The 57,671-nt window shown below is 31.3% G+C and carries 46 protein-coding genes and 1 other RNA gene; 27 read left to right on the top strand and 20 right to left on the bottom strand.

Annotated elements, in window-relative coordinates; genetic code table 11:
• Positions 1–425: 425 nt before the first annotated feature.
• The 5 genes from OIU80_RS13185 to OIU80_RS13165 all read left to right on the top strand — a co-directional run bounded on the left by OIU80_RS13185 (position 426) and on the right by OIU80_RS13165 (position 6,339).
• Entirely contained in the window at positions 426–1,454 is a 1,029-nt protein-coding gene (locus OIU80_RS13185; protein ID WP_264287473.1) for an META domain-containing protein, read from the top strand.
• A gap of 338 nt (positions 1,455–1,792) precedes the next feature.
• Positions 1,793–3,031, top strand: a complete 1,239-nt coding sequence (locus tag OIU80_RS13180; RefSeq protein WP_264287472.1) for a hypothetical protein — start codon at positions 1,793–1,795, stop codon at positions 3,029–3,031.
• 14 nt (positions 3,032–3,045) lie between these two features.
• Positions 3,046–4,053: an NHL repeat-containing protein gene (locus OIU80_RS13175; RefSeq protein WP_264287471.1), complete on the top strand. Its 1,008-nt coding sequence runs from the start codon at positions 3,046–3,048 to the stop codon at positions 4,051–4,053.
• A 190-nt stretch (positions 4,054–4,243) separates the two neighbouring features.
• Positions 4,244–5,767 carry an MFS transporter gene (locus OIU80_RS13170; protein WP_264287470.1) on the top strand — a complete coding sequence of 508 codons (1,524 nt, stop codon included), beginning with the start codon at positions 4,244–4,246 and terminating at the stop codon, positions 5,765–5,767.
• A gap of 110 nt (positions 5,768–5,877) precedes the next feature.
• On the top strand, positions 5,878–6,339 hold the full coding sequence (locus tag OIU80_RS13165) for an SRPBCC family protein (RefSeq protein ID WP_264287469.1): 462 nt from the start codon (positions 5,878–5,880) through the stop codon (positions 6,337–6,339).
• A gap of 119 nt (positions 6,340–6,458) precedes the next feature.
• Here the strand turns inward: OIU80_RS13165 and OIU80_RS13160 are convergent, their stop codons facing one another.
• A complete protein-coding gene (locus tag OIU80_RS13160; protein WP_264287468.1) occupies positions 6,459–7,040 on the bottom strand; it encodes a hypothetical protein in 582 nt (193 codons plus the stop codon).
• A 149-nt stretch (positions 7,041–7,189) separates the two neighbouring features.
• On the opposite strand from OIU80_RS13160, the gene OIU80_RS13155 reads away from it, so the two are divergent.
• Positions 7,190–7,843, top strand: coding sequence for a M15 family metallopeptidase (locus tag OIU80_RS13155; protein WP_264287467.1), 654 nt, complete (start codon positions 7,190–7,192; stop codon positions 7,841–7,843).
• Between the two features lie 2 nt (positions 7,844–7,845).
• Here OIU80_RS13155 and OIU80_RS13150 read toward each other — a convergent pair whose 3' ends face one another.
• From OIU80_RS13150 to tsaD, 8 genes are all read right to left on the bottom strand, one after another.
• On the bottom strand, positions 7,846–8,412 hold the full coding sequence (locus OIU80_RS13150; protein WP_264287466.1) for a hypothetical protein: 567 nt from the start codon (positions 8,410–8,412) through the stop codon (positions 7,846–7,848).
• Positions 8,413–8,416: 4 nt separating this feature from the next.
• A complete protein-coding gene (locus OIU80_RS13145) occupies positions 8,417–9,595 on the bottom strand; it encodes a class I SAM-dependent methyltransferase (RefSeq protein WP_264287465.1) in 1,179 nt (392 codons plus the stop codon).
• Between the two features lie 2 nt (positions 9,596–9,597).
• Entirely contained in the window at positions 9,598–10,689 is a 1,092-nt protein-coding gene (locus OIU80_RS13140; protein WP_264287464.1) for an AI-2E family transporter, read from the bottom strand.
• A 130-nt stretch (positions 10,690–10,819) separates the two neighbouring features.
• Positions 10,820–11,773, bottom strand: a complete 954-nt coding sequence (locus OIU80_RS13135) for a zinc metalloprotease (protein ID WP_264287463.1) — start codon at positions 11,771–11,773, stop codon at positions 10,820–10,822.
• Positions 11,774–12,389: 616 nt separating this feature from the next.
• Positions 12,390–12,932 carry a TrmH family RNA methyltransferase gene (locus OIU80_RS13130; protein ID WP_264287462.1) on the bottom strand — a complete coding sequence of 181 codons (543 nt, stop codon included), beginning with the start codon at positions 12,930–12,932 and terminating at the stop codon, positions 12,390–12,392.
• Positions 12,898–13,536 (bottom strand): DUF4159 domain-containing protein, encoded by a 639-nt coding sequence (locus OIU80_RS13125; RefSeq protein WP_264287461.1) that lies wholly within the window; start codon positions 13,534–13,536, stop codon positions 12,898–12,900. The genes OIU80_RS13130 and OIU80_RS13125 overlap by 35 nt, the downstream gene beginning before the upstream one ends.
• Positions 13,537–13,569: 33 nt before the next feature.
• The gene (locus OIU80_RS13120) at positions 13,570–14,280 is read right to left on the bottom strand and encodes a 16S rRNA (uracil(1498)-N(3))-methyltransferase (protein WP_264287460.1); all 711 of its coding nucleotides are present in this window, start codon (positions 14,278–14,280) and stop codon (positions 13,570–13,572) included.
• A gap of 3 nt (positions 14,281–14,283) precedes the next feature.
• Positions 14,284–15,306, bottom strand: a complete 1,023-nt coding sequence (gene tsaD / locus OIU80_RS13115) for a tRNA (adenosine(37)-N6)-threonylcarbamoyltransferase complex transferase subunit TsaD (RefSeq protein WP_264287459.1) — start codon at positions 15,304–15,306, stop codon at positions 14,284–14,286.
• Positions 15,307–15,511: 205 nt separating this feature from the next.
• Here tsaD and OIU80_RS13110 point away from each other — a divergent pair, with 205 nt between their 5' ends.
• The 5 genes from OIU80_RS13110 (at position 15,512) to OIU80_RS13090 (ending at position 23,730) form a co-directional block, all read left to right on the top strand.
• Positions 15,512–19,972, top strand: coding sequence for a translocation/assembly module TamB domain-containing protein (locus OIU80_RS13110; protein ID WP_264287458.1), 4,461 nt, complete (start codon positions 15,512–15,514; stop codon positions 19,970–19,972).
• Between the two features lie 291 nt (positions 19,973–20,263).
• Positions 20,264–21,250: a 6-phosphofructokinase gene (gene pfkA / locus OIU80_RS13105; protein WP_264287457.1), complete on the top strand. Its 987-nt coding sequence runs from the start codon at positions 20,264–20,266 to the stop codon at positions 21,248–21,250.
• Positions 21,251–21,347: 97 nt separating this feature from the next.
• Positions 21,348–22,352, top strand: a complete 1,005-nt coding sequence (gap, locus tag OIU80_RS13100; RefSeq protein ID WP_195737250.1) for a type I glyceraldehyde-3-phosphate dehydrogenase — start codon at positions 21,348–21,350, stop codon at positions 22,350–22,352.
• A gap of 136 nt (positions 22,353–22,488) precedes the next feature.
• On the top strand, positions 22,489–23,340 hold the full coding sequence (locus OIU80_RS13095) for an N-acetylglucosamine kinase (protein ID WP_264287456.1): 852 nt from the start codon (positions 22,489–22,491) through the stop codon (positions 23,338–23,340).
• A 15-nt stretch (positions 23,341–23,355) separates the two neighbouring features.
• Complete coding sequence (locus OIU80_RS13090) at positions 23,356–23,730, top strand: methylglyoxal synthase (RefSeq protein WP_230727829.1); 375 nt, start codon at positions 23,356–23,358, stop codon at positions 23,728–23,730.
• Between the two features lie 318 nt (positions 23,731–24,048).
• On the opposite strand, the gene OIU80_RS13085 is transcribed toward OIU80_RS13090, so the two are convergent.
• On the bottom strand, positions 24,049–24,429 hold the full coding sequence (locus OIU80_RS13085; RefSeq protein WP_264287455.1) for a RidA family protein: 381 nt from the start codon (positions 24,427–24,429) through the stop codon (positions 24,049–24,051).
• A 48-nt stretch (positions 24,430–24,477) separates the two neighbouring features.
• The gene (locus tag OIU80_RS13080) at positions 24,478–27,180 is read right to left on the bottom strand and encodes a putative LPS assembly protein LptD (RefSeq protein WP_264287454.1); all 2,703 of its coding nucleotides are present in this window, start codon (positions 27,178–27,180) and stop codon (positions 24,478–24,480) included.
• Positions 27,181–27,263: 83 nt separating this feature from the next.
• On the opposite strand from OIU80_RS13080, the gene OIU80_RS13075 reads away from it, so the two are divergent.
• From OIU80_RS13075 to OIU80_RS13045, 7 genes are all read left to right on the top strand, one after another.
• The gene (locus tag OIU80_RS13075) at positions 27,264–28,418 is read left to right on the top strand and encodes an N-acetylmuramoyl-L-alanine amidase family protein (protein WP_264287453.1); all 1,155 of its coding nucleotides are present in this window, start codon (positions 27,264–27,266) and stop codon (positions 28,416–28,418) included.
• A gap of 50 nt (positions 28,419–28,468) precedes the next feature.
• Complete coding sequence (locus OIU80_RS13070; RefSeq protein WP_264287452.1) at positions 28,469–29,428, top strand: MlaD family protein; 960 nt, start codon at positions 28,469–28,471, stop codon at positions 29,426–29,428.
• Between the two features lie 9 nt (positions 29,429–29,437).
• On the top strand, positions 29,438–30,775 hold the full coding sequence (locus tag OIU80_RS13065; RefSeq protein ID WP_264287451.1) for a (Fe-S)-binding protein: 1,338 nt from the start codon (positions 29,438–29,440) through the stop codon (positions 30,773–30,775).
• 93 nt (positions 30,776–30,868) lie between these two features.
• Complete coding sequence (locus OIU80_RS13060; RefSeq protein ID WP_129539111.1) at positions 30,869–31,660, top strand: (Fe-S)-binding protein; 792 nt, start codon at positions 30,869–30,871, stop codon at positions 31,658–31,660.
• 160 nt (positions 31,661–31,820) lie between these two features.
• Positions 31,821–32,303, top strand: coding sequence for an ABC transporter ATPase (locus OIU80_RS13055; RefSeq protein ID WP_264287450.1), 483 nt, complete (start codon positions 31,821–31,823; stop codon positions 32,301–32,303).
• A gap of 386 nt (positions 32,304–32,689) precedes the next feature.
• The gene (gene bshA, locus OIU80_RS13050) at positions 32,690–33,832 is read left to right on the top strand and encodes an N-acetyl-alpha-D-glucosaminyl L-malate synthase BshA (RefSeq protein ID WP_264287449.1); all 1,143 of its coding nucleotides are present in this window, start codon (positions 32,690–32,692) and stop codon (positions 33,830–33,832) included.
• A gap of 22 nt (positions 33,833–33,854) precedes the next feature.
• Positions 33,855–34,280 (top strand): protease complex subunit PrcB family protein, encoded by a 426-nt coding sequence (locus OIU80_RS13045; protein ID WP_264287448.1) that lies wholly within the window; start codon positions 33,855–33,857, stop codon positions 34,278–34,280.
• Between the two features lie 49 nt (positions 34,281–34,329).
• Here OIU80_RS13045 and OIU80_RS13040 read toward each other — a convergent pair whose 3' ends face one another.
• Positions 34,330–34,815: a hypothetical protein gene (locus OIU80_RS13040; RefSeq protein WP_264287447.1), complete on the bottom strand. Its 486-nt coding sequence runs from the start codon at positions 34,813–34,815 to the stop codon at positions 34,330–34,332.
• 128 nt (positions 34,816–34,943) lie between these two features.
• Complete coding sequence (locus OIU80_RS13035) at positions 34,944–35,768, bottom strand: UDP-2,3-diacylglucosamine diphosphatase (protein ID WP_264287446.1); 825 nt, start codon at positions 35,766–35,768, stop codon at positions 34,944–34,946.
• Between the two features lie 189 nt (positions 35,769–35,957).
• Between OIU80_RS13035 and aroC the strand changes: the two genes are divergently transcribed.
• From aroC to OIU80_RS13020, 3 genes are all read left to right on the top strand, one after another.
• A complete protein-coding gene (gene aroC, locus OIU80_RS13030) occupies positions 35,958–37,016 on the top strand; it encodes a chorismate synthase (RefSeq protein ID WP_264287445.1) in 1,059 nt (352 codons plus the stop codon).
• A gap of 58 nt (positions 37,017–37,074) precedes the next feature.
• Positions 37,075–38,370 carry a dicarboxylate/amino acid:cation symporter gene (locus tag OIU80_RS13025; protein ID WP_264287444.1) on the top strand — a complete coding sequence of 432 codons (1,296 nt, stop codon included), beginning with the start codon at positions 37,075–37,077 and terminating at the stop codon, positions 38,368–38,370.
• A 163-nt stretch (positions 38,371–38,533) separates the two neighbouring features.
• Positions 38,534–40,753, top strand: a complete 2,220-nt coding sequence (locus OIU80_RS13020; protein ID WP_264287443.1) for a response regulator — start codon at positions 38,534–38,536, stop codon at positions 40,751–40,753.
• A gap of 91 nt (positions 40,754–40,844) precedes the next feature.
• Here OIU80_RS13020 and OIU80_RS13015 read toward each other — a convergent pair whose 3' ends face one another.
• Positions 40,845–42,098, bottom strand: a complete 1,254-nt coding sequence (locus tag OIU80_RS13015) for a DEAD/DEAH box helicase (RefSeq protein WP_264287442.1) — start codon at positions 42,096–42,098, stop codon at positions 40,845–40,847.
• 111 nt (positions 42,099–42,209) lie between these two features.
• Positions 42,210–43,247 (bottom strand): formimidoylglutamase, encoded by a 1,038-nt coding sequence (locus OIU80_RS13010; protein ID WP_264287441.1) that lies wholly within the window; start codon positions 43,245–43,247, stop codon positions 42,210–42,212.
• 95 nt (positions 43,248–43,342) lie between these two features.
• On the opposite strand from OIU80_RS13010, the gene OIU80_RS13005 reads away from it, so the two are divergent.
• A complete protein-coding gene (locus tag OIU80_RS13005) occupies positions 43,343–44,221 on the top strand; it encodes a hypothetical protein (protein ID WP_264287440.1) in 879 nt (292 codons plus the stop codon).
• A gap of 616 nt (positions 44,222–44,837) precedes the next feature.
• On the opposite strand, the gene hutI is transcribed toward OIU80_RS13005, so the two are convergent.
• Together hutI and OIU80_RS12995 are read right to left on the bottom strand one after the other, a co-directional pair.
• Complete coding sequence (gene hutI / locus OIU80_RS13000) at positions 44,838–46,076, bottom strand: imidazolonepropionase (RefSeq protein WP_264287439.1); 1,239 nt, start codon at positions 46,074–46,076, stop codon at positions 44,838–44,840.
• Between the two features lie 13 nt (positions 46,077–46,089).
• Entirely contained in the window at positions 46,090–47,145 is a 1,056-nt protein-coding gene (locus tag OIU80_RS12995; RefSeq protein WP_264287438.1) for a glutaminyl-peptide cyclotransferase, read from the bottom strand.
• 88 nt (positions 47,146–47,233) lie between these two features.
• Between OIU80_RS12995 and ffs the strand changes: the two genes are divergently transcribed.
• The 3 genes from ffs (at position 47,234) to fsa (ending at position 49,104) form a co-directional block, all read left to right on the top strand.
• An RNA gene (gene ffs, locus OIU80_RS12990) (signal recognition particle sRNA small type) lies at positions 47,234–47,331 on the top strand.
• A gap of 169 nt (positions 47,332–47,500) precedes the next feature.
• A complete protein-coding gene (locus tag OIU80_RS12985) occupies positions 47,501–48,304 on the top strand; it encodes an SDR family oxidoreductase (protein ID WP_264287437.1) in 804 nt (267 codons plus the stop codon).
• Between the two features lie 143 nt (positions 48,305–48,447).
• A complete protein-coding gene (gene fsa, locus OIU80_RS12980; protein WP_264287436.1) occupies positions 48,448–49,104 on the top strand; it encodes a fructose-6-phosphate aldolase in 657 nt (218 codons plus the stop codon).
• Between the two features lie 193 nt (positions 49,105–49,297).
• Here the strand turns inward: fsa and OIU80_RS12975 are convergent, their stop codons facing one another.
• The 3 genes from OIU80_RS12975 to OIU80_RS12965 all read right to left on the bottom strand — a co-directional run bounded on the left by OIU80_RS12975 (position 49,298) and on the right by OIU80_RS12965 (position 52,641).
• Positions 49,298–50,737, bottom strand: a complete 1,440-nt coding sequence (locus OIU80_RS12975; RefSeq protein ID WP_264287435.1) for an MFS transporter — start codon at positions 50,735–50,737, stop codon at positions 49,298–49,300.
• Positions 50,738–50,915: 178 nt separating this feature from the next.
• A complete protein-coding gene (locus tag OIU80_RS12970) occupies positions 50,916–51,617 on the bottom strand; it encodes a LytR/AlgR family response regulator transcription factor (RefSeq protein ID WP_264287434.1) in 702 nt (233 codons plus the stop codon).
• The gene (locus OIU80_RS12965; protein WP_404827373.1) at positions 51,607–52,641 is read right to left on the bottom strand and encodes a sensor histidine kinase; all 1,035 of its coding nucleotides are present in this window, start codon (positions 52,639–52,641) and stop codon (positions 51,607–51,609) included. Before OIU80_RS12965 ends, OIU80_RS12970 begins: the two co-directional genes overlap by 11 nt.
• 275 nt (positions 52,642–52,916) lie before the next feature.
• Between OIU80_RS12965 and OIU80_RS12960 the strand changes: the two genes are divergently transcribed.
• Positions 52,917–55,949 (top strand): SusC/RagA family TonB-linked outer membrane protein, encoded by a 3,033-nt coding sequence (locus OIU80_RS12960; RefSeq protein ID WP_264287432.1) that lies wholly within the window; start codon positions 52,917–52,919, stop codon positions 55,947–55,949.
• A gap of 11 nt (positions 55,950–55,960) precedes the next feature.
• Positions 55,961–57,541, top strand: coding sequence for a RagB/SusD family nutrient uptake outer membrane protein (locus OIU80_RS12955; RefSeq protein ID WP_264287431.1), 1,581 nt, complete (start codon positions 55,961–55,963; stop codon positions 57,539–57,541).
• The last annotated feature ends 130 nt before the right edge of the window (positions 57,542–57,671 follow it).

Below are 57,671 nucleotides of genomic sequence, written 5' to 3'. Positions count from 1 at the left end.
TTCTAAATTAGAGTATTGTTGGCTATATCAGTTTTTTTATTTCTTTGTGACTAATGATTTTTAGTTTTTTAATAAATATTTCATTACATTTATTTAAAAATTACACTTGTATGATTTTGCAATTCAGTATTATAGTGTGAATTTAAAAGTCTTTTTGTTCACGCGAGTGCAAAAAAATAGGTAGATTTAATATGATTTTTATAATTACATATCTAGGAAAGTTTATGCGTAGAAACTATTAATACGATGTTTTAAAGTACAACAGATAATTTTAGATTTAGATATGTTTTTTATTAGTATAGACTTTTTTCTAAAGCATAAAATTATTTAAAAAAAATAAAAAAAAATTAGAATGGCACAATTAATGCAAACGAAAGAAAAAGAATAATCAAATACTTCATGGAGTATTACAAAATTTAAAAAGAATGAAAAATTTAAAATGCATGTTTGTTTTTATGATGATGACTGTAGTTTCATCATTAACTTATGGACAAGAAACCTTAAAAATGTTTGTGAAAGAAAATAAAGTGCCTTGCCAAGGTGTTGCTCCTATGGAATGCTTGCAGGTAAAGTACGATAATAAGAATGACTGGCAGTTTTTTTACGATCATATCGAAGGTTTTAATTTTGAAAAGGGAAATCGATACGAGATTATGGTGATAAGAACAAAAAGGCAAGGTACTATTCCTGCTGATGCATCTTCATACGAGTATAAATTAAAAAGTATTATTTCAAAAACGCCTGTAAATCAGGTAAAAGGGATTTATGATACAAAAATGATATTAACCCGTTTAAATGGTAAAGTTATAAGTACAGGAAATGTGTATTTGACAATCAACGAGGATACTGGAACTATTAATGGAAAAAGCGGATGCAATAATTTTGGAGCAAAGTTTACAAAACTATCTTCAAAAAATCAGATTAAAATAGGTTCTTCTTACGGTACTTTAATGGCTTGTAATGAAGAGAGTATGAAATTAGAACAAGAATTTACTAATGCGATAAAAGATAAGACGTTTAAAATTGTAAAGAAAAATAATAAGATACAGTTTAAAAACTTAAAAAATAAAGTCATTATGGAATTTAGCATACCGACTCAAAATGACGTGTGGAGTTTTATTGCTAAAAACAATTGGAAACTAATTATGTTAGAAAATGTAGGACAGGATTACGGACGAGCTTCTATTAAATTTGATCCAGCTGAAAAAAGAGTGAGTGGAAACTCGGGATGTAATAATTTTTTTGGAACATATACCCTTAGTGGCAATGATCATATTTTGTTTAATGGCTTAGGATCTACAAGAATGGCATGTCTGGATAAAGAAGTTGCTAAAACAGAACAAAAAATGCTATCATTCTTAAGTGATAAAGACCTACGTTTTGATGTAGCAGAACAGACTCTGAATTTTTATCTTGGTGATAAGTTAGTAATGATGTTCGGAACAGTAAAGTAAATCTGTAGTTTATATAATAACAAAGCCTGACAATGTTCAGGCTTTGTTGTTTCTAGTGGTAAAGGAAATCTGGTAAAAAGATGCAGGTTTTTAAAGAATATAGTTGAATAGTTGCTTTGTTAGTTTTTTAATTGAAGAATACTTACGATATCGTAGAATTTATATTTTTATGGAATTTCATGAGTAAACTAGTTTTTATTGATGGAAATAGGCTAATTATCGTTTTTTATAAATAAGAAAAACAAATTTTTATTTAAAAAAAAATGAAAGACATTTGTCTGCTTTAGATTCAAAATCTAATACCCCCAGAACAAAAAATAAATTTAAATTAACCTGCAATGATTACAAATGTTAAAAGGTGGCTTTTTGCCAGCTTACTAATTTTTGGTTTTCTCATTTTTACAAGTTGTGATGATGAAGACCAATCTACTGCTTACGATCCCAGTTATTTACCAAGTATTGATGCTACTAATTTACCGATAGGAAATCACGCGATGACTATGTTTGAGGATGACGAAAGTCCTTCGAAAATGTATGATAAACAAGATCGTTGGTTTCGGGTAAATCAACCATTACAAGTAATCCAAAAAGGAAAAGATTCAGTACAAATTTCTCTTTATTCTCCTGTTGGACTTACTGATGTAAGAATCTACGCTAAATTGGCTAATTATAATAAACGATTTTTAATTTACAATTTTACTAAAGTCCCGGCCTTTCATCGCTCGTTTCACCAAATTCCTATGGTAGTTGGAAAACAAGATTATTTATTAGAAACAGGTAATGCGGTAACAATTGATAAAATAGACGGTTTCTCTTCTGGTGCAATCGAATTTTCTGTAGAATCTAGTGATCCATTATTTGCAAAATTCAAAAAAATAAAGTCTTCCCATTTGGTTCAATTTAACGATTGGTATCATCTTAGCGGTGATGCATCTTATGTGTATTTGCCTATGAATCCTGTTTTGGCCAAAGAAGCAATAGCAATGATTATTAATTATTCGTATGCCTTAAGTCATCCAATATACTATGATACTTTTATCAATTTTGATAGATATAAGAAGGAGCAAGCTGCTCAGGCAGGTACTGCTGTAAATGGCGCAACCTATTGGCATGGAAATGAGGAGGATGTTGATGGAAAATACGATTATCTTACTAAAGCCGCTATTGAGAAAATATATTTGGATTATCTTGATAAAAGAACAGTTGATATGGCAATGGTAGGTGGAGGATCTGCTTGGGGCGGTGGAGCTTTGGCTTCTCAATGGGAATCTGGTTATGTAACTGGTCATTGGTTAGGCGAAATGTCGGTTTGGTCGCACGAATATTCACATCACATTGGCTTTAATCATAGTAGTAATTTAGCTAATAGTGGTGAAGGTGGAGGACAGCAAGAGATGTTAACTCATTTTTATAAATATTTAATTTATTTAAAAGACCTTCCTTTTACTGATCCAGAAGTGTTAAAAGGCTGGACTAAGACAAAATACCTCACAGGTACTTATAAAAAACCTGTTTTTACGATTAATCCAAAAAATCCATTCTTAATAAAATATAAAGGAGAAGGAAAATGGAATTAATAAATAAAATTAAAATGAATAAAATAGCTTTTTTTATACTGTTACTTTGTGTTTTTACAAATTGCAGCAAAGATTCTTTCGATGGAACTTCTCCAAATCATAATTATTATTTTCCTACTGATGAAGGAACAATTACTTCAAGTCAGATTGGAGATGGAAAAGGAACATTGAACCCTAAAGGTATAGCTGTAGCAAATGATAAATTATATGTTTGTAATGGAGATGTACTTGAGGTTTTTAATACTCAAACATTGACTCATATAAAAACAATTTCAAATTATACTAAAGGAAGTACCACTATTCCGCTAACGCAACTTTCTTCTGTATGTGTAGATAATGGCAGAATTTATATTGGTAGTGTCGAGTCTAGACTTTTTGTTATTGATGAAGTTACTAATGCAGGAATTAGTACAGTAGGAAATGGTCAATGGTGGAATACTTTTGTTCACGTTTTTGGAGTTGTAGTAAAAGACGGATTAGTATTCGTTAAAGAAAAAGAAACTAGTATTAAAGTTTTTTTAGTATCTCAAATTACAGATAAAAGTGAATGGAATTTAGCTCCTATTGCCAAATTAAATACTTTAAAAGGATTTGATGAAGTTTATTCAATGGATGTTGCTGATGGAAATTTAGTTGTAGCAGGAAGAAACGCAAAGGGGTATTTGTATTACAATATTGCAGGTATTCGTGCTAATGCTGCATCTTCGCTTAAAGCTCCTATAGCGCCGAGCGTAATTCCTTTTGAAGAAGCTAAACCTTTAGCATTAGCTATTAGCGCTGATTGGGCTATTACTTCAGAAAATGTTAAAGATTTAAATTATTTGCGTATTTATCCTAGAAGAGAATTTATGGATAAAATTTACAATCCAAGAGTAAATGCTTCAGATATTATGGGACAAAATAACTTCGGAAATATTGTAAGTGTAGCACAGCTTAACGATCGTCTTTTTTTATCGGACAATACAAACAAAAAAATAAGAGTTATTAAACTTAATAAATCTGCGATAACAGAACAAAGATAGAACTGTTGCCTTATTAGAAAAATTTACGTTTAAGCCCACTCAATTGAGTGGGTTTTTCTTTATAACGAGTGATTTATGATTGACTAACCTATTTATAGTGTAATTTTATTATAGAAATAATATCGTTTACTTTTTAGTGTAGTAGATTTTAGGGTTACTTTGTAGAGTAATGATATAATTAATTAGAGAGATGAAGTTAGAAAAAACATCAGAAGAAAGTATAAATGTGAAAAATGAATGGCTCATACTAGCTATAATTATCGTTGCACTTATTCCTGTAACGATTGATGCTACTATATTACATGTTGCTATTCCTACGCTTACATTATCATTAGGAGCATCGGGAAATGAAGTATTGTGGATTATAGATATTTACCCGCTTATTATGGCAGGTTTATTATTGCCTATGGGAATTCTAGGAGACAAAATAGGACATAAAAAAGTACTGCTATTTGGTTTAACTATATTTGGGATAGCTTCATTTTTGGCCGGATTTTCTTCAGCACCGATTTATTTAATACTGTCCCGAGCGCTTTTGGCTTTAGGAGGTTCGATGATTATGCCAGTAACTCTTGCTATAATAAGTCAAACTTTTGCAAACGAAGCAAAACGAGGTACTGCATTAGGAATTTGGGCAGCAGTAGGAACAGCAGGTGCTGCAGTAGGACCTGTTCTTGGTGGAATTATTGTAGAACATTATTGGTGGGGAGCTGTGTTTTTAATAAATCTTCCACTAATTTTAATCGTTATTCCCTTGATATGGATTGGTGTACCCAAAGGGATTTCGAGCCCAGATAAACCATGGGTATTAATAGATGCAGCTTTAGTGTTAGTTGGCGTGATTCTATTTGTTTATGGTGTTAAAACTATTTTTAAAGAAGATCATCCTTTATGGATCAGTATTGTTATTGGAATAGTTGGATTTATCTTTTTGAGATTGTTTTTTAAAAAGCAGAAGATTTCATCTTCCCCAATGATAGATATGGAATTGTTGCAAGACAGAAGAATCTTGTTAGGTATGTTACTTTGTTTTGTACCGATGGCAGTTATTGTAGGTTTTGAGTTTTTATTAGCACAAGAACTTCAATTTGTACATAAGAGGAGCCCGATAGATGCGGGACTGTTCATGTTGCCATTTGTAGCTTCTTCTGCAGTAGCGGGGCCGTTAACAGGTTCAATATTGAGTAAAATTGGTTTTAAGAATCTTATAATTACAGTATTGTCTTTATCGTCGTTATCATTCTTTATGTTAAGCCAATTAGACTTTAGTTCATTTACAGCTAGTTTGTTGTTCTGGTCGATAGTTTTAGGATTTAGTCTAGGAGTAGTATTAATAGCGGGAACAACTGCTATAATGTCTGCTGCACCACTTGATAAAGCGGGAATGGCTGGTTCAATGGAATCTATTTCTTATGAATTAGGTACTGGATTAGGAATTACTTTTTTTGGAATTATACTCTCTCAGATTTTTATTAAAAAGTTTGTTGTTAGTGATGAATTGTTAAAAGAACTTCCAAAGCAGGTAAATAATTCAATTGGCGATGCAATGATTGTTGCTAATGAGTTGGGAGGAGAAAAAGGCGAGATAATTAAGAAAGCGGCAATGACAGCTTTTAAAGATGCACATGATGTCGTTTTAGTTCTGGCAGGAACTGTTTTAGCAATTTTAGCCATTATTTTGGTATTCATTTTACCAAAAGAAAAGAATAATTAAAATGTCCTAATTAGCCCTGTAAAAGTCTGTTTTACTCCCTCTTTATTGTAAGTGAGATTGTTAACTTTGTTTTGTTTAAATAAGGTTTTAATTTTTTAATAATCAAAATTATGGATAATCAAGATTTTACCACAAGTATTTTGGTAGACCAAAGCCCTAAAGAAGCATTTGATGCTATAACTAATGTTCGCGGATGGTGGTCGGAAGAAATAGAAGGAGGAACAGCAAAACAGGGTGATGTATTTAAGTATCATTATAAAGATGTTCATATCTGTAAAATGAAATTAGTAGAAGTTATTCCCAATAAAAAAGTAGTTTGGCATGTTTTAGAAAATGATTTTAATTTTACTACAGATAAAAGGGAATGGATAGATACAAAAGTTATTTTTGAAATTAATGAAAAAGGAAATAAAACAGAAGTTCGTTTAACACATCAGGGATTAGTTCCTGATTATGAATGTTACGATATATGCTTTAATGCATGGACAAATTACATACAAAATAGCTTATACAATTTAATTACGACAGGTAAAGGACAGCCAAACCCGAAAGAGGAAGTAGATAGTAAATAATTTAAAAGAATTATTTTGAGCATATAAATGATGTAAGAAAACAGAAGTGTGATTAATCAATGTAAAACTTAAATGAGTTTACATCATTTATATGGTTAATTTTTTAATTGAATAATAAATTAGTTTAGAGTTTTCATCTGCATGTATTTAAGTGTCTTTAAAATGCTTGGAATGTCTTTTGTACGTGACTCTGTCCAAAAGTACTTATCTTTATAATTTGTGTTTTTTACTGTAATAGTAAAAGTTTGAGTCGTATTATAAACATCAAACTTAAATTGGATTTCTTTAGTGTTAAAGATATATTTTACTGTCTTTTTCGTCCCAGTAGGATTAGATAAATTTGGAATTATATAACTTTCAAACCAGTTGATTAATCCTGGAATTTCATCAATACCTATCCATGCGGTTTCTTTGGTAAATTGGTCTTGTTTATTTTGATATTGTTTTGTGATAAAAGTACTTTCAACCTCTATTCCGCTTATTTTTTTTTGATTTTGATTTTGATTCAAATCAATAATCTCCGCCGGATAAAATGATACAGTTTCTCCAAGTCCAGATTTAAAAATAGTCTTTTCGCTTTCGACCAAATTAATTTGAACAGAACCAGCTTTCTCGATAAATTGTGAAGGTTCAGAATGGCTTATTTCTTGAGCGATTCCTAAAAATGGGAGGATAAATAATAACAAAGTAAATCTTTTCATAATGAACTGTTTTTTGATTTATACGATAGTTTTAAAAGCTGTTTTAAGAATAAATTTAATCGAATGAAGTGAGCTTCAATTTTAGTTTCGATTTATTTATTGTCTATATTTACTTTTGAGAAAAATGTACAATCTAAAATGCCAATTTCATGCCAAAATTCAACAGAACTTTATTACTTCTATTCTTTATTCAGGGAATAACTTCTATAAATGCCCAAAATGAGATAAATGCAAGTAATATTGATCAGGTAATTGCAGATACAACCTTTGTTAATTTAAAAGATTATAGCAATGATTTTGTGTATGATATGAAATATGCCACAGAAGATAATTTTCTTAAAGCAAAAGTATATGATTGTGCTGAATGTTTTTTGAGGTTAAAAACAGTTAAAGCATTAGTAGAGGCTAATAAAAGTTTTATGAAGAAAGGATATAAAATAAAGTTGTTTGATTGTTACAGGCCTTTATTTATCCAAAAAAGGATGTGGGAAATAGTTTCTAATCCTAAATATGTTGCAGATCCAAAAAAAGGCTCCATCCATAATAGAGGAGGAGCCGTTGATATTACGCTTGTTGATCGTAATGGTAAGGAATTGGATATGGGAACTTCTTTTGATTTTTTTGGAAAAGAAGCCAGTCACAACTATATGAATTTGTCAGATACCATTAAGGCTAACCGACAATTATTGAAAAAAATAATGATAAAAAATAATTTTAATTCTTTTGATTCGGAGTGGTGGCATTATAATTTAAAAGCAGGTTTAAACGATAAAGTCTCAAATACCAAATGGAATTGTGATTAAGTTTACTCTACACATTTTATGTTCTCAATAAAATAATTATCAGGACGATATACTTTGTTGTCTAGTTCCGATGTGAATTCTCTTTTTAGAACGTAGTCTTCGGTATCAGTTAAGTATTTAATACGAATCATCGAGATAGGAGATTTCTTTAAATCCTCAAAATTATCTTTCATAAACATAAAAATACCTGTGTTTACACGATTATCAAATCCTTTGTCATCACGAATTAATGTTCCGCAACTTTCCTGATCAATATGAATTAAAGTAACTATTTTTCCGTTGCTTAGTTGTATATATAGTTTTGAATTTTTATCAAAGCAATTTGCTTTTGTAAAATCTTTGCTTTTTTTAATCATTTGAACATTCAGAGTTGGTAAACCATCAGTTTGTGCCAAAGAAAAAAAGATATAACTCGCCGTTCCCGCAAAGTTTTTTTCAGAAATCATTATTTCTTTTGTGGATTTGTAAGTTCCTAAAGAATCGGTAACGTTTACACTGTATTCACAATCTTTTTGTGCAAATAAATTAAATGTTAATAAGAAAAAAGTTAAAGTAATTAGTTGTTTCATTTTATTATATTTTTTTACAAATTAAAACTATTTTATTGTCATTTCTATCAGTTGTAAAAAAACAATACAAATTTCCTCCATCTTTTATTTTCCATTTTTTTCGGATGGTTTCTACGTTATCAGGGAAATTTCGAGTAGTGATATTAGCTTGTTGATTGAAAAGGTGGAGTTTCATTTCATTTTTGGTGTACGAAATGGCTTCTTGAATCTCAAATGTTCTTCCAGGAAATGTAATTAAATCGTCAGAAGTATATAAATGAGAATGTTTGTGTAGCTTATCTATTTTATAAAAAGAACTTACTTCATCAAACCCTCCCGATTTCATAATTGCGCTGTTAGGCTCGTATAAGTATTTATGGGGAAAATTGTAGCTTACAAATTCAGGTTCTTCATTTAGTACAAATTCAAAAGTTTCAGTTCTATCCTTTAAAATATTAGCTGTTTTGAGTGTTGTTTTTCCAGAGTAGTCTTTATGAATTTCCCACAGCAATTCCTTAACCTCGTTTTCGAGAGCAATTATATGAATATTTTTTACATTTTTTAATTCCGAAAGTCCAGCAGAAATATCTAATAAAGGAGCTGTTTTTATTAAAATAGAATTAGAGTTTTTAAAATAAAAATCTAATAAATCAGGAACATTTGGCAAACAATCCTTTAGCATGAATACTTTGCCTTTGGCATCGTTTCGTCTGGAAGGATCAATATAAATCCAGTCCCATTTTTTATTTAGATTTTTTAAAACCTCAAAACTATCTTCAGGATAACAGATACAATTATTGATACTTAACTGTTTGAAATTATGTTGTACAATTGCTGATAGATCTGGGTTTATCTCACAATGTACTACACTTTTTATTTTTTTGGAGAAATAATAATCATCAACACCAAAACCACCAGTTAAGTCGATTAAACTATCTCCCGATACTAAATTGGCTTTATATTGTGCTGTTTTCTCAGAAGAGGTTTGTTCTACCGAAATTTTACTTGGATAAAGTATATTTTCGGTAGCAAACCAAGTTGGTAATTTATCTTTTGCTTTTGTTTTAGCCTCAATCTGATTTAAAATAGCAATCCACTCAATCTCTGGGAAAGGATTTTTCTGAAGTGCTAATTTTGAAATAGATTCATTTACTTTTTTATTTATAAAATCCTGAACAGAATGATGTAAAAGGGCTATATTCAAGGTTATATTTTTTCAGTTAGTACAATAACAACTTTATTGTTAGGGAAAAATTCTTTGGCGATTACTTTTAGGCAAGTATAAAATGGAATAGCAATAATCATTCCTACGATTCCAAAAGTTATTCCGCTAATTAAAGTAATCAGAAATATTTCTAACGGGTGCGAATTTACACTTTTTGATGAAATAATTGGTTGGCTAATGTTATTGTCAATTGCCTGAACCAATAAAAATCCAATTACAATATATATAGTTTTAGGTAAAATTTCTGTTTGAAAATCGCCACCAATTAAACTCAACATTGTTAATATTGCTGCAAGGATTGTTCCTATTATCGGTCCTACATACGGAATGATATTTAGTACTGCACATAAAAAAGCAATCACAAATGCATTTTGGCTTCCAAAGATTACAAGTACAATATAATATAGAATAAATACAACTGTTAATTGTAGCAACAAGCCTATAAAATAGCGTGTTAATAAATGGTTTATTTTAGTGATTGAGTTAATGATTTTATCTTCATTATTATCAGGAAGTATTCTTTTTGCGTTTTCTTTAAATATGTTTTGATCTTTAATAAAGAAGAATGTAATGAAAAATACAGATACTAATCCCATACCAAAACCTGCTAATGTATTTAGAACAGAGTTAATAAAGGATGTGAAATAGCTAAAGTCTAGTTTAGAAGTTATTTCTGAGTTTTTTAATAGCGATTGAAAATCTAAGTGTTGTAAGTTGAAATAATTTTCAAAATCACGTTCGATTAATATAAATTGTTTTTGAAGACTGTCAGTATCTAGAAGAGATAAATTATTTGCCTGTGATATTATCAATGGAACAAATAATAGAATAAAACCAATCATTAATAAGATAAAGAACACAATAGTCGTTATAGCAGCAAATGAGCTGCTAAATTTTAATTTTTCTTTTAAGAATTTTACAAAAGGGCTTGCTATTAAACATAATATTAGAGAAACGCATAAATAAACTATTACGGTTTGTATTTGATATAAAAAATACAAAATTAGTGATACTCCCAAAATAGTTGCGATAGCTCTTAAAATCCCGTTTGAAATTACTTTAGATGTAATCATAGTTTATCTTTCTTTAGAGCATAAATATAGAAAAAATGGGGGAAAGATTACATTTATAAACCAAAAAAAGCGAGATATTTAAATCTCGCTTTTAATAATTATTAACATGTTAATTTATAGGGTTTTAGTTTTAGATGCCAAAAGAAGCTCTAGGTCCACCAGTTAAGAATATGGTAGCCATTTTGTTTTTTTGATCTACTGTAAACATATACATTCCAGCATCGTCAGTATAATCCATGTAGTTCATAGTCATTTCTACAGGAGCTCCTGTACAAGTGCTATAATGAGGATATGCTGGTACACCGTAATTAGCGGTATTATGTACAGGAGTGTCATTTATAAAATCGGTTCCACAATTAGAATCTCCCCAAATGTGACGTAAGCTCATCCAGTGACCCACTTCGTGAGTTCCAGTTCTTCCTAAATTATAAGGAGCTGAAGCAGATCCAGATAGTCCGAAATATTGAGAATCGATTACAACTCCATCTGTAGCATTAGATCCACCAGGAAATTGAGCATAACCTAATATTCCTCCACCAATTTTACAAGCCCATAAGTTAAGCTTTGTAGTTGGAGATGTTGGGTTAAGACCACCGGAAGCAGATTTTTTCATGGCATCATTAGTTCCCCATGAGGTTTTTGTTGTTGATTTTCTGATGATTTGATCTAAAACAAAACTAATTCCAACATTAGCTTTCACAGTAGCAAATAATGCAGGAACGTTTCCGTAATCAGAGTTAGTAGCATTGAAATCTTTATTTAAGACATCAATTTGTGTTTGGATTTGTGCATCAGAAATATTTTCTGCAGCAGTTCTGTATAATACATTAACTACAACAGGAATTTGAATTTTTCCATTTACCAATTTACCACTTAGTATTTTGTTTTGTGTAAATGCTTCAATTTCATTCATTCTAATAGCCAAAGTAGGATCAGCTTTTAATTGAGCTTCAAGAACATCTTGAGATGCACAAGTACGGTGAGTAATTGCTGAAGCTTCTGGAGTTGTAGATTCTGCTTGGTCATTGTTTTGACACGAGAATAGCAGCAGCGCTGCAAATGCGGATAAAGCAATCTTTTTCATAATAGTTTGGGGTTTTGTTATAAAAATTTAGTTTGGTTAATAATTAACGCAATTTTATAACAAATATTTTAACACGCAAAATTTTATTATTATTTTGTTTGTCAGAATTTTAGAATCCCTTGTATGGCGTAGTTCTTACAAAAAAAGATTATTAAAAATTATGAAGAAAAATCTTTCTTTGTTGTTTTTAATGAGATTTATAACATAAATTTTGATATTGTTTGTGAAAGTTTTTTAGAAAATTCATAAAGTATATTTAATATCTAGTAGCAAGGAAGTTTTTTAGGTGAAAGTAGCCATGAAATCTCATCATCTTCTTCTTCTTTTATTGAATATGCCATTAATATACTTTTAATTATAAATAACCTGTTGGGTGCAATTACTTCGTCTACTCGCTTAGCTCGGGTCGCAAAATTTCATTTGTAAAAAACAAAACAAAAAGAAATAGATTTCTTTCACAAAGCTAGCTATGTGCATTTAAAACAAGTGTAACGCCTTTTTTGAGCCTGTAAAACCTATGTTTCTATGTGTTAAAAAATAATTGCACCCAACCGGTTATAAATATCAAATTTACAACAACATGATATTTATAGTTACTATTTAAATACTAAACGTTCTATGAGGAAGTTAATTCATATAAAGCTATACTGGCAGCTTGAACAACATTCATGCTACTGTTTTTTCCGAACATATTAATATGAACAATTTGGTTAGAAATTTTTAAAAGCTCAGTTGAAATTCCATCAATTTCACTTCCAATTAAAAGAGCAATTTTTTGATTTTGAGGAATTTTTACTTCTTTTAAGGGTTTGCTGTTGCTTGCAATTTCCAAAGCAATAATTTCGAAATTATTTTGATGTAAATGATTGATAAGATCATTAGTATCTTCGATTACAATATGAGGTACATGAAGATGGGTACTTCTTGAGGTTTTATTAATTTTTCTAGGATTTAGAGGGATATCTTTTCCTAAAAAAATAATATTTTCAACCCCAAAAGCTTCACTTATTCTAAAAATAGAGCCAATATTTTGTTGAAAATAAATATGATCACAAACAAGAGTTATTGGAAACGTTTTTCTTTCGAATTGTATTTCTTCGTGTGTTAATTGCACTTGACTTAGATTAATTGGTAAAGATATAATTGATAATGTTTGCACCCATTTTTAATGCTTTTTGGCGTATTTCAAGAGGGTCGTTATGTACTTCGGCATCTTCCCAGCCATCACCAAGGTCACATTGGAAGGTATAAAGTAATACTAGTTTATTTTCGATGAAAATTCCAAATGCCTGAGGTCTTTTTCCATCATGTTCATGAATTTTAGGTAAACCACCAGAAAAAAGAAAAGGTTTTTGGAAAATAGCATGATTCGCAGGAAGTTCAATCAATTCATTATTTGGGAATATTTTTTTAATTTCTTTTCGAATGTATTGATCCATTCCGTAATTATCATCAATATGAAGAAATCCTCCACCATATAAATAATTACGAAGGTTAGTCACATCTGCATCGCTAAAAACAACGTTTCCGTGACCAGTCATGTGCACAAAAGGGTAGGATAGTAGATCTGGATTGCTAGGTTCTACTGTTCCTGGTTTAGCTTTAATTCGGGTATTTATATTTGCATTACAAAACTTTATCAAATTAGGTAATGAAGTAGGATTTGCATACCAATCACCTCCACCACTATATTTTAGTAACGCAATTTCTTGTGAAAAAGAAGGGATGGAGATAAATAAAAAAAGCAAAAAAAGTTTCTTCATAATGACAAAGTCAAAAATTAGTATTTTTTATATTTAAATTGTTTCGTTAAAAAAAGCAACACTATGACAAGCAACCATTGCAGCAGTTTCTGTACGTAATCTTGTATTACCTAATGAAACAGGCTGAAAGTTGTTTTCGATGGCTAAAGCAATTTCTTTTTCTGAAAAATCTCCTTCAGGACCAATAAGCAATGTAATATCCTCATTTGGTTTTAAAATTGATTTTAATGATTTTTTATCAGTCTCTTCGCAATGTGCAATTAACTGCAGTCCTTCATTTTTACGTTTTATAAATTCTTTAAACGAAATAGCTTCATTAAGTTTAGGAAGATACAATTCGTTTGATTGTTTCATTGCTGATAAAATAATTTTTTCGAAACGCTCTATATTAATTACTTTACGTTCAGATCTGTCGCAAATAATTGGAGTAATCTCATGAATACCAATTTCAGTAGCTTTTTCCAGAAACCATTCGTAACGGTCATTCATTTTGGTAGGAGCGACTGCAAGATGCAAACGGTATTTTGGCTCTTGAGCTTTCTCAAACGAAATTATTTTTACAGTACATTTATTATCAGAAGCCAATGTAATTTCGGTTTCAAATAAATAACCCAATCCATTTGTTACATGTAATATATCAGAATCTTTTTTTCGTAATACTTTTATAATGTGTTTACTTTCTTCTTTGTCAAAAGAAAATTCCTGAGTCGTTTCGTCAATATTTGGGTTGTAAAATAATTGCATAGTTTAAAATTGTATTCGTGCTTTAGAAACAACTGCTGCTGTTTCAAATTGTTTTGATAAATATTTTTGATAACCCACAATTCCAATCATTGCAGCATTATCGGTAGTGTATTCAAATTTAGGAATATAAGTTTTCCAACCGTATTTCTTTTCGCTTTCTTTCAGTCTGTTTCTTATGCCTGAATTAGCCGAAACTCCACCGCCAATGGCTATCTGAGAAATTCCAGTTTCTTTTACCGCCAATTTTAATTTATCCATTAAAATTTCGATAATTGTATATTGAATAGAAGCACAAATGTCATTTAGGTTTTCCTCTATGAAATTTGGGTTTTCTAATTTTTTCTTTTGGATAAAATATAAAATTGCTGTTTTTAAACCAGAGAAGCTAAAGTCAAGTCCAGGAACTTTTGGTTTTGTAAAAGCAAATGCTTTTGGGTTGCCTAATTGTGCGTATTTGTCAATAAGCGGACCTCCAGGGTAGGGAAGTCCTAAAATCTTGGCACTTTTATCGAATGCTTCGCCAACGGCATCATCTGTTGTTTCTCCAATAATTTGCATGTCAAAAAAACCATTTACTTTAATAACTTGAGTATGGCCGCCGCTGATTGTTAATGCTAAGAATGGAAAAGTTGGTTTATCATAACCTTCTTCATCGATAAAATGAGCCAAAATATGGGCATGCATATGATTAACAGCAACTAACGGAATTTTTAAAGCCAGAGCTAATGATTTACTGAATGAGCTTCCGACTAACAACGAACCCATAAGTCCAGGACCTTGTGTAAAAGCTATTGCCGATAATTGTTCTTTTTTTATATTTGCTTTACGAAGTGCTGCTTCAATTACAGGGACAATGTTTTGTTGGTGAGCTCTGGACGCAAGTTCAGGTACAACACCACCATATTGTGTATGAATCAGCTGGTTGGCAACAACATTTGATAGTACTTTGTCGTTAAGTAAAACAGCTGCCGCGGTATCATCGCAAGAACTTTCGATAGCAAGAATAAAAACCTCAGGATTTTGCATGTAAAGGCACGAATTTTGAATTATATTTGACGAATCAAATTTTAAATTTTTTTATTTAAAAGCAGAAGCCAAAATTAAAGAATTTTTATCAAAGGAACCTTCCTTTGTTTGCTCTAAATTAAATTTAAAGAAAAACTAAAAAACAATCGGTATCAGAAAAATAAAAAAAATAGTATCTCGTTCCTTAATCGGACTAATTCTACTTTTGTTAGTACTGGCTATCGCATTGTCTTTACCAGTGGTTCAAACCAAAATTGCAAATTATATTACCGATTCTTTAAACTCAGATTTTGGTACACATATATCAGTCGATAAAGTTTCTGTAAGTGTTTTTGGTGGAGTAAAACTCAGGAAAGTTTTAATAAAGGACCACCATAAAGATACTTTAATCTATTCTGATTTAATTAAAACGAATATTTTAGGCATCAAGAGAGTTCTTGATGGAGATTTAATTTTTGGTGAAATTCGTTTAACAGGATTACTATTTAACTTAAAGACCTATAAAAATGAAAAGAAAACCAATCTCGATGTGTTTATTCATTCATTTGAAACAGGAAAACCCACAGTACCTTCAACAAAACATTTCTTGCTTACTGCAAAAGATGCCTATATTGCCAACGGACATTTTATTTTAACAGATGAGAATCGAGTAGTTCCAAAAGATGTCGATTTTACAAAGTTAAATGCGCATATAAGTGATTTTAAGCTTTATGGACCAGATGTAAGCACGAGGATTCATAAATTGTCATTTATGGATCACAGAGGTTTGTATGTAGCTAATTTAACATCAAGATTTAGCTATACAAAAAAGCAAATGAAACTTGAGAAATTATCTATTTTAACAAAATACTCAAAAATATATGGTGCGGCTACACTGAATTACCATATAGAGGATTTTGCTAAATTTACAGACAAGGTTCAGTTTGATGTTGCTTTGGATTCTGCTAATATAGGTTCGAATGATATTCGTTATTTTTATAAAGAGTTAGGGAAAGATCAATATTTTCGTGTCAAATCAAAAATTGAAGGGACTTTAAATGATCTTAATCTTAAGCGACTAACATTATCTGATTTGCATAAATCCAATATAATTGGAAACATTAATTTTAAAAATCTTTTTGGGAAAAATGGACAAGAGTTTTTAATGAATGGAAAATTCGATAAACTTTCTTCTAGCTATGATAATTTGGTTGTTTTATTGCCAAATGTTTTAGGGAAAAAATTACCTAAAGAATTACAACGAATAGGGAAATTCTCGATTGAAGGTAAGGCAAAAGTATCTAAAACTGCATTAGATACTGATTTTTATATGACAACCGATTTAGGAAATGGTCTTATCGATTTGAATATGAATAATATCGATTTTATTGATAAAGCTTCTTATTCTGGGAATGTTGTTTTAGAAAATTTTGATGTAGGTGCTTTATTAGGCCGAAAAGACATTGGAAAGACAACGCTTAATCTTGATGTCGATGGAAAAGGATTTACAGAAAAATATTTAAATACAGTTATTAAAGGAGACGTTCAGAAGTTTAATTACAATAATTATACTTATAGTAACATAGTACTAAACGGTAATTTTAAATTACCACATTATAAAGGGAAGCTTTCTGTGAATGATCCTAACTTAAATATGACCTTTGATGGTTTGGTAGATTTAAGTAGAAGGGATAGTAAGTATGATTTTCATATTAATGTTGAAAATGCAGATTTACATAAGCTTAAGTTTATGAAAGATTCTGTATCTGTTTTTAAAGGAGATGTTGTGGTTCAGGTTTCTGGAAATACAATTGAAAACCTTCAGGGTAATATTAATATTAATGATGCTGTTTATCAAAATCCGAAATCGACTTATGTTTTTGATAACGTTAGTGTTAGTTCAAATTTTGACGCTGATAAAATACGTACCATAACAATAAATTCTACCGATGTAGTTAATGGAGTAATCGTAGGAAAATTCAAATTTAACCAGTTAGAAAATTTAGTTACAAATTCTGTAGGTAGCTTATATGCCAATTATAAGCCATTGAAAGTAAGTAAGGGGCAATTTTTGCGTTTTGATTTTACCATTTACAATAAAATAATTGAAATATTTTATCCAGATATTGAACTTGCGACTAATACCGTTGTAAGAGGTAAAATCGATGCTGATAAGCAAGAGTTTAAGCTTAAATTTAATTCACCTCAAATTAAAGCCGCACAAAATATATTTGATAATATAAGAGTTGCTGTAGATAATAAAAACCCGTTGTATAATACCTATATAGAACTAGATAGTATTAAAACGAAGTACTATAAAGTACGAGATTTTAGTTTGATAAACGTAACCATGAAGGATACTTTATTTGTAAGATCAGAGTTTAAAGGAGGTTCAAAAGGGGAGGATTATTTTAACTTCAATTTATATCATACTATTGATAAAAATAAAAATAATATTGTCGGAATTAATAAATCGGAGTTGAAATTCAAAGATTATATGTGGTATCTGAATGAAAAGGATGAGCCAGATAATCAGATCATTTTTGATAAGAAATTTAAAAATTTTGACATCGATAATATTATTTTATCTCACGAGAATCAACAAATCGAATTGGTGGGGCAAATAAAAGAAGGTGATTATAAAGACTTGAAATTAAGTTTTAAAGATGTTGATCTTAATAAAATTACACCAACAAATGATAAGCTTGTTTTAAATGGTGATATTAATGGAGAGATTAATTTTAAACAAAAAAAGAATGCTTTCCAGCCAACGGCTTCTATTCAAATAAATAAATTGAATGTAAATAAGACCGATTTAGGTGTTTTAAATTTTAATATTGCTGGAGATGAAAGTCTTAGGAAATTTACGATAAATTCATCTGTAGAAAATGATAAATCGGAGTTGTTTAAGCTATTTGGAAGTTTTGAAGTTATAAATAAAGAAACTATACTCGACTTGCAATTGAAATTTGACACATTCAACTTAGCTTCGCTTAGTACTTTAGGAGGAGATGTGTTGTCGAATATTAGAGGATATGTTTCTGGAAATGCTGCTATAATCGGAAATTTAAAAAGACCGGATGTAAACGGACGTTTGTATTTAGACAAAGCAGGAATGACAATTCCTTATTTAAACATAGATTATCAATTAAGTGATAAAACAATTGTTGATGTAACCGATGAAAAGTTTTTACTAAGAAATAATACAATCACTGATACTAAATATGGTACCAAAGGGATTTTAAATGGAACGATAGAACACAATAATTTTACCGATTGGAAACTAGATCTGGATATTAGTTCGAAAAGATTATTAGCATTAGATACTAAGGATAGCGAGGATGCAGCTTATTTTGGTACAGCATTCATTAATGGTAGAGCAACGATTAAAGGGCCAACTTCATCTTTGTTTATTAAAGTAGATGCAAAATCAGAGAAAGGAACATCAGTAAAAATTCCAATCAATGATGCGCAAACGATGAGTGATAATAATTTTATCCACTTTGTTACTGCGAAAGAGAAATATAATCTTGCAAATGGGATTGTTGAAACAACGAGAAATTATAACGGACTTGAATTAGAGTTTGATTTTGATATTACGCCAGATGCCGAAGTTGAAGTAATCTTAGATAGGAATTCTGGACACGGAATGAAAGGAAAGGGATATGGATCGCTGCTATTTAAAATAAATACTTTGGGTAAGTTTAATATGTGGGGGGATTTCCAGGCATATGAGGGAACATATAACTTTAAATATGGAGGATTAATTGATAAGAAGTTTGTTGTAAAAAAAGGAGGTTCTATTTCATGGGAAGGAAATCCAATGAAAGCGCAGTTAAATCTTGAAGCAGTTTATAAAACATCGGCAAACCCTGCAGTATTATTAGAGAATTCTTCTTTTAGTAAAAAGGTTCCTGTGGAAGTAGTTATTGGTATTCGTGGAGATTTAACAAGTCCTGAACCTGATTTTAATATCGATTTCCCAACGGTTAGTAATGTGTTAAAGTCAGAAATTCAATATAAATTAGTCGATAAAGATGTTCGACAAACACAAGCACTTTATCTATTGTCTTCAGGAGGATTCTTGAGCCCAGAGGGTGTTAGTCAATCTGATTTCTCTAGTAGTTTGTTTGAAACAGCTAGTAATTTATTAGGAGGGATAATTCATTCAGATAGCGATAAAATTGATATTGGTTTTACATATACTTCAGCAGATAGAAGATTAGGTCAGGAAGCAGATGGTCAATTTGCAGCAACCATTTCATCTCAAATTAATGAAAGAATTACTATAAACGGAAAAGTAGGAGTGCCAGTAGGAGGAATTAACGAATCGGCTATTGTAGGTGATGTCGAAGTGCAATACAGGGTTAATGAAGATGGAACTATGAACCTGCGTTTGTTTAACAGAGAAAACGATATTAATTATATAGGACAAGGAATTGGTTATACCCAAGGTATGGGGATTTCTTACGAAGTCGATTTTGATACATTTAAAGAGCTAGTAAACAAAATCTTTAAGAACCATAAATTAGAGCGTGCAATAAAAGGTTCTAACTCCAATAATGATTTTCAGGATTCATCTATAAATCCTGATTATCTTGATTTTTCGAAGTCAAAAAAAACTAATAAAAAAGAAAAAGAAAAGGTAAAACCAAATAATCAAGGATTAATTCCTGAGGAAGATTAATACACTTAGATGTGTTAATGTGTTTTAGTTTTGTTAATCTTTTCTCTAAGCCTCTTAATTTTCTTATCTTTAAATTTGATTGTATTCAAATTTTGTAACACTTCAATCGAGTATTGTTATTTTTAAATTATCAATTAAAATAAATGTCTTTTTTTATTTTATTGATTTTTTTTTAGTATCCGAAAACTTATTAACGAAAACGTTTGAATTTAACATATTTTATTAACTTATTATAAATATAGCCCGAATAGTGGTGAATGTTTGCTAATTTTACACTTTAATACTTAAATAATGCCAAAAACAATAAAAAAAGTTGGTGTTCTTACATCAGGAGGAGACTCGCCAGGAATGAATGCAGCTATTCGATCAGTAGTTCGAACTTGTGCTTATCATAACATCGAATGTATCGGAATTTATAGAGGCTATCAAGGAATGATTGAAGGAGACTTCAAAGAGATGGGACCTCGAAGTGTAAATAATATTGTAAATAAAGGAGGGACGATTCTAAAATCGGCTCGCTCATTGGAATTTAAAACTCCCGAAGGTAGAAAAAAAGCACATGAGAATCTTGTAAAAGCAGGGATTGATGCTTTTGTTGTAATAGGAGGTGATGGAAGTTTTACCGGAGGTTTACTATTCAATTCAGAATATAATTTCCCAATAATGGGGATCCCAGGAACTATAGATAATGATATTTTTGGTACGAGTCACACTTTAGGGTATGATACGGCTTTAAATACAGTTGTAGATTGTATTGATAAAATACGTGATACAGCAAGTTCACATAATCGTCTGTTTTTTGTAGAGGTAATGGGAAGAGATGCTGGTCATATAGCTCTTAACGCAGGAATCGGTGCAGGAGCAGAAGAGATTCTTATTCCTGAAGAAGATTTAGGATTAGATAGATTATTAGAATCACTCCAAAAAAGTAAAGCTTCAGGAAAATCATCAAGTATTGTTGTTATTGCTGAAGGAGATAAAATTGGTAAAAATGTATTCGAATTAAAAGATTATGTTGAAGCTAATTTACCAGAATATGATGTTCGAGTTTCTGTTTTAGGACATATGCAACGAGGAGGCTCACCTTCTTGTTTTGATCGTGTACTGGCAAGTAGATTAGGGGTAAGAGCTGTAGAATCTTTACTTGAAGGGAAATCAAATTATATGGTTGGTTTGCAAAATGATAAAGTAACATTAACACCTTTAGAGCAAGCTATTAAAGGTAAATCTGAAATAGATAGAGAATTGCTACGCGTTTCTGAGATAATGTCAACATAAAATATTATAGAATAAAAATAAAATTGAAGTTTATTGTGAGGAAATTAGACTTTGAAAATAAGTAGAATAAACAAAAAATAAATAAAAATTTAGAAAAATGTCAAAAGTAAAATTAGGAATAAACGGATTTGGAAGAATTGGAAGAATTGTTTTTAGAGAGTCTTTCAATAGAGATAATGTAGAGGTAGTAGCAATCAATGATTTGCTTGATGTAGATCATTTAGCCTATTTATTAAAATATGATTCAGTTCACGGTCGTTTTAACGGAACTGTAGAGGTAAAAGAAGGAAAACTTTTTGTAAACGGAAATCATATTCGTGTAACTGCAGAAAGAGAACCAGCTAACCTTAAATGGAATGAAGTAAATGTAGATGTTGTTGCTGAATGTACTGGTTTTTTTACAACTATCGAAACTGCAAATGCTCACATTACAGGTGGTGCTAAAAAAGTAATTATTTCTGCTCCATCAGCAGATGCTCCAATGTTTGTAATGGGAGTAAACCATGAAACAGCAAAAGCTTCAGATACTGTAGTTTCTAATGCATCATGTACTACAAACTGCTTAGCTCCTTTAGCTAAAGTTATTCACGATAACTTTGAAATCGTAGAAGCTTTAATGACAACTGTTCACGCTACAACTTCAACTCAAATGACAACTGACGGTCCTTCTAGAAAAGACTGGAGAGGTGGACGTGCAGCAAACTTAAATATTATTCCTTCGTCAACTGGTGCAGCAAAAGCTGTTGGAAAAGTTATCCCATCATTGAACGGAAAATTAACAGGTATGTCTATGCGTGTTCCTACTGCTGACGTTTCTGTTGTAGATTTAACTGTAAAAGTTGCTAAAGAAACTTCATATGAAGAAATTATGGCAGTTTTGAAAAAAGCTTCAGAAACTACAATGAAAGGTATCTTAGGATATACTGAAGACTTAGTTGTGTCACAAGATTTTATTTCTGATCCTAGAACTTCTATTGTAGATGCTCATGCTGGAATTGGATTAAACTCTACTTTCTTTAAATTAGTATCTTGGTATGATAATGAGTACGGGTACTCTAGTAAACTAATAGATTTATCTGTGCATATCGCAGGTCTTAAATAATTTTATATACATTTCAAAATCCCGTTATTGAATAGATAGCGGGATTTTTTATTATTTTGTTTGACTCTCAATAATGTGAATAATTACACTTAATATTGTAAGATGAAAAACTAAACCGAAAACTAAATAAAATAAAATGAAATTAATAGTTGATAGTGGTTCTACTAAAGCAGATTGGATAGCAATTGATGATAATGGCAAGATATTATTCACAACACAAACCTTAGGTTTAAATCCTGAAATTCTTAATGGAGATGAAATCGTAACCCGATTAAATGACCGTTTTGATATATTACAAAATAAAAATACAGCTACTCATTTATTCTTTTACGGAGCAGGATGTGGTACAGATAGAATGAAAATTGCTCTATCACAAATTTTTCAAGAATATTTTGTTAACGCAATTGTTGATGTTCATGAAGATACTTATGCAGCAGTATATGCAACTACTCCAAAAGGAGAAAAAGCAATTGTTAGTATTTTAGGGACAGGGTCTAATTGTAGTTACTTTGATGGTAAGCAATTATTCCAAAAAGTACAATCATTAGGCTATATAGCAATGGACGATTGTAGCGGTAATGTTTTTGGAAAAGAATTAATCAGAAAATATTATTTTAATAAAATGCCTCAGGAATTGGCTGTTGAATTTGCAAAAGAATACAACATGGATCCAGATTTTATTAAAAACAAATTATATAAAGAACCAAATCCAAATGCTTATTTAGCTACTTTTGCTAAGTTCTTAATCAAGCATAAAGATTCTGAGTTTTGCAGAAAAATCATCTTTAAAGGGATGAAATCATTTGTTAAGAATTACATCAGACAATTTGATAATTGTAAAGAAGTTCCAGTTCATTTTGTAGGTTCAATTGCTTACTATTTAAAAGATGAATTACAAGAAACTTTTGATAAATACGAATTGCAATTAGGTAATGTTTTAAGACGTCCAATCGATGGACTTATCGCATATCATATTTCTAATAAATAAAGGTAAATGAAAAGTATGGAGATTGCTATTATAGCCCACGATGGTAAGAAAGCAGACATGGTTCAGTTTTTAAATAAAAATAAAACGCTCCTACTTAAGGAAAATATTAAACTTATCGCAACAGGAACTACAGGAAGCAAAGCTATAAATGCTGGTTTTAAAGTTCGAAAAATGCTTTCAGGTCCTATGGGAGGAGATGCCCAAATAGCTGCAAGAGTAGCAGAAGGAAAAACACATATGGTTTTCTTTTTTAAGGATCCGCTTGCAAGTCATGCTCATGAAGTCGATATTAATATGTTAATCCGTGTTTGTGATGTACATAATGTGCCATTGGCGACTAACGAAGCTTCTGCACAATTATTATTAAATGCTATCGCGTTAGAATTGTAAAAATCTATATTAAATTTTATAACGAACCGTTTCAATTATTTGAGGCGGTTTTTTTATTTCTTTCGATTTCAATTTGTTTTAATTCATAAAAGAAAACCATAAATCTTATTTGTTATTCATGATAAAAACGAATAAGATAGGGATCTGTTTAAGTAAAAATATAATCGATTTTAAAAATAGAATGAATAATGTAGATATTCAGCTTTAGAAAGAACCTAAAAAATGATTGGGAAGAGGTGTGCGTATTAGATTATACGCTTGTGTGATGTAATAATGTGCCGTAGTTAATATTGTAGCTTCGGCACATAATACTAAATGTTATCGTACTGCAATTATAGAGATCTCTACATTTACGTTTTTAGGCAAGCAAGCAACTTGAACTGTTTCGCGTGCAGGAGCTGTTTTTTCGTCAAAATAAGAACCATATATACCATTGATAGCAGCGAAATTATTCATATCCATGATAAAAATAGTTGCTTTTACAATATGCTCAAAAGTCATATCTGCAGCTTCAAGAATAGCAGCTATATTTTGCATTACTTGTTTGGTCTCATCAAGAATGTTATCTGTAATTAATTCTCCTGATTGAGGATTAATAGCAATTTGACCAGAAGCATAAAGTGTATCGTTCTTTAAGACAGCTTGGTTGTATGGACCAATAGGAGCTGGAGCATTTTCGGTAAATATGATTTTTTTCATGATTGTATGAATTTATATTAAAATATATTTGTTTGTGGCAGTATCAACTTATCTGTTTATAGTGCTTCTTTTGTTCCATTTGATATCGCTAAGAACTCCAGATTTTATTCCGATGAAGAAATTCCAGTTTGAATATGGACCAATTGGAGTCCAGTTAAAATCCATTCTCCAGCTTAATAAATCTCTTTCAAAACGAAGCTGGGTAAAAGTAACTCCCTTTTGTACAAAATCATAACCTGTAGATATACCACCTTTCCATTTTGGGGTAATATCCATATTTGCAGAAATCATTATAGAGTTTCCGATGATTTTATTTTCTCTCATAGCATTTCCGTAAGTTAGGGAGTAAGCTAATGTCATGTCCCAAGGAAGTTTTGCGTTGAAAAATTCGGTTATTTCATTGTCGCTTTCTTCAGAGCCGTCAAACTGGCTTTTGCGTTGATCATTTAAGTCGGTATTTGTTCCAAATAAATCATCTTCACGACCACCATTTCTTTCACTTTGGGTGTTTTTACCATCTTTTTTATTTTTTTCCTTGTTCGAAATAGAGTAGTTTAATGTCATATTTGCACTAGTCATTCGAAATAAGCTTCCTCCATTGTCAATGTTGAAAACATTCATCTGTTTTCCTGAATTATCTATTGCATAAGGGTTTAATGTAGCTCCAAAATTGACATTCATTTTATTGTCAAGAAGCTGTGTTCCTCCACTAACTCTTAATGGTTGCCATGCGAATGATGTAATTCCGTCTGCATTAAAATTATAACTTGTAGAAAAGTTTAAATTATTAAGCAGCATTATTTTTTTAGGTTCTGTTTTTGTACTGTCCTTGTCTGTAACTTTAGCTTCAAAAGTATTACTTAAATCAAAACCTACAATATTAGAATTAGAATTACCAGGAGCGCCAAAAATACCTCCTTCAAAACGGCTATATTCTTTAGTTATAGTACCTGTAGCATCAGTTGCGTAAGTGTCGTAATATTTTTCAAAACTTGGTGTGTATCCGTAAGAAACAGATGGGCGCATTACGTGGCGAATAGATTTTATTTTTTTGTCTTCACCAAAATTAAAAGTACCGTATATAGTAGTACCAAGACTTGAGCTAAACGAGTAAGTTCTATAGGCATCAAAACCGTTTACCACTTTGTCAACTACTTTACCTTGTTCAGTATCATATGTTCTATTTATAGTGCTTGTTTGCCATATTTCTTGATAATTTGCAGTTGTACTAGCACTAAAATATTTAAATATTTTAAAGTTGGTGCTAATAGGAATACTGTGTTTGGCTCCAATTTTAGCATCATCAAACATTTGAGGTTTAAAAAATAGAGAATCGGTTGTCACGATACTATTTTTACCACTTAAGTTGTATTGAAAGTTAATGTTTTTAATGAATCCTTTTTTAACCCCATTTTTTCCTACGAATGGATATATTCTATCTACACTTGCTTCCAATGTTGGTAGAGTCATGTTAATGACTTCAGTTTGCGTGTTTTGAGAATGTGTTGCAGTTAACGATGTACGTATTTGTGGTAGCGTATTAAAGGTTTTGCTATATGAAACGGATGAGCTTAATGTGTTATTTAAGCTAGAACCAATATTTGCCTGATTGATGGATTGTTTGAAATATTTGCTACTACCCATATTTACCGAAGCAGAAAAACTTGAATTAGGACTTGCTTTTGTGTCTTTAGAATGTGACCATTGGATGTTATATATGTTTTGTTTAGAATAATCAGGATATCCTCTTTCGCTAGATATTAAATTCTCAAAACGAACATTTATGTTACCTCTATATTTATATCTTTTTGCATAAGATGATTCAAAACGCATAGCATAACTTCCGTTTGTATAATAATCTCCTAAAACAGTTAAGTCATAATTATCACTTAAAGCAAAATAATAACCACCATTTTGTAATGAGAATCCTCTGGTATTAGAGTCATTATAACTTGGTAGAATTAAACCAGAAATGCTTTTTTCTGAAGACATTGGGAAATAAGCAAATGGTAAAGCAATAGGAGTAGGCACGTCGGCAATTACCATATTGGTTAAACCGGTGATTACTTTTTTTCCAGGAATGAACTTTACTTTGTTTGTTTGAAAATAGTATTCAGGGTTATCCACATCCTTTGCAGTAGTAAATCGAGCACCTTTTAAGAAATAAACAGAGTCGTTTTCTTTTTTTGTAATGCTGGCTTTTATTCTAAATTCGCCTTGTTCGGATCTTGAATTCCAAATTAAAGCTTTTTTAGTTTTAAAATTAAATCGGATAGAGTCCGGCTCAACGGCACTAGCGCCTTGTTTAAAATTGGGATATTGAGTATATACACCTGCTGAATCTTTTAGACGACCTGCATAAACTTCATTTTTTTCGTAATCTAAAACAATAATGCCGGATTTTAACTCAACATCTTGGTAATATAGCTCGGCTTCATTATATAAGGTAATAAGCTTGCGCTTTTGATCAATCTTAGCATAATCTTTGGCTTTGTATTTTACTTTGCCATCCAGAAAAGCTTTTTTGGGTTTTATGCTATCTACCTTTATAGAGTCTATAGTTGTTGTTTTTATGCTATCTGGCTGTTTACTAGCACTTGTAGCTTTCTTTTTTTTGTTCGTATCTTGTGAATATACATTACCGCATCCTAGTGTTAGGAAAAATGATAATAAAACGATATTAAATAAGTTTGTATGCAAAGGTTTAAATACTATTTTTGTAAAAATATGGCTTGTTTTTTGACATGTCAAACTTACATATAATTTTTTGTCAAAAATAATCAATTAAAAAAATTATAGTAGTTGTATTTTATTAAAATTAACTTTTAGATTATATGGATATATTTAACAAAAATAGGGTAATATTTAGTTTTTTTCTAACTATAATGTCATTTTGTGCCTATAGTCAATCTAACGTTTTTAAAGTAACTTTAGATGCAGGGCACGGTGATCATGATTTTGGAGCAGTTTATAGCGGACGTATTGAGAAAAATATTGCTTTGGCGATAGTTTTGAAAGTTGGAAAAATATTAGAGTCGTATCCAAACGTTAATGTAATATATACTCGTAAAACAGATGTGTTTGTAGGTTTGATCGAAAGAGCGAATATTGCCAATAGAGCAAATTCTAGTATTTTTGTATCTATACATTGTAATGCAAATAAAAATACGGCAGCATTTGGAACTGAAACCTACGTGATGGGGATGAATAAAGCAGCATCTAATCTTGAGGTTGCCAAAAATGAGAACTCTGTTATTACAATGGAGAAAGATTACAAGCAAAAATACGAAGGATTTGACCCAAATTCACCCGAATCTATGATTGGGATGACTTTGATGCAGGAAGAATATTTAGATTATAGTATTGCCTTGGCAAGTAAAATCGAGGATGCGTTTGGCTTGATGGGGAAAAAATTACGTGGTGGTGGTGTAAAACAAGCACTTTTCATGGTACTTCATAAAGCGTATATGCCGAGAGTTTTGGTAGAAACAGGTTTCATTTCTAATCCAGCTGAGGGAGATATCTTAAATTCAGAAGAAGGGCAGAATGAATATGCAAAAGCTATTGCAGGAGCAATTATTAGTTATAAAAAAGAATATTTCGGTAGTGGTTCTGGTGATCCTGTAGATGAAAAGCCTTCTGTAAAGGTGGTTGAAAAAGCGGTAAAAGATTCTACACCAGTAAAAACAACAACTACAGCACCATCTCAAAAAACTACTGTAAAACCTAACTTAGATGGTTCTATATATAAGGTACAACTTTTGGCTAGTATAAAAAAGACACCATTAGCACCAGCAAATTTTAAGGGCTTAACAGGAGTTTCTGTAGTATATGAGAATAATGTTTATAAATATACGTATCAACAAACAGCGGATTATAATCAAGCAAAAAAATATTTGCAAGAAGCAAAAGAGAAGGGGTATGACTCAGCTTTTTTGATTGCATTTAAAAATGGAGAAAAAATTAGTATCCAAGACTCGCTTAAATAATAATTACAAGTTCAATATTTTATATTAAATTTGTACAAACACTTACAATTTTGAAACTAACAAGAGAAATTAAAACGGCTATTTTAGTCATTGCATCAATTTTATTATTTATTTGGGGGTATAGCTTTTTAAAAGGCAAAGACCTCTTCACAAACTACAAGATATTTTATGTTGAATATGATAATGTAGAAGGATTAGCTACTTCTGCACCAGTTACCTTAAACGGATTAGCGATTGGAAAAATTAATGGTATAAAAATTAATGAATCAACTGGGAAATTGTTGGTTGAATTACAATTAAAAACAGATTTTCCTATTTCTAAATCAAGTACAGCTTCTATATATGAGCCTGGATTAATAGGAGGAAAGCAAATTGCAATTTATCCAAACTTCGAAGATAAAGAACCAGCTGTTGAAGGACAATTATTAAAAGGAACTACTAAACTAGGTTTAACAGCAGGTTTGGCTGATAAACTGGCTCCAGTTCAGGACAAAGTAGAGAAGATGCTAGTTAATATTGATAAACTAGTTTCAGGATTAAATAATGTTCTAGATCAAAAAGGACAGGAAGACTTAAAAAAGAGTTTAGCTGAATTAAGTAAAACAATGGAACAATTTCATAAAGCTTCAGGAAGTATCAATTCTATTTTAGATACTAACAAAGGGCAAATAAATGGAGTTGTTACTAACTTTAATAAAATGTCTGGGAATTTTGCTAAAATGTCTGACTCTTTAAATAAAGCAGATTTAGGTAAAACAGTTAGAAATTTAAACCAAACATTGGCTAAAGTTGATGGTATAATGAATGGATTAAATTCAGGTAAAGGGACAATGGGTAAATTATTAAAAGATGAAGCTCTTTATAATAATTTGCAAGCAACTTCTAAAGAATTAGAATTGCTATTACAAGATGTGCGTTTATCACCAACACGTTATGTAAATGTTTCTCTTTTTGGAAAGAAAAACAAGCCATATGTAGCACCAGTTAACGATTCGATTTCTAAAAAATAAACTTAAAATATGAGTTATTTAGATAATATTTTATTTGCCATTCTTCTTATTATTGGTTTTGGGTTTTTTGCGTCAAGCATAAAAAAAATTATTCGAAACATAAATTTAGGAGTAGATGTAAATCGTAAAGATAATCCCAAAGCACGTTGGAAAAACATGGCTATGATTGCTCTTGGCCAGTCTAAAATGGTAAAAAGACCAATTGCAGGAGTATTGCATATTATTGTTTATGTTGGTTTTATTATTATTAATATCGAATTACTCGAAATTATTATTGATGGTTTATTTGGTACGCATAGAGTTTTTGCACCCTATTTAGGCCCAGTATATGATGTACTTATTGGTTCTTTTGAAATATTAGCTTTATTGGTTTTGATAGCAGTAATAGTCTTTTGGACAAGAAGAAATATTATTCGATTAAAACGTTTTATTAATCCAGATCTAAATGGGTTTCCAAAGAACGATGCAAATTACATTTTGTATTTTGAAGTTGTATTAATGACATTGTTTTTATTAATGAATGCTTCTGATTTGCATTTGCAAAATGTTCCAGGAGGATTTTCACATTTTCATAAAGCAGGAAGTTTTCCAGTAAGTCGGTTTATAGCACCTATTTTTAATGGAATGTCGAACGAGTTAGTAATGCTTTTATGTGAAGCATTCTGGTGGATGCATATTATAGGTATTCTAATTTTCATGAACTACTTATATTTTTCAAAGCACTTACATATTTTATTGGCTTTCCCAAATACATATTTTGCTAATTTGAATCCTGAAGGACAGTTTGATAATTTAGAATCGGTTACAAAAGAAGTTAAATTAATGATGGACCCTAATGCAGATCCATTTGCGGCAGCTCCTGTAGATGAAAATGCGGCACCTAGTAAGTTTGGTGCAAGTGATGTTCAGGATTTGAATTGGGTTCAGTTACTAAATGCTTATACCTGTACAGAATGTGGTCGTTGTACTTCGTCTTGTCCTGCAAATCAAACAGGAAAAAAATTGTCTCCTCGTAAAATTATGATGGACACAAGAGATCGTTTACAAGAAGTGGGTAAAAATATAGATGCCAATAAAGGAGTTTTTGTTCCAGATAATAAGTCATTATTAAATGATTATATTACTCCCGAAGAATTGTGGGCGTGTACATCATGTAATGCCTGTGTTGAAGAATGTCCAGTAAATATTAGCCCATTATCGATTATTATGGATATGCGTCGTTACTTGGTTATGGAGCAAAGTGCTGCGCCAATGCCTTTAAATGCGATGATGACAAATATAGAAAACAATGGAGCACCATGGCAATACAATCAGCAGGATAGATTGAATTGGAAGAATGAGAATTAAAGAAATTACTATTTTAGTATTTCAATAATTAGTATCATAAATAAATTATAGATTTCAGATTAAAACATGAAACTTTAAACAAAATAGAGAGAAATGTCAGAAAGTTTAGTTGTGCCAACAATGGCAGAAATGCTAGCCCAAGGAAAACAACCAGAAGTTTTATTTTGGGTAGGTTGTGCAGGTAGTTTTGATGATAGAGCAAAGAAAATTACAAAAGCATTTGTGCGAATTTTAAATCGCGCAAATGTCTCTTTTGCAGTTCTTGGTACAGAAGAAAGTTGTACTGGTGATCCTGCAAAACGTGCTGGAAATGAATTTTTGTTTCAAATGCAAGCTATGATGAACATTGAGGTTCTAAATGCATATGAAGCAAAAAAAATAGTTACAGCTTGTCCGCATTGTTTTAATACATTAAAAAATGAATATCCTGAATTGGGTGGGCAATATGAAGTAGTACATCATACGGAATTTCTTAAATCGTTACTTGATGACGGTAGGTTAACTATCGAAGGTGGACAGTTTAAAGGAAAGCGTATTACTTTTCATGATCCTTGTTATTTAGGAAGAGCCAATAAAATATATGAAGCGCCGAGAGCATTAATCGAGAAACTTGATATTGAGTTGGTCGAAATGAAACGTTCTAAGGCAAATGGATTATGTTGTGGTGCTGGAGGTGCGCAAATGTTTAAAGATGCTGAACCAGGAACTAAGGAGATTAATGTTGAACGTACAGAAGACGCTCTTGAAACAAAACCAGATATTATTGCAGCGGGCTGTCCATTTTGCAATACAATGTTAACAGATGGTATTAAGCATCAAGAAAAAGAAGATTCTGTTAAAGTATTGGATATTGCAGAGTTAATTGCAAATGCTCAAGATTTGTAGGTTAAGGTTCTAAATGATTAAGTTTAGAGATTCTAAGTGTTTTAAAAATCAAAGCATTAAAGGTTTTTAGATTGAAAGTTAAAAGAAGAACGAAATAACTTAAAAAGTTTTTTCAACCAGAAACCTAAAAAAAACAATAACATAATATAAAATAATTAAAATGTATATCCCTTTTGAAAATTTACCAGGTGAATCCAAAATTTGGATTTATCAATCAAACAGAAAGTTTTCTGAGGAAGAATTTTCTGAAATAGAAACTGCTTTACAATCTTTTATTGAGGGTTGGGCTGCACACGGAACTAGTTTGGAAGCTTCATATCAAATGAAATACAACCGTTTTTTAATACTAGCTGTAAATCAGGATGTGCAAGCGGCTACTGGATGCTCTATCGATAGCTCTGTAGAGTTTATTCAGAGTTTAGAGAAAAAGTACGATGTTGATTTACTTGATAAAATGAATGTTACTTTTAAATTAGGTGAGCATATTGCCCACAAACCTTTAATTGATTTTAAAAAAATGGTTAAAGACAAATCAGTATCAGAGAATACGATTGTTTTTAATAATCTTGTAAATAATATCGAAGAATACAATGAGTCATGGGAAGTTCCTGCGGCGGATAGTTGGCATAGTCGTTTTTTCTAAAAAGACTTTCGAATAGTATTAAAGGCATGAAATTTATATTTTATGCCTTTTTGCGTTTCTGGATCTTTGTCAAAGTTTAAAACTTTGACAAAGATCCTAGAGTAATAATGTCTTATTTAAGGTAAACCTAAAATCTGACCCTATTCAATAGCTATCGGAAAGAGTGATATTCTTTTTAGACTAGAAAAGATATAGTAGAAAGTGGGACAGCTGGTTCTTTTGCAAAAGGGAAAGACGTACTTTTTAAAAATAATTATAAGTTGTTATTTAAGTCACAAAATCTAGAAATATAAAAGCCTAGTAATCCATTAATACAATATTATTAACAACCTAAAGTTTTAATTCAACGCTAATTTTAAGTACTTTCGTAATACTAAAATTAATACATGAAAATAGCAATAGTTTGTTATCCTACTTTTGGTGGGAGTGGAGTCGTAGCAACAGAGCTCGGCCTTGAATTAGCAAGACGTGGTCACGAAATTCATTTTATAACATATAGCCAGCCTGTTAGGCTAGCACTTTTGAATCCTAATGTGCATTATCACGAAGTAAACGTTCCAGAATATCCTTTGTTTCATTATCAGCCCTATGAATTGGCATTATCAAGCAAATTAGTTGATATGGTGAAGTTATATAAGATTGAGCTTCTGCATGTGCATTATGCAATTCCTCACGCATATGCAGGCTATATGGCTAAACAAATGCTTAAAAACGAAGGGATTCATATTCCGATGATAACAACACTTCACGGAACTGATATTACTCTGGTAGGAAATCACCCGTTTTATAAGCCTGCTGTGACTTTTAGTATTAACAAATCAGATTATGTGACTTCTGTTTCACAGAGTTTAAAAGATGATACTTTGAAATTATTCAATATTAAAAATAAAATTAAGGTAATTCCTAATTTTATTGAATTGGATAAGGTTAAGAAAGATCCAGACGCTCCTTGTCATAGATATGTTATGGCTAAGGAGAATGAGCGAATTATTACTCATATTAGTAATTTTAGAAAAGTAAAACGCATTCCGGATATTATCAAGATTTTTTATAATATCCAGAAAGAAATACCTGCTAAATTAATGATGGTCGGTGATGGTCCCGAAAAAGAAAAAGCCGAAATCTTATGCCAGGAGTTAGGGATTTACGATAAAGTAATCTTTTTTGGAAACAGTAATGAAATAGATAAAATTTTGTGCTTTACTGATTTGTTTTTATTGCCATCTGAAACCGAGAGTTTTGGTTTAGCAGCGCTTGAAGCCATGTCTTGTGGGGTTCCTGTAATTTCGAGTAATTCAGGTGGTTTGCCAGAAGTAAATTTTGAAGGGTATTCAGGATATTTAAGTGATGTTGGTAATGTTGAAGAAATGGCTGTGAATGCGTTAAAAATTTTAAAGGATGATGCAACTTTAAATGTGTTTAAAGCGAATGCTCTGGAAGTTGCTAAGAAATTTGATATTAAAAATATATTGCCTAAGTATGAGGCCTTATATCAAAAAGCAATTAACGATTATAAAGAAATAAAGTAATTATTAATTTAAATAATTAAAAATGAAAAAGGTACTTGCATTGTTTATTTCTGTTTTTGCAATTTCTTGTGGAACGACTAAATCTGTAGATAAAAGCACGGTCTTATATGAAGTTTTGACGCAACAAAGTGACGGCGGTGGAAATATTCGTTTTTTCGAAATATTAAGCGAACCTAACGAAATAAAGATGCTATTAAGCGATGAATCGTTAAAAGGTAAAATAGATGGAGATGATATTGATAAAGCAAATTATATCATCTTGAATATGGGAGAGAAAAGCACAGGTGGTTATTCTATAGGAGTAGAAAAAGTGGAAGAAACAGATAAGAACATTATTATTACTGTTAAAGAGACTGCTCCGGCTCCAGATAGTATGGTGATGCAAGTGATTACTTATCCTTATGCGGTTGTGAAGATAAATTCGAAAAAAGAAATTGTTATTAAATAAAAAAAATCCTGTCGTTTTAAACGACAGGATTTTTTATAAATACATTTTGTTAAAATTGAAATTTGATTCCTAACCCGATATCAAATCCAAAATTATCATCGTCATAATATCCAGAACCAATTTCTGGTCTAGCATCTAGAGAAAGTAAGATTGGCACTTCTTTAAATCCGTATTCGATACCTATATTTCCAGCTGCAAATACAAAAGTTCCATCATCTTTATATTGATTGTAATCATGGCTCCAGCTTCCGATACCACCACCGACACCTGCATACCAGTTAAAACCTTGGTCTATGTTCCATACCCATTGATAAAGACCTACTAATTTAAAAGCATCAACGTTTCTACTGTTTCTCCAACCTAAATCCGCTTCAATTCTATTGTTTTTCGATAGTGCTCTCTGGTAAGAAATTTCTCCTCCAAATCCGTGATTATCTCCTAAACGCAAACCAAGTGCATTTTTAGAAATATCTTGTGCCTGTGCAGTAAATGCCAATCCTAGCAGCATAATAGCTGACAAAATTAATTTTTTCATAAGTAAGTATTTATTTTGACAAAGTTATTATATGAATTATAAGTTAAATTTACAGAAAATTTGTTAAAAGTTTCATAATTCACATTTTTGCTTTACGAAATTAATTTTACCGAAGAATAGTAATGAATTTACTTAGGGATAAAGCGTGCTGTAATTAATTGATTGCTTAAGTTGTCTTCCATTTCAAAAAGATTTTCTTCTTCTAAAAAATTCATCTGTGAGTAATGAAATAGTTTCCATCTTTTTTTATGATATTCCAATGCTGTTAAATTCTCAATCCAGTCTCCAGAATTTAGATAAAGTGTTGATCCATTTTTGTTTTCTTTTTTTACAATTTTGGGTTCATGAATATGACCACAAATTACATAGTCGTATTTTTTTTCGATAGCTAAATCTGTTGCAGTTGTTTCAAAATCAGATATATGTTTGACGGCTTTTTTTACACTAGCCTTTATTTTTTTTGAAAAAGAGTAAGGTTCTCTATCTATTTTAGATAAGCACCAATTTATAAAACGATTGGTTAAAATAAGATAATCATAACCTATTCCGCCTAGTTTTGCAATCCATTTTGAGTGTTGTACAGAAGCATCAAATACATCTCCATGAAAAATCCAGGCTTTTTTATCATCTAATTCGAGAATTAATTTATCTACTAGGGCAAAATTCCCCATGGACATTTCGCTAAATTTTCTTAAGATTTCATCGTGGTTTCCAGTTACATAATACACTTTTGTTCCTTTAGATGCGAAGCCAATAATTTTTTGAATTACCTTTAAATGGGACTTTGGGAAGTACGATTTTCTAAATTGCCATGCATCAATTATATCCCCATTTAATACTAGAATTTTTGGTTTAATGCTTGATAAGTAGTTGCTTAGTTCTTTTGCATGGCTTCCGTAGGTTCCTAAATGTACATCTGATATAACGACAACTTCAACATTTCTTTTTTTCAATTGTTTTTGATTTGGTGTTTAACAAATTTAAAGAATCCGTTGTTGATTTGTTTTTAATAAATAGTTATCAATTACTCTTCAATTTTAAGAAATCATGATGATTATGCAAGTTAACCTTTAGATAATAATACCAATTTTAAATTTTTTAATTTAATTCATAAAACTTACATTTGCTCAAAACTAATTACAATGGCGGGAAATAGCTACGGAACACTATTTAAAATTACAACATTTGGAGAATCGCATGGTGAAGCTTTAGGCGGCATTATAGATGGTTGTCCTTCGGGGATAACATTAGATCTTGAGGCAATTCAGTTTGAGATGTCTAGAAGAAAGCCAGGACAATCGGCAATAGTAACCCAACGTAAGGAACCAGATGATGTGCAATTTTTATCTGGAGTTTTTGAAGGAAAAACTACAGGTACTCCAATTGGTTTTATTATTCCGAATACAAATCAGAAGTCAGATGATTATTCGCATATAAAAGATAATTACCGACCTAGTCATGCAGATTATGTTTATGACAAGAAATATGGTTTTCGAGATTACCGTGGTGGAGGTCGTAGCTCTGCCCGTGAAACTGCCAGTAGAGTTGTTGCTGGAGCTATTGCAAAACAGATGTTACCTAACATTAAGATTAATGCTTATGTTTCATCAGTAGGACCAATTCATTTAGATACGCCATATCAAGAATTGGATTTTTCTAAAACCGAAAATAACCCAGTTCGTTGCCCAGATGAAGCTGCTGCAGCAACGATGGAAGAATATATTAGAGATATAAGAAAACAAGGAGACACTGTAGGAGGTGTTGTATCGTGTGTGATTCAAAATGTACCTGTAGGTTTAGGTGAGCCTGTTTTTGATAAGTTACATGCTGAATTAGGAAAAGCAATGCTTTCTATCAATGCTGTGAAAGGTTTTGAATATGGTAGCGGTTTTTCGGGTTCAGAAATGAAAGGAAGTGAGCATAACGATTTATATAATCCAGATGGAACTACCAAGACGAATCTTTCGGGTGGTATTCAGGGAGGAATTAGTAACGGAATGGATATTTATTTTAGAGTTGCTTTTAAACCTGTTGCAACAATTATGCAAACTCAGGATTCATTGGATAACAAAGGAAATATTACACCAATGACAGGTAAAGGACGCCACGATCCATGTGTTGTTCCTCGTGCTGTACCAATTGTAGAAGCTATGGTTGCAATAGTTCTTGCAGATTTTCATTTGATAAACAAAACATATTAGAGAGATACGTAAGACATGCGAGCGTCTTATATTTAATTAATAATACAAATAACACTTGATGAACAATAAAACAGAAATCAAAAAAACATCTTTTTTCAGAGGCCTAACTGGGCAAATTCTTATTGCCATGTTTCTTGGTGCTACACTGGGGATTATATTACATAACACTATTTCGCACGAAGCTGCTGTAGAGTTTAGTGATAAAATAAAGATGCTGGCCACTATTTTTATTCGTTTGGTACAAATGATAATTTCTCCTTTAGTGTTTACCACTTTAGTAGTTGGAATTGCAAAATTAGGAGATATAAAAACTGTAGGTCGAATTGGAGGAAAAGCATTAGCATGGTTTTTTACAGCTTCTTTTGTTTCATTATTAATAGGGTTATTTTATATAAATATTTTACAACCCGGAGTGGGTTTGAAATTAGATCATGTTGATATGGCAGCTGCTAGTGAAGTAACAGCTAAAACACAAACATTATCTTTTGATAATTTTATTACGCATATTGTTCCTAAGAGTATTTTTGAGGCAATGGCTACCAACGAAATTTTGCAAATTGTAGTATTTTCAATCTTTTTTGGATTAGCAGCAGCTTCATTAGGAAGTACTGTGAAACCAGTTATTAATGCGCTGGATAAGATGTCACATATTGTCCTTAAAATGGTAAATTATGTGATGAACTTCGCTCCGATTGGGGTTTTTGGTGCTATTGCAGGAGTATTTGCAGTGAGGGATGCCGAGGAATTGTTGATTACATATTTCAAATTTTTTGGATCTTTTTTAATTGGGATAGGTACTTTGTGGGCTGTTTTGATTTTGGTAGGATATATTTTCCTTAAAGGAAGAATGACAGAGTTATTAAGACGAATTACAGGGCCTGTTGCAATCGCTTTTGGGACAACAAGTAGTGAAGCTGTTTTTCCTAAATTAACAGAAGAGTTAGAAGAATTTGGTGTAAAAGATAAAATTGTTTCGTTTATGTTGCCGCTGGGTTATTCTTTTAACTTGGATGGTAGTATGATGTATATGACTTTTGCAAGTATTTTTATTGCTCAGTTCTATGGTGTACATTTAGACATAGGAACTCAAATGGTAATGCTTTTGGTTTTAATGTTAACAAGTAAAGGAATTGCCGGAGTACCAAGAGCAAGTTTAGTTGTTGTAGCCGCAACTTGTGGTATGTTTGATATTCCTATAGAAGGAATTGCTATAATCTTGCCAATTGATCATTTTTGTGATATGTTTCGTAGTGCCACAAATGTATTAGGTAATGCTCTTGCTACATCAGTAGTAGGGAAGTGGGAAGGTGATAACGAAATTAATTTTGATGTTCCTAGTGATACCAATAGCTAGATTAGAAGATTTAATTAGACAATTTTAAAAAGGACGTTCTTTTTAGCAAGGAAAATAGCATTCTTTTTTTGTTGAAAATATATTTTAAGGAGCTGTATTTTATTTATAAAATACAGCTCCTTTTTTATTTTTAAATGTATATTTGGTAAAACTTCATCTGTTTATGCCTAAAGTTCGTATTGTTTTAATTCTTTTTTGGATGATTTGTTTTGGGGAATCTGCAATTGCTAAGACAGAGTTACCATCAGAGCAAGAAATTTCAAAAACTGCCGATAAGGCGCTTAGGTATTTAAAAGAATCTGATTTCGAAAAATCTCTAATTGTATCACGAGTTGCTTTACAGCAAGCATTAATAGTTAAAAACAACAACTTAATAGCTGTTTCATATAATATTATCGCGGCAAATTATAATGAATTTTCCGAATTTGATAAGGCAATATACTACTATAAAAAAGCCTTGTCCTTTGCCAATAGAACAACTAATAATATTTTAAAAAATAGAATTAATAACAATTTGGGTAATATGTATTGTTTTGAAAAAAAACAATACAAAAAAGGAATTGAGTTTTATAAAAAATCTCTTGAGTACAGTAAAAAAGAGAAAGATAGTGCCCTTGTTTATTTAATTAATATAAATATTACATGGGCTTATTTTGATATTGGAGAATTTAAATTAGCATTGCCTTATTTTAATTATATAAATAAGCATCATAAAGAGCGCTTTAATGAATCTACGATTGTTGTTTTTAATATGCTTAACGGAATGTATTATTCTCATGTTAATGACAAAACTAAAGCGAATGCTTATTTTATTGAAGCAATTAAGCATGGAAAGATTGGAACTGAAAAATCTGATTTGTTGTATTCTTATATCGAGTATTCTAAGTTTTTGAATAAAATAGGTGACTACAAACAGGCTTATGAAAATATCATTAAGCATAATGCAGTAAAAGAAAATATTTATAACGAGGAGAAATTAAAGAAAGCAGAAAGAGCTGGTTTTAATCTCGAATTAGATGAATATAAAAGACAAATCGGAAAGATAGAGATCGAGAAAGGGGTTCAGGATTTGAGTTTAAGGAAGTCTAGAATTATAGTGTTATTATTTATTTTAACTTCGTGTATTTTCTTGATTTTAATAGTTACGTTATATAAAAATGTTGTTTTTAAAAAGAGAACTAACGCCAAGCTATTATTTACAAACGAAGAACTTATTAAGGCTAAAGAACAGGCAGAAGAGGCTTCGGTACTTAAAACACAATTTATATCTACAATTAGTCATGAATTACGAACACCATTATATGGGGTTGTTGGCATTACTAATATGTTGCTAGAAGAACATAAAGAATTGGCAAAAAGCCAGCATTTGAGTTCTTTGAAATTCTCGGCTAGGTATTTATTGTCCCTAGTTAATGATATTCTCCAAATTAATAAAATTGAAGAAAATAAAGTTGTTCTTGAAAGTTTGACTTTTAATATATCCGATGAGATAAATATGATTAAGAATTCATTGTCTTTTTTATCTCAAAAAAATAACAATCAGATCGCAGTAATTATTGATTCGGATATTCCAGAATATTTAATTGGAGATAAGTTGAGATTTGCTCAAATATTAATGAACTTGGTTAGTAATGCTTTAAAATTCACTAAAAATGGAGAGGTGTTTATTATTGCTGATTTGATTAAGATTGTTGGAAAAGCACATTTTATTGAATTTCAGGTAAAAGATACTGGGATGGGGATTGCTGTTATTGATCAGGATAAGATTTTTGAGAAGTTTGTTCAAGTAGGTAGAAACGAAGAAGATTATCAGGGAACTGGCTTAGGATTAACAATTGTAAAACGATTATTAGGATTATTTGGCAGTTCAATCTCATTAGAAAGTAATATTGGAGAAGGGACTGTATTTACATTTACAATAGCTTTTGATTACGATCCGGAGAAAACAAAAAGTATAATTAATGATATTCAAGTCGATTTAACCTCAAATCAAAAGTTTAAGGTTTTAGTTGTCGAGGATAATCTGATTAATCAACTTGTTACTAGAAAAATTATTGAAAAAAATAATTATAGTTGTACTGTTGTTGATGATGGTTATGCGGCTTTAGAAATTTTAGATATGGAGTCTTTTGACGTGGTTTTAATGGATATTAATATGCCAATGATGAATGGATTTGAGACAACGCGAAAAATACGCTTAAAAGGCATAAAAACACCTATTGTTGCATTGACAGCTTTTGATAAAGATGAAATTACTGAAGAAGCCATTTCTGCAGGGATAAATGATATCATCATAAAGCCTTTTGAATCTATAAAATTATTTAAAATTATAAATTGTCTTATTGTAGAAACAAAAAACGTTGACTGTGATGTCAACGTTTGAATCTAGATTGATTTGAAACACAAATTTCACTAATTACTGCTAATTGGTAAAACTCGGGATTAGCTTTGTTATTTAAGTTTATTTGGTAGAATTAGTACCAACGTTTTTTATTTTGTTTAGATGCATCTGACTTTCTTGATTTATGTGCTCCGCCACTTCGGTTTGAGTTTTTAGGCTTAGCTGTTGCAGCTGCTTCTGGACTTCCAGCATGCCATTGGTAAGGATGATCACTTATAGTTTTTACATCCACTTTTATTAATTTTTGGATGTCTTTCCAGTATCCGTGTTCATCTTTACTACAAAATGAAATTGCAATTCCTCCATTTCCAGCACGACCTGTTCTACCAATTCGGTGCACGTAAGTTTCGGGAATATTAGGTAAATCAAAGTTAATAACATATGGTAATTGGTCAATATCAATACCACGTGCTGCAATATCTGTTGCTACAAGAACACCAACTTCTTTATTTTTGAAAGCATCAAGTACACGTTGTCTTGCATTTTGAGATTTATCACCGTGAATTGCTTCAGCAGCGATATTATTTTTTCTAAGCGCTTTTACAACATTATCAGCTCCATGTTTTGTTCTTGAAAAGACTAAAACATTTGATAGATCTTCATTTTTTATCAAATGATATAAAAGGTTTCTTTTTTCTGTTTTTTCAACAAAATAAACGCGTTGTTCTACATTTTCAGCTGTAGATGATACGGGCGAAACTTCGACTTTTGCCGGATCTCTTAAGAACATTTCAGCAAGTTCACGAATTGCAATTGGCATTGTAGCCGAGAACAATAAGGTCTGTCTGTTTTTTGGAGTAAGTTTTACAATCTTTTTGACATCATTTATAAAACCCATGTCTAGCATTTGATCAGCCTCATCTAGTACTAAAACATGTAGGTGATCTAAATCTAAAAATCCTTGCTTTTGTAAATCAAGTAATCTTCCTGGTGTTGCTACCAGAATATCAACTCCTTTTTTAAGGGTGTCTACTTGTGGGTTTTGAGAAACTCCACCAAATATTGTAAGTTGAGTTAAGTTGGTGTATTTTGCATAAGTTTCAAAACTTTGTCCAATTTGTACGGCTAACTCTCTTGTAGGTGTTACTATAAGTGCGCGAATTTGTTTGGCTTTTTTTGATGAACCTACAATTCTGTGTAATTGATGTATGATAGGAATAGCAAATGCTGCAGTTTTTCCAGTACCTGTTTGGGCACACCCTATTAAATCTCTTCCTGATAATACAATCGGAATAGATTGCTCCTGAATAGGAGTGGGGTTTGTGTAGCCTTCTTCAAATACGGCTTTTTGTATACTTTTTGAAAGTGATAAGTCTTCGAATAACATATTTTCGGTATTAAGAATTTAGTTTTAAGTACTAAATTTCTGTGCAAAGATAGGTTTATTCGGTTAATCGTTTATTTGATTATGGTTTTATTTGGTAAATGAGAAGATTAATTATACTTTTTCATAATTTGATTTTATAAAATCTGTAACTAAATAGCCTATTAATTTACCTATTAAATGATTGTTTTTTTCTTCACCTAAATCTGGGGCTCCTTCGCATATATGTAAATAAGCGGCATTTCGATGTTGTCCAAAATATGATACAAACTGACGTAATTCTTCAATAGAAAAACCACTTAATGTCATGGCACTACTTGCAATATTAGGAATAGCATCCAGATCGATTTCGATTCCGAAGATATCAGTTTTAACGAAGTCTAAAGCAAATTGCATCTCAGCATTAAAATCTTTTTCTTTTCGAATTTTTACGCTGTCATAGGTATTGTAGCGAACTCGGTCTTCAATTTTTTTGATGATATCTAATACGCTTTTTGAGGTGTAATTTTCATGTAGACCAAATATGAAATATTTTTTTAAGAACCCTTCTTCGTAAGCATATGAAAATCCATTTCCGCTATGTCTTCCCTCAAGAATTCTAAAATCGGAGTGGGCATCAAAATTGACTGCATTAATAGGTTTCCCGTGGGCAAGCGCTGCTCCTTTTATATTTCCGTAAGCATTATTATGACCTCCACCAATAATAATTGGGGTTTTTCCTGCTTTGATAACGTTAAATATGATATGTGAAACTTCTTTGTCTACTCGCTCTACCAGTTGGCTTAGCTTTGATCGGTCATCAATGTCGTTAAAATCAAGATGTTCTACTTCTTTCATTTCTTGTCGCACATCGATTTGCCCTAAAACTATAATGTGATTTCCTTTGCAAAATCGATTATGCTGGATATTTGCAATACTTTTTATAGCGCTATTCCAGGCCGATGCTGCTCCGGGTCTTCCATAGTTGGCACGTACACCTATATCTTCAGGGATACCTAAAAGGACATACTTTGCTTCACAGTTTTTTAGAAAATCAATTGTGTCAGCCCCTTTTGGAACTATAATCATTTTTTCGCCAAATTTTATTTCACCACTTCTGTGATTTGTAACTTTGGCTAAGTCGTTAATAGTAAAAGGGATTAGTTTTTCCATAAAAAAATATATTTCCCAAAAATAATATATTTGTAGCAACTTACGTTATTAGCTTATATTAATTATTAAATTTGTTTATAAAAAATTATTTAAATATGGAAAATCAAAAGAACAACAACTCAAGTCTAAAGGCAGTAATAGCGGTTTTAGCAATTTTATTGGTAGGTAGCTTAGTTTATATTTTTAAAATGACATCTGATACTGATGTTGTTAAAAATGAGCTTACTACTACATTAACAGAGAAAGAATCTGTTATGAAAGATTTACAAGAGTTAAAAACTACTTATGATGCTGCAATTGCTGAAAACACATCTATGTCTGACGAATTAATTCAAGAAAGAGACAAGGTAGTTGGTTTAATGGATGATTTGAATAAAACAAAAGGTGATGTATCTAAGTTTAGATCTCAAGTTCAGGCTATGCAAGGTAAAATGAAAGTTTTAGTAGCTGAAAATGATGAGTTGAAAAAACAAAATGGTGTATTGACCGTTCAACGTGATAGTACAATTGTAGTTTTAGGAGAATCTAAAAAATTCAATGAAGTGTTAGTTGGTCAAAATGAAGAATTGGCTAAAACTGTTGAAAAAGGATCAAAATTATCTATCCTAAATACAAAAACGGCAGCTTATAAATTAAGAAGCTCTGGGAAACAAATTGAAACTGATAAGGCTAGTAGAGCAGATGTGTTGAAAATTAGCTTTACAATTGCTGAAAATCAAATTGCTAAATCTGGAGATAAAACATATTATGTACAGGTTATTGATAGCAAAAATAATGTTTTAGGAGATAAGAAAACAGAATCTTTCGGTGATAAAAGTTTAATTTACAGTTTTTTAACTAAAGTTCAGTATGAAAATAAAACAGTTAATGTTTCTGAAGATTTACCTGGTAAAAACTTTGAAAAAGGAACTTATTTTATCAACGTTTTTGATAACGACGAATTGGTTTCTAAATCAAGCTTTACTTTAAGATAATAAGAAGCTTAACTTAATATCAAAAGGGCAGTAAAACTTAGTTTTACTGCCCTTCTTCTTTGGAATTTATTTATCTAGATTTCCTTTTTTTATTCTGACTATCTTCTAGTTTCTTTAATGCCTTTTCTTGTTTCTTTGCTTTTAAGTCTTTTGTAGATGCTTTCATGTTATTTACCTTAGCCATGATCTTATTTTTTTTAATTATTTAAATAGTTTAAAATAACCGAGATCCTAAAATTTATAGAAATAAATAAAACTTTATATAGCGAGTAACATTATCCAAATTTGTATTGGGAATGATTGATGAAAAATAAAGTTTTTAGGATTCAATAAGCACACTCGCTGGTGCTTAATAATTCGGGAAGATTTTTAATTTAAATGAATTAAGAAACGTTATCGGAACGTTTATATTAGGAACCAAGATTATGCTAGTATTGAAACCTTTTTGTTTCAAACTAAATTTGCATAAATCTAATATGTTACCTAATGTATTCATAAGAAAAAAGCTATGATTTAAAAAGTAAAGATACTGACTTATTTAGTTATAACCAAATCTAAAATGTTACTTTAGAGTCATTTAAATTAATATAGGTTTTGTTTTAGCTTTGTGCTTTTATTATTTGAAAATTTCACCTTCGATAAAAACACTTTCTATTAAATTGCTGCCAAAAGCATAAGGAAGTTGGTAATAGGATACAATAGGTTTCGTAATAATGAAATTAGCCTTTTTACCTACTGTTATGCTGCCGTGAGTATCTGAAACTCCCATTGCATAAGCTCCATTTATTGTAGCTGCATTAATTGCTTCTTCGGGTGTCATTTTCATCTTGATGCAGGCTGTAGCTACAACAAAATTCATATTACCTGATGGAGTAGAGCCAGGGTTGTAATCTGTGGCCAATGCCAAAGGTAATCCTGCTTTTATCATTTCTCTTGCAGGTGTGTATGGAATACTTAGAAAATAAGAGCAAGATGGTAGCGCTACAGGCATCGTTTCGGTGTCTTTTAAGGCTGTAATGTCCTCTGGGTTCATTATTTCGAGATGATCGACAGAAAGGGCTCTATATTTAATTCCAGCTTGTACGCCTCCAATAGAATTAAATTGGTTGACATGAATTTTTGGTGTTAATCCGTTTTGGATACCAGCCTCCATTATCTGTTCCGTTTCTTCGACAGAGAAATAGCCTGTTTCACAAAATATATCGACATAATCGGCTAGTTTGTTTTTGGCTATTTCAGGTAGCATTTTATGAATAATCTCATCAATGTATCCTTTTTTGTTTTCTTTGAACTCCAAAGGAAATGCATGTGCTCCTAAAAAAGTTGCCTTTATAGTTACTGGGTAATTTTCGTCAAGTTTTTTTATGACTCTCAACATTTTTAATTCCCCATCAACTGTAAGTCCATAACCTGATTTTATCTCGACAGCTCCAGTTCCTAAACGAATCACTTCCTCTAGTCTGGCTTTGGATTGGTTGTATATTTCTTCTTCTGAAGTTTCGTTAAGTTTTTTGGCGGAATTTAAAATTCCGCCACCACGATTAGCAATTTCTTCGTAAGAAAGGCCATTTATTCTATCTACAAATTCTTGTTCTCTGTTGCCAGCATATACAATATGTGTATGACTGTCGCACCAAGTAGGAAGAATCATTTTCCCTGTAGCATCAATAACAGAATCGGATTTTATTTCCGGAATACTTTCCATTGTACCAAAGTCTGCTATTAGATTGTCTTTTAAAACTAAATAGGCATTTTTTATAGTTGGAAGAATTGCCATTTCGGCTCCAGAAACTTTAGAAATTGAAGTTTCTCGAACTTGTATTAACTCTTTTATATTGATGATAAGGGTTGTCATGATTTATTTTGTATTATTCAGAAACAGTTATTTCAAACATTTTGTCCCAGTTCTTACCTGTTACAAAAATGGTTTTTGTTTTCGGGTTGTATGCAATTCCGTTTAAAACATCATCAATTGTTATGCTTGGATCTAATTGTTTACGTAATGCAGACATATCTAAAATTCCTTCGACTGCACCGGTGGTTTGATTTACAACAGCGATAGCATCTTTTTGGAAAACGTTTACATAGAATTTACCGTTAATTAATTCTAATTCGTTTATAGCTTTAATTTTTGAACTTCCTGAATATACATTGATGTAATCAATCATCTTTTGAGTTTCAGGATCCATTTTCCAAATTTTTTCAGTTCCATCACCTTGATAAATGTATTTCCCGTCATTTGTCATACCCCAACCTTCGATATCTCTATCGTAAGTAAAAGTTTTTTCAAGTTTTAATGTATTGATGTCATATATAAAACCTGTTTTTTCTTGCCAAGATAGTTGATATAGTTTGTTGTTGATAATGGTAATTCCTTCTCCAAAGTATTTATTATCAAGTGTTATTTCTTTATATACTTTACCTGTCTTGTAATCGTATTTTCTAAAATAAGAATCTCCTTTTTGACCTGTGCTTTCATAAAGGGTATCTCTAAAAAATTCCAAACCTTCAGTAAATGCTTTTGCATCATGAGGATATGTATTTACGATTTTGTATTTTAATAATTTTGGTTGTACGCTTGAAACTAATTCGATTCTTGAAGTCGCTTCTGAGTTTTCTCCACTAAAATAAACCGATGCTTTTAATTTTTGGTATCCTAGTTTTTGATCTTTTAATTCAAAATTTAATTTGTTTAAGCCTTTTACGGAACCGACTTTTTTATCGTTTACAAAGTACACAATGCTGTCAATTTGTTTTGAATTTGGGTTTAAAATACCCAAAGAAACAGACTGATTTATCAGAAAATGGGCAGGAAAATTAGAATCATCAAAAGAAAATATAGAATTTTCATCTTTTTTTGTCTCTTTGCAACCAATTAGTGTGATTCCTAATAAAATGAATGTTAGGATGTTATGCTTTTTCATAGTCTAAAATTTAAAGGAGCCAATATACAATGTTATTTTTATAGGCACAAAGCTCTTGCAAAAATATAAAAAGATTGTATATTTGCACCGGCAAGTCCTACACGATCTGCTCCTGCAGACTCCCCCAGGATGGGAACATAGCAAGGGTAAGTGGTTGAGCGATGCGATGTAGGTCGCTTGCCTTTTTTTAATTTTCCCGATGTATCGGGATTTTTTTTTAGAATTAATTTAAAAGTAGTCTTCCTTCGGGAGGATTTTTTTATTTTTGGACCTTTCATAAAGAGTTGGGTTTGGGTATTTGTAGTTTTTACAAGATGTCAGAAACTTTTAACTTTAAACCTTAAACTAAAAATTAATGAGCAAAGTCATTTTAATTACCGGAGGATCTTCAGGAATTGGAAAATCAATTGGGGAATTTTTGCATAACAAAGGATTTGTGGTGTATGGAACTAGTAGAACTCCAGAGAAGGTTTTGAATTCTGTTTTTCCTTTAGTCGCTTTAGATGTTCGTAATGTTGAGTCGATTAAGGCTGCTGTTGCAAAAATCATTCAAATTACAGGGCGTTTAGATGTCGTTATTAATAATGCTGGTGTTGGGATTACTGGTCCTTTAGAAGAGATTCCGACTGAGGAAATCAAGAATAATTTTGAGACTAATTTTTTCGGTCCTATTGAAGTAATGAAAGCTGTTTTGCCACAAATGCGTGAGCAAAAATCAGGTTTGATTATTAATATTACTTCTATTGCAGGTTATATGGGATTGCCTTATAGAAGTGTTTATTCGGCTTCTAAAGGAGCACTTGAATTAATTACTGAAGGGTTACGTATGGAAGTTAAATCTTTTGGTGTTAGTATTACTAATGTTGCTCCTGGAGATTTTGCTACGAATATTGCTGCTGGTCGTTATCATGCACCTGTAATTAAAGGTTCTGCATATGAAACTGTGTACGGACGTACGCTTGAAACAATGAATGAACATGTTGATGCGGGAGGGAATCCTAATGAAATGGCTGAGGCTATTTATAAAATTATGCTGACTAAAAATCCTAAAGGGCATTATAAAGTTGGGGCTTTTATGCAGAAATTTTCAATTGTTTTGAAACGTATTCTTCCTGATAAAGTTTATGAAAAGATGTTAATGAATCATTATAAGTTGTAATTTTGTAGCGATTTTTCATTTTGCGTGAGGGGGTGAAATGGAAATCCTTTTATTTTTTTTCTTAAAAAAAATAAAAGATTGTAATGAAAAACCCGACCCTTGTGGTCACGCCCTATTTAGGAACACAATTAAATATAATACATATGAAATTTTTTATTGACACAGCTAATTTAGCTCAAATTAAAGAAGCAGAAGCTTTAGGTGTTTTAGACGGAGTTACTACTAATCCATCATTGATGGCGAAAGAAGGAATTACTGGAAAAAACAACATTTTGAAACATTACGTTGATATTTGTAATCTTGTTGAAGGTGATGTTAGTGCTGAAGTTAATGCTTTGGATTACGACGGAATGATCAAAGAAGGTGAAGAATTGGCAGATTTACACGAGCAAATTGTGGTTAAATTACCAATGACGAAAGAAGGCGTTATGGCTGCGAAATATTTCTCGGATAAAGGAATTAAAACAAACGTAACTTTAGTATTCTCTGCTGGACAAGCTTTATTGGCTGCTAAAGCAGGAGCTACTTATGTTTCTCCATTTATTGGTCGTTTGGATGATGTTTCTACAGATGGTTTAGCGCTTATCGAAGAGATTAGATTGATTTATGATAACTATGGTTATGAAACTGAAATCTTAGCTGCTTCTGTGCGTCATACTATGCATATTGTAAATTGTGCAAAAATTGGTGCTGATGTAATGACTGGGCCTCTTTCTGCAATTTACGGTTTATTGAAACACCCATTAACAGATATCGGATTGGCACAGTTTGTTGCTGATTTTGAAAAAGGGAATAAATAATTTTATTCTTTATATTAATTTTAAACCACCATGTTTGTCAAAAACATGGTGGTTTTTTTATACCTGTTAAATGCTTGTTTTGAGTTTGAAAATGCGGATTATGGATTATAGAAAATAGCTATTTAGAAACTCCCAATGCATAAAAAAAGTCCCATTGTAAAATGGGACTTTTTTCTATTTATTTAAATGTTTTTTAGTGACCGCCTGATAATTTTTTGTCGAAGCTGATTCCTTGTTTCTTTAAGATTCCGCTTACTTTCCAAGCATAAAATGCTAGGTATGTAAAACATAAAACTCCAATGATATAACTAGCTTGGATACCAATAGTTTCTGAAACGTGACCTTGTAACCAACTGATTACTCCACCACCCATAATCATCATAATTAAGAAGCTACTGCCTTGGCTTGTATTTTTTCCTAGTCCGCTTACAGCTAATGTAAAGATACATGGCCATAAGGTACTACAGAAAAGACCAACACTGGTAATTGCATAAACGCTGACCATGCCGTGAGTTGTCATACCAATTATTAGTGCAATAATTCCTAGTGTAGAAAATATAAGCAACATTCTTGCTGGATTTCCCTTACTTGCGATATCAGCTGCAATTAATACTAAAATAATTAATCCGTAGATATAGAAAGGGGTTAAATCGTGCTTAGCAATTGCATTTACTCCTAAAAATACACCAAAAGCTAAGTATGGAGCTAGAAAGCGTAATATTTTTTGTAGGCTAAGGTCATTTGTAAATGCTTCTACAGCACCAGTCCAACGACCAATCATTAAACTCGCCCAGTATAATGAGATATACGGTGCTACTTCATGTGTTAAAAAACCTAATTTGGTTTCCATATAAGCAGGTAAGTTACTAGCTGTAGATACTTCAACTCCTACGTATAAAAATATTGCAACCATTCCCATAACTAATTGTGGGTATTGTAAAGCTGATTTTTTTACAATTGAACCTTCAATAGCAGCGTCTTCTTGTACTAAAGCAGGTTTGTCTGGAAGTGAAGAGAATTTTAATAATATAGCTACTAGTAAAAAGGCAAATCCTAATATTAAATAAGGGATTTTTACACTTTCGATACTTAAAGTAGTTGTTTTATCTACACTAGATCCAAAGATCGCAAAGCTTACGATTAATGGACCAATTGTTGTCCCAAGATTATTGATACCTCCCGCAAGAGTTAAACGCTGAGAACCTGTAGAAATAGGGCCTAAAGCGATAGCTAGTGGGTTTGCAACAGTTTGTTGTAATGAGAATCCTAATGCAACGATGAATAAACCTGATAGCATTAAAGGAAATGAACCTGTATTTGCTGCTGGATAAAATAATAATGTTCCTAAAGCAGAAATAAGTAAACCTAATGATAATCCGTTTTTGTAACCAATTTTATTGACTAAATCCTCTTTGATTAAATAAGAAATACCCATATATATTAATGAACCAACAGTATAAGCTATGTAAAATGCCAATGATACTAACTGACTTTCTCCTTGTGATAAATTAAAGGCTGTTTTAAATACTGGGATTAGAATATCATTACTAGCCGCAACGAATCCCCAGAAGAAGAATACGATGACTAGAGGGATAAACTGCCCCCATTTTGTTTGTACATTTTCTGAACTCATAATGTGATAAGGTTAATTTTATTTGTTTTTATTTGTTTTTTGACGAGCGTAAATATATTTGTTAACTCGATGAAAAAAAAATAAAACGGGACAAATAATGTTAAATTTATACCAACGACATGAATTATTCAACAAAGTGTTATTTTTTGAAGACGTAAAACTGATGATAGTGAGGAGGTTATTCTAGTATTTTGCTTTTTACTTCTTTGCTATAATTCCTACCTATCGGTAAAGTAAAAGATTGGATTTGTATGCGATTTCCTTCAATAGATTTTACTTTATTGACTGCAATTAGATATGATTTGTGAATACGCATAAATCTATCGGCTGGTAACTCGTCTGACAATGCGGTTAATGATTTATGTGTGATGTAAGTTTTATCAAGAGTTATGACCTTGATGTATTCTTTCATGCCTTCTACAAATAAAATTTCATCAATATTTATCTTTATCATTTTTTTATCTACTTTGATAAAAAGATGTGGTTCAACGCGGTGATTTTCAACCTTGATATTGTTTTTTAAATTGTACTCGGTTGTAATTTTATTGATGCATTTTATAAATCGGGGTAGTGGAATAGGTTTTACTAAATAATCCAAAACTTCTAGATCATAACTTTCTGCTGCAAACTCTCTAAAAGCTGTGGTTATAATAACCTTAGTTTTGTTTTCTATTAAACTAATGAGTTCAAATCCGGTCATCATTGGCATATTAATATCCAAGAATACGGCATCAACACTGTTATTGTTTATAAAATCCAGTGCTTCTAGTGCGTTAACAAATGTACCGGTAATTTCAAAATCGGTAAAGTTTGTAAAATAGTTTTGTAGAACTTTGATCGCTAATGGCTCATCATCAATCAATACGCATTTAATCTTCATTATTAATAGGTATTTGCAAACGAATTATGTAATAATTAAATTTAGTTTTGTGTTCTAAATTGTAATTATTTTTATAGATTAGTTTTAGTCTTTTTAGGGTGTTAGTTAAACCAATCCCTTTCTTTGTCTTAAGATTTTGTGAATGTACAAAATTATTTATTACTTCAAAATCCAGAGTTTTGTTATCAATGATTTTGCAATTTACTTTTATTTTTAAATTAGGGTTATTAAGACCTCCATGTTTAAAAGCATTTTCTATTAATGAGATGAATATTAATGGCGGAACCTCTATTTCATCAATATTAGATTCCAAATTGATACTAACTTCAACATTCTCAAATCGGAGTTTTTCTATTTCAATATAATTATGGATGTAGTCGATTTCCTGAATTAATTTAACAGATTTGGTTCCTTTTATGTCATATAAAACATATTCCATTAATTTGGAAAGTTTAATAATTACATCTGGAACTTTATCGGATGATTCCAGCGATAAAGCATATAAGTTATTTAGGGTATTGAAGAAAAAATGGGGCTGTATCTGATTTTCTAAATACTTTAATTTAATTTTAAATTGGTTTTCTCTCAAAGATCGATTCCTTTCTCTTTCTCGTAACCAGGTTAACGTTAAATAAACAGAAGAGGCCATTGCGACTACATATAATTCACCAATACATACAGCAACGATGTGATTTATTTCAAAAGGTTTGTATTCTCGATTTGCTTCTGGCCAAATGTTTTGTGATATAATATAATAGGTAAGAGCGGTTTTTACCAAATAAATTACAAAAAGGCTTGCTATTAAACTAAAAGTATATTTAGTATATTTTGATTTTAATACATAATGTGGTACCAGTACAAATAGATTAAAATAGACTAAAGGTATGTGTAATGAGAATTCAATAAGGTTCGATTTAAATGAATAGGGATAATCATTAAAGTAGGCTCCCCATCTTAAAAAATTTAACAAAAAATAAACACCCCAAAACCAAAGGTGATTCTGAATTTTAATATCAAATTTCATTTTACTGATTGCTTTCAATTATTTAGTAGGTTTTTGGTGGCTAAGAATATTTTTGCAACTTTAAACAATTAGTTAGTAAAACCAACTATTTTTTGAGTAAAACTTTAAAAAAAATATAAAATACGCCATATTTTAGATATGAAAACGTTTTCGTATAGCGTATTATTGATTATTTTATGTCGTTGGTTTAAAGTTTGTTGTTGTTGGTATAATTTATTTTTTTTAACAATCCCTTAAGAATAAATTTACACCATAACTAACAAAAATAAATAAACATGAAAAAAATTTTCTTAATCTTTATGATTGTTTTTACAGCGCAGGTTTCGCTTGCTCAGGTTAAAAACATTAAAGGTGTGATTACAGATTCTGATGGAATGCCGTTGCCAGGGGCTTCCGTTGCAGTGCAAGGAGGACAAAAAGGGGCTGTTACCGATTTCGACGGTGTTTTCTCTATTGATGCTCAAAAAGGACAAACATTGGTTTTTACCTATGTAGGTTTAGAAACACAAAAAGTAATAGTAGGTGATGCTACTACTGTTAATGTAAAGTTACAAACTGCGGCTTCGAATGCGTTGAATGAAGTTGTTGTAACTTCATTAGGTATTAAAAAATCAAAAAAATCCTTGACTTATGCTGCACAAGAGCTTAAAGGTGAGGAATTAACTCGTGTAAAAGATGTTAACGTTATTAATACGATAGCTGGTAAAATTGCTGGTGTTGCAGTAACAAAAAGTGCTGGTGGAAGCGGTGGATCTACAAAAGTGGTTATCCGTGGAAACTCTTCAGTAGCAAATAATCAACCTTTATATGTAATTGATGGTATCCCGATGTTGAACGCTGGTTCAGGTCAGCCTAATGATACATTTGGTAGTTTGGCAGGTGGTAACCGTGATGGTGGTGATGTTATATCTTTAGTTAATCCCGATGATTATGAAGGAATGACAGTTCTTAAAGGAGCTGCTGCCTCTGTTTTATATGGTTCTCAAGGAGCGAATGGTGTAATTTTGCTTTCGTCTAAAAAAGGTAAAGAAGGTAAATCAAGTTTTGCAGCTTCATCAGTAACTACTTTTGAAACAGCTGCTTATTTGCCTAAGTTTCAGAATGATTATATTGCAAAACCTGGAGAAGATGAAAGTTGGGGTGCGAAACAAAAAGTAAAAGACCATGTTAAAGATTTCTTTGAAACGGGAGTTACTCAAATTACATCTTTAGGGTATTCTACCGCATCAGAGACTACTTCAACCGCATTGACTTATGCTAATACATCAGGAACGGGAATTATTCCTGGAAACAGTATTAAGAAAAACAATTTTGGTATTCGTCAAACGGCAAAGTTTTTTGACAATAAACTAACAATAGGTGTAAATGCAAATTACACTTCTCAATCAATAGCAAATAGACCTGTTAATGGTCTTTATTTTAATCCTTTAACTGGAGTTTATTTAATGCCAAGAGGGAATGATTTTAATTATTATAAAAATAATTACGAAGTTTTTGATCCAAGCAGAAACTTAATGGCTCAAAATTGGATGACAAACAGGGATATTATGCAAAACCCATATTGGGCAATTAATAGAAATAAATCTGAGGATACGAATAATTTCTTTAATGGTGCATTAACAGCTTCTTATAAAGCTAATAATTGGTTAACAATTGCTTCAAGATATAGCTATAATAAAATTGAAAGTGATTTTGATAAAGAAATATTTGCTACAACTCAAGGTACGATTTCTCATAAAAATGGTAGATATATTAGTAATAATTCTGTAAGTACACAGCGTTATGGAGATTTAATCGCTACAATTAATACTAAATTTAGTAACGATTTTACATTTAATGCTAATGTTGGTACAAGTATTACGAATACAATAACAAATGATAGAACAATTTTAGATTCTGGAATTGGTGGTGGTTTAATTCTTACTAACTGGTTTACACTTCATAATTTCGCAAATAATGCTGGAAATTATCAAACAATTGATGCTAAAAGAGAGATACAATCTGTATTTGCAACTACAACTTTAGGATATAAAGATATGTTGTATTTAGATGTTGCTGCTAGAAATGACTGGTCATCTACATTAGTTAATACTAATACTGGATCGTATTTTTACCCGTCAGTAGGTTTATCAGGTATACTTAGTCAAATGTTTGCAATGCCTGAGTTTATTAATTTTGGTAAAGTTCGTGCAACTTATGCTCAAGTGGGGAATGATGTTTCTGCTTTTGTTACTAGTCCTGTAAATTATTCTCTTCCTGGAATTTCTGGTAGTCAACCTCAGGTTGGAGTACAAAGAGGTACTACTTTAAAACCAGAACTTAAATCAGAATATGAATTTGGTACAGAGTGGAGAATGTTTAATAACAGATTTGGAGTTGAAATTTCTTACTATGACTCTGAAACAAAAAATCAATATTTGCAAGCTCTTGCTCCAGTAGGAAATCCAGAAGGAGTTAGATTTTATGGTTTTAATGCAGGAAGTATTGAAAATAAAGGTTTTGAGGTTGTATTAAATGCAGGTATTTTTAGAGGAGATAAATTCTCATGGGATACATCTGTGAATTTTTCTCAAAATAAAAATAAAGTAAAAGAACTTCCAGCTGAATCTAAAGGAATAGTTAATTTGACTAATCCAGGAAATAATAATTACCAATACTCTTTAATAGAAGGAAGACCATTTGGTGTTATTATGGGTAGAACCATTTTAAAAGATGATCAAGGTAGAATTTTATTAGATTCTGATGGTAATATTCAAAAAACACCAGGTTTTGTTGAAGTTGGAAATTCGAATCCAAATTTCATGTTAGGTTTTTCTAATTCTTTCAAGGTAGGACCTTTCTTCGCAAATGTTTTAATTGATGGACGTTTTGGAGGTGATGTAATGAGTATGACTGAGGCTCAAAATGATTATTTTGGAGTTTCTAAAGTTACAGGTGATGCTAGAAATGCAGGAGGAGTTGCCATCAATGCTATTATGCCTAATGGTACAGCAGTTAATAAAATGGATGCAAAACAGTATTATAAATCAGTTGGAGCGAGAGATGGAATTACTGGTGAGTATGTTTACAGTGCTACAAACGTAAGTGTTAGAGAGGTTTCAATTGGCTATACTTTTAATCCTAAGAAACTTCCAGTTTTTCAAACAGCTAGTATTTCATTAATCGCTAGAAACTTATTCTTTATTTACAAAGACGCACCTTTTGACCCAAATATTGGATTAAGTACAGGAGAAGGCTTGCAAGGTGTTGATATCTATGGTTTACCATCTACTAGAAGTATTGGACTTAACTTAAATGTAACTTTCTAAAATTTAAAAAAATGAAACTAAATACAATAAAAAGAACAGCTATCTGTATGTCATTATTTGCTGCAGTAGGTTGTACAGATAATTTTGAGGAAATTAATACGAATCCACAAGGGTTTAGTCAAGAACAGCTGGAGCAAGATTTTAATCATATCAAAGCAGGATTTGCTCCAATGTTTAACAATATTCAAGTTATAGGTAGTGGTCTTGAAGATCAATATCAACTACAACAAAATTTGAATAGTGATATTTGGTCAGGTTATATGGCTACACCAACTGGTTTTAGAGGTGGAAGTAATAATACTACTTATGATTTGATTGATGGATGGAATGATGCTATATGGACTAATGCTTATCCTAATGTGATGTTTAATGCATACGATATTGCAAATAAATCAAAAGGAAAGTTTGATAATTTTTATGCACTTTCTCTTATTTTGAAAGTAGAAGGTATGCACAGGGTTACAGATATTTTTGGACCAATTATATATTCTCAATTTGGAAAAAATGCACCAATAGGGTATGATTCTCAAGAAGAAGTTTACAATCAAATGTTTAGCGAACTAGATTTTGCTGTTACAGAATTAACAAAAAGAGTTGATGCAGGAGAGCCTACTGCTTTTGCAGATGCAGATATGTCAAGCTACAAGGGAAGTTATAAAGCTTGGGTGAAATTTGCAAATACTTTGCGTCTTAGATTGGCAATGCGTATTGTAAAAGTAAATCCTACCTTGGCAAAAGAACAAGCTGAGAAAGCTGTGGCACAAAAATTTGGAGTAATGACAGCTAATAGTGATGCGTTTAGAATTATATCTCCTACTTTTTTCAATTCTATTGCTAAAATTAATGACTGGTTAGATATTCGTATGTCTGCAGATATGGAGTCTATTTTAAAAGGATACAATGATCCTAGAATAGCTGCTTATTTTGAAACATCGGCTCAATTTCCAGGTCAATACAAAGGAATTCGTACAGGTATTAATATTGGCGGAAAAGGAGATCATGAGAGATTTTCAGGTATTGGAGAAGTTGTACAGACAAATGTGATTTTTTTAGTGACAACTGCTGAGGCTTATTTTCTAAGATCAGAAGGAGCGCTAAGAGGTTGGAACATGGGGGGTGATGCTAAAACATTTTATGAAATGGGAATTCAATCCTCATTTGATCAAAGAGGTGCTGCAGGAGTATCGGCTTATATGGCAGATAATGTTAGTTTACCTATAGCTTATGTTGATCCTAGTTTTCCTGAAAATAATGGAGGTCCAGTAAATAATATAACAATTGCTTGGGATGAAGCAGTGACTAATGAAGTAAAATTACAAAGAATTATTACTCAAAAATGGATTGCAGGTTTCCCAGAAGGACAAGAAGCTTGGTCGGATTATAGAAGAACAGGTTATCCTAAATTGCTACCTGTAGTTGTTAATAACAGTGGAGGGAAAATTAGTACTGCGCTTGGTGTAAGAAGAATTAATTTTGTGCAGTCAGAGATATCAAATAATAATGCAGGGGTTGCTACCGGTTTAGCTAAATTAGGCGGACCTGATAATGGAGGAACCAGACTTTGGTGGGATGTTAATACTCCTAATTTCTAATAAAAAAACAAATTTTTAAGAAAGAATGTAAGCGGCATAAGTAATGAAAATTACTTATGCCTCTTTTAAACGCGCATGTCTTTATAATAAATATTATAAAAAATAAAAAATGAAAAGTGCTATAGAAATT

The sequence above is a fragment of the Flavobacterium frigoritolerans genome (genome assembly GCF_025847275.1).
Lineage (GTDB): Bacteria > Bacteroidota > Bacteroidia > Flavobacteriales > Flavobacteriaceae > Flavobacterium > Flavobacterium frigoritolerans.
This window is presented reverse-complemented; position numbering and strand designations above follow the sequence as displayed.

What these genes read in the sequence shown, in the direction of transcription:
- OIU80_RS13165 (WP_264287469.1), top strand. Translation starts at nt 5,878, where the DNA reads ATGGATAATCAAGATTTTACCACAAGTATTTTGGTAGACCAAAGCCCT.
- OIU80_RS13125 (WP_264287461.1), bottom strand. Translation starts at nt 13,536, where the DNA reads ATGAAGAAACTTTTTTTGCTTTTTTTATTTATCTCCATCCCTTCTTTT.
- OIU80_RS13160 (WP_264287468.1), bottom strand. Translation starts at nt 7,040, where the DNA reads ATGAAAAGATTTACTTTGTTATTATTTATCCTCCCATTTTTAGGAATC.
- OIU80_RS13055 (WP_264287450.1), top strand. Translation starts at nt 31,821, where the DNA reads ATGTATATCCCTTTTGAAAATTTACCAGGTGAATCCAAAATTTGGATT.
- aroC (WP_264287445.1), top strand. Translation starts at nt 35,958, where the DNA reads ATGGCGGGAAATAGCTACGGAACACTATTTAAAATTACAACATTTGGA.
- bshA (WP_264287449.1), top strand. Translation starts at nt 32,690, where the DNA reads ATGAAAATAGCAATAGTTTGTTATCCTACTTTTGGTGGGAGTGGAGTC.
- fsa (WP_264287436.1), top strand. Translation starts at nt 48,448, where the DNA reads ATGAAATTTTTTATTGACACAGCTAATTTAGCTCAAATTAAAGAAGCA.
- OIU80_RS12995 (WP_264287438.1), bottom strand. Translation starts at nt 47,145, where the DNA reads ATGAAAAAGCATAACATCCTAACATTCATTTTATTAGGAATCACACTA.
- OIU80_RS12975 (WP_264287435.1), bottom strand. Translation starts at nt 50,737, where the DNA reads ATGAGTTCAGAAAATGTACAAACAAAATGGGGGCAGTTTATCCCTCTA.
- OIU80_RS13170 (WP_264287470.1), top strand. Translation starts at nt 4,244, where the DNA reads ATGAAGTTAGAAAAAACATCAGAAGAAAGTATAAATGTGAAAAATGAA.
- OIU80_RS13150 (WP_264287466.1), bottom strand. Translation starts at nt 8,412, where the DNA reads ATGAAACAACTAATTACTTTAACTTTTTTCTTATTAACATTTAATTTA.
- OIU80_RS13060 (WP_129539111.1), top strand. Translation starts at nt 30,869, where the DNA reads ATGTCAGAAAGTTTAGTTGTGCCAACAATGGCAGAAATGCTAGCCCAA.
- OIU80_RS13140 (WP_264287464.1), bottom strand. Translation starts at nt 10,689, where the DNA reads ATGATTACATCTAAAGTAATTTCAAACGGGATTTTAAGAGCTATCGCA.
- OIU80_RS13045 (WP_264287448.1), top strand. Translation starts at nt 33,855, where the DNA reads ATGAAAAAGGTACTTGCATTGTTTATTTCTGTTTTTGCAATTTCTTGT.
- OIU80_RS13185 (WP_264287473.1), top strand. Translation starts at nt 426, where the DNA reads ATGAAAAATTTAAAATGCATGTTTGTTTTTATGATGATGACTGTAGTT.
- OIU80_RS13020 (WP_264287443.1), top strand. Translation starts at nt 38,534, where the DNA reads ATGCCTAAAGTTCGTATTGTTTTAATTCTTTTTTGGATGATTTGTTTT.
- OIU80_RS13065 (WP_264287451.1), top strand. Translation starts at nt 29,438, where the DNA reads ATGAGTTATTTAGATAATATTTTATTTGCCATTCTTCTTATTATTGGT.
- OIU80_RS12960 (WP_264287432.1), top strand. Translation starts at nt 52,917, where the DNA reads ATGAAAAAAATTTTCTTAATCTTTATGATTGTTTTTACAGCGCAGGTT.
- OIU80_RS13025 (WP_264287444.1), top strand. Translation starts at nt 37,075, where the DNA reads ATGAACAATAAAACAGAAATCAAAAAAACATCTTTTTTCAGAGGCCTA.
- OIU80_RS13010 (WP_264287441.1), bottom strand. Translation starts at nt 43,247, where the DNA reads ATGGAAAAACTAATCCCTTTTACTATTAACGACTTAGCCAAAGTTACA.
- OIU80_RS13135 (WP_264287463.1), bottom strand. Translation starts at nt 11,773, where the DNA reads ATGAAAAAGATTGCTTTATCCGCATTTGCAGCGCTGCTGCTATTCTCG.
- OIU80_RS13095 (WP_264287456.1), top strand. Translation starts at nt 22,489, where the DNA reads ATGAAATTAATAGTTGATAGTGGTTCTACTAAAGCAGATTGGATAGCA.
- OIU80_RS13180 (WP_264287472.1), top strand. Translation starts at nt 1,793, where the DNA reads ATGATTACAAATGTTAAAAGGTGGCTTTTTGCCAGCTTACTAATTTTT.
- OIU80_RS13015 (WP_264287442.1), bottom strand. Translation starts at nt 42,098, where the DNA reads ATGTTATTCGAAGACTTATCACTTTCAAAAAGTATACAAAAAGCCGTA.
- OIU80_RS12970 (WP_264287434.1), bottom strand. Translation starts at nt 51,617, where the DNA reads ATGAAGATTAAATGCGTATTGATTGATGATGAGCCATTAGCGATCAAA.
- OIU80_RS13120 (WP_264287460.1), bottom strand. Translation starts at nt 14,280, where the DNA reads ATGCAATTATTTTACAACCCAAATATTGACGAAACGACTCAGGAATTT.
- OIU80_RS13155 (WP_264287467.1), top strand. Translation starts at nt 7,190, where the DNA reads ATGCCAAAATTCAACAGAACTTTATTACTTCTATTCTTTATTCAGGGA.
- OIU80_RS12955 (WP_264287431.1), top strand. Translation starts at nt 55,961, where the DNA reads ATGAAACTAAATACAATAAAAAGAACAGCTATCTGTATGTCATTATTT.
- OIU80_RS12965 (WP_404827373.1), bottom strand. Translation starts at nt 52,641, where the DNA reads ATGAAATTTGATATTAAAATTCAGAATCACCTTTGGTTTTGGGGTGTT.
- OIU80_RS13175 (WP_264287471.1), top strand. Translation starts at nt 3,046, where the DNA reads ATGAATAAAATAGCTTTTTTTATACTGTTACTTTGTGTTTTTACAAAT.
- OIU80_RS13040 (WP_264287447.1), bottom strand. Translation starts at nt 34,815, where the DNA reads ATGAAAAAATTAATTTTGTCAGCTATTATGCTGCTAGGATTGGCATTT.
- pfkA (WP_264287457.1), top strand. Translation starts at nt 20,264, where the DNA reads ATGCCAAAAACAATAAAAAAAGTTGGTGTTCTTACATCAGGAGGAGAC.
- OIU80_RS13090 (WP_230727829.1), top strand. Translation starts at nt 23,356, where the DNA reads ATGGAGATTGCTATTATAGCCCACGATGGTAAGAAAGCAGACATGGTT.
- hutI (WP_264287439.1), bottom strand. Translation starts at nt 46,076, where the DNA reads ATGACAACCCTTATCATCAATATAAAAGAGTTAATACAAGTTCGAGAA.
- tsaD (WP_264287459.1), bottom strand. Translation starts at nt 15,306, where the DNA reads ATGCAAAATCCTGAGGTTTTTATTCTTGCTATCGAAAGTTCTTGCGAT.
- OIU80_RS13005 (WP_264287440.1), top strand. Translation starts at nt 43,343, where the DNA reads ATGGAAAATCAAAAGAACAACAACTCAAGTCTAAAGGCAGTAATAGCG.
- OIU80_RS13075 (WP_264287453.1), top strand. Translation starts at nt 27,264, where the DNA reads ATGGATATATTTAACAAAAATAGGGTAATATTTAGTTTTTTTCTAACT.
- OIU80_RS12985 (WP_264287437.1), top strand. Translation starts at nt 47,501, where the DNA reads ATGAGCAAAGTCATTTTAATTACCGGAGGATCTTCAGGAATTGGAAAA.
- gap (WP_195737250.1), top strand. Translation starts at nt 21,348, where the DNA reads ATGTCAAAAGTAAAATTAGGAATAAACGGATTTGGAAGAATTGGAAGA.
- OIU80_RS13085 (WP_264287455.1), bottom strand. Translation starts at nt 24,429, where the DNA reads ATGAAAAAAATCATATTTACCGAAAATGCTCCAGCTCCTATTGGTCCA.